The sequence below is a fragment of the Sphingopyxis sp. genome, from assembly GCF_036675685.1.
In the GTDB taxonomy this organism is placed as follows: domain Bacteria; phylum Pseudomonadota; class Alphaproteobacteria; order Sphingomonadales; family Sphingomonadaceae; genus Sphingopyxis.
Window position 1 is genome coordinate 57,672 of sequence record NZ_JAKFEM010000034.1, and the last position, 56,593, is coordinate 114,264.

A 56,593-nucleotide genomic window follows, 5' to 3' on the forward strand; every position below is an offset into this window, starting at 1 on the left:
GCGCGCTTGCCGTGGGCGGGCGCCCAAGGCGGCGGATCGGCGTGAGCGACGCCCGCGGGCATAGCGATGGCGGCGAAAAGGGCCGCAGCAATAAATCGTTTCACGTCAATGCTCCTGTATCTGAACGGCGTTTCGCATCATAAGCGGGACAATTGGAACACGCGATGAACGATAGGGTTCCCGCATCCGGCGCGGGTAGTGTGGCCGCTTTTTGAGTCCGAAGGCAGCGCTAACGACGCGAAGGGGGCGTGCGCGACCGTCGGGTCAGAAAGCGTCCGGGGGGCGGGGCCTTTCGGCCGCTCCGCCCCCCGTCTGCATCGGGGGCAAGTGGGGATTTCCCGGGTGGGGGCAGGGGGCATCAGGGACCAGACTGATGCCCCCCACCGCTCCATTGAGCGGAACACTCGGGAACATCCGATACCATTCAATTGCCGTGCCAATTTGGCGCAGGGACCGATTTCGGCAAGGGGCACTGGTTAGCGATTCCTTACCGGTGCCCGCATCTGTAAAAAAAGCCGACAGATGAACCGGTCTTATGACGGATGCGTCGCCGTTCAGATTTGTTCATCATCTATTCAGCCCACTGACTACATTTGTAGTCGCATCGCAGGAAGCGGTGCCAATCGGAGGGGTTCGCATGGCAGAACGAGCAAGCGAGTCGGAGATGCAGGTGCTGTCGGCATTGTGGGACGAAGCCCCGCAAACCGCCGCCGACCTGACCTCGCGTATCGGCAAGATCAACGGCTGGACGCAGGCGACGGTGAAGACGCTGCTCGCCCGGCTGGTCCAGAAGGGCGCGGTGACGGCCAAGGCTGATGGCCGGCGCTATCTCTATAGCCCGGCGATCGAGCGCGCCGACGCTGTCGGCGAGGAATCGCAGCGCTTCGTCGACCGCCTGTTCGGCGGCCGCGTCAGCCCGCTGATCGCGCATCTCGCCGACCGCGAGGCCCTGTCCGACATCGACATTGCCGAGATCGAGGCCTTGCTGAGGAAACTCAAGTCATGAGCGCCGCGACGCTGATGCAGCTGTGGGGCGACACGATGCTTACCACGGCGCTCCTCGTCCTGGCGGTGCTGCTGGCGCGCAAGCCCTTTGCTCGCCATTTCGGTCCACGGCTGACTTACACGCTGTGGCTGATCCCGGCATTGCGCCTCGTGCTGCCGCCGCTGCCCTTTGCCGAGCCCGTCGCCGTCCCGATCGCGGTGGCACGCGATGCCGGCGCCGTCATGCTCTTGCCGGTCGATGCCGCCATGGCCGCTTCGCCTGATGCGCCGGTCTGGTCGCTCGCCGATACCGTACCCTATCTTTTCATCTTGTGGGCGATGGGCATGGCTGCCGTCATCGTCATGGCGTTGCTGTCGCACCATCGCTTTCGCGCGGCGGTGCTTTCGGCGGCCGTCGAACTCGAGGCGATCGGCACGATCCGGCTGGTGATGACCGACGTGGTCGACGGGCCGGTTGCCTTTGGCCTGTGGCGGCGATTTGTCGCGGTGCCGCACGATTTCTTCGCCCGCTATCTGGCCGAAGAGCGCGCACTCGCGATCGATCACGAGCTGGCGCATCATCGCCACGGCGATCTGTGGGCCAATGCCGCGGCGCTCGTGCTGCTGGCGTCGCAATGGTTCAACCCTTTCGCCTGGCGCGCGATCCGCGCCTTTCGTTTCGATCAGGAAGCGGCGTGCGACGCGCGCGTGCTGACGATGGCCGACCAGGACGCGCGCGGCGCACGCACTGCCCGCTATGCGACCGCGATTGCCAAGGCCGCGGTCGGCTCGCGGCTGTCGCTCGCGGCGCCGATGGCGGTCCACGATAATCTGCAGGAGAGGCTGACGATGTTGATGCGGCAGGATATTTCAAGGAAGCGCGGTCTTTTCGGCCGGCTGCTCGTCGGCGGGGCGACGCTGGCGGTGCTGGCGACGACCGCGACGCTGGTTCCGGCGAGTATGGCAAGCGCCAGCTCGCAGCAGGGCGAACTGCCCGAACCGCCGCCGCCGCCCGAGGCTCCGCTGCCGCCCGAGGCGCCGGCCGCACCCGACGCGCCGCATGTCATGGTCGTCACCCACAGCGACGAAGATGTGACCGAAAGCGGCGCGACGTCGAAGGATGGCAAGAAACGCGAAGTGCATCGCATCGTCATCCGCCGCGATGGCGAGGGCGACGGCCACGCCTCGACGGTTATGATGGCCCCCGTCGATGGCAAGCCACCCAAGCCCCGGCGTTTCGAAATTCGTACCCCCGGTGACCTGTCGCGCGACGATGTTCTCGCGACGCTGAAGGAGCAGGGGATCGGCGGCAAGCAGGCCGAGGCGATCGCCGACAAGCTGGAGGCGAAGCGCAAGGAGCGCCTCCGCACCGTGCTGGCCCCGATGCCGCCGTTCCCCCCGATGCCACATGGTGCATGGGCGCCGGTGAGCGGCAGGGCGATGGTCGTCGGCAAATGCGGCGACGGCCACAAGCCGGCCCCGATCGTCAACCGCGACGAGAGCGACGGCAACAAGCGCAGCCGCGTCACCATGTTTGCGTGCAGCGACACCGCCGAAAGCAAGGCGGCCCGCCTGTCGGCGCTCAAGAAGGCGCGCGAAGCCTTTGTCGAGGGCGAACGCGCGCGCGGCATGTCCGAAGAGATGCGCGCCAGGGTCGCCGCCGACATCGACAAGGCGATCGCGGACATCGAGAAATCGGGCAACTAAAGCCCGACCAGCTTCGACGCCGGCTTTTACTCCCCGGTGGGGTCGGCGGCAGGGGCGGGGAAAGGGAGTGACCCATGTCGCTCCCTTTTTCACGCCTGCTCCCTTTTCCTTTGCCGAGCGCGATGCCACATGAAGGGCATGAGCGAAGAAAAGCCCTGGCCCGACAGCATCCGTGCCGGCGATTGCGAGCAGCATGAGCCGCTGGTCCGCCGCGTCCTTGCGCCCAATCCGTCGCCCTATACCTTCACCGGCACGCAGACGTGGATCGTCGGCGCGGGCGGCGATGTCGCGATAATCGACCCCGGCCCGACGGGATCGGGCATGAGCATCGGCGATCCGCCCGACGCGAACGGCACCGGCCATGTCGACGCGATCCTGCGCGCGATTGACGGTCAGCGCGTCGCGGCGATCCTCTGCACCCATACCCACCGCGACCACAGCCCCGCCGCGGCGCCACTCAGCGAAGCGACCGGCGCGCCGATCATCGGCTGCGCCCCGCTGGCGCTCCGTGACGACGGCCCGCGCGCCGATTCGGCGTTCGACCCCGACTATGCCCCCGACCGCGTGCTGACCGATGGCGAGCGTATTTCGGGGGACGGCTGGACGCTCGAGGCGGTCGCAACCCCCGGGCATACGTCGAACCATCTGTGCTTCGCGTTGCTCGAAAGCGGCGCGCTGTTCACCGGCGACCATGTCATGGCTTGGTCGACCAGCGTCGTCAGCCCGCCCGACGGTGACATGGCGGCCTATATGGCGAGCCTGTCGAAGCTCTATGATCGCGGCGACCGCGTCTATTATCCCGCGCACGGTCCCGCGGTGACCAAGCCCAGGCAGCTTGTGCGCGGCATGCTCGGTCACCGCAAACAGCGCGAGCGGCAGATTTTGCGCGAACTCGAAAAAGGGACGGCTGTGATCCCCGACATGGTGAAGCATATGTACAAGGGCCTAGATCCCCGATTGACCGGCGCCGCCGGTCGCTCGGTGCTCGCGCACCTGCTCGACCTCAAGGCGCGCGGTATCGTGCGCGCGCATGACGAAATATGGGAACTCGCCTAGATGCTCTTGCCGATCCTGATTGCCGCCGCCCAGCCTGCCGCGGCCGTACCCGATGCCGCGCCCGACCCTGTTGTGGTCTCGCTTGTCGCTGGCGAAGGCGAGGCGCAATGCCTGCCCGACCGCAGCCTTTGCCTCGAACTGCCGGGCGGCGAGGGAAATGTCGAAGCTCCGCGCCATTTGCTCGTCTCCTCGCCCGCATCGGGAGATGCCGAGAAGGTTTCGCTCGCGCTGCCCTATGGTTCGGACAAGCAGACGCTGCACCTGTGGCCGAAACTGGTCCCCGTATCGCGCACGAGCGAGGATGGCACGCGCCTTCCCCCGGAGTTCCTCGTCGGAGTGATCGAGGAAGACAGGGCGATGTATTCGGGCGGCGGGGGCTCGGGTGGACGGCTCCACCTGCTGCGCCTCGGCACAGCGCCCCATGCGATCCGGCTTGGCGACGAAGTGCTCGATGTCGTCTGGGGCAGCTCGCTGATGATCCGCGCCTGCTTCTCCGAACAGGATATGAAGGACCGGCTCGAGGCCTGCCACGACGAATATAGCTTCAAGGGCACGCTGGCCGCCGCGCCGGGCGACGGCGGCGAGCTGCCCTCGCTCACCTATCGCAGCTTCGCGACGGCCTATCCGCAAACCTCGCGGCGCACCGAAGACAATAGTAACCGGAAGCTGAAAAAGAGCGACCTCGCGCAATGGACCGATCCCGAGTGCAGCTATACCCGCACGCTCCACTACAACCCCGCGACGTCGCGGTATGAAATGGATCGTGCGGCGCCCGATTGTTCGGTTTATACAACGCCATGACCTCTTCTTCCGGGCCCCGCATCCTTTCGCGCCTCATCCTGCTAGCGGCCGCCGCCATGCTGCTGCTCGCCGTCTGGTGGGCGGTGACGGCGTGGCGCGACTGGCAACGGGGCTATGACCCCGAAACCGTCGTCGCTGCGAGCCTGCAGGGGCTTCAGGAGCAGAATGTCCTGGTGCCCTTCACCGCGCGTTATGTCGCGGTCGTGACCTCGACGCAGAGCCGGCTGGGTCTCAGCGCGAAGAAGACGCTGATCATGCCGGGCACGGTTCGATACGAAGTCGATCTCGGCAAGCTCAAGCAATCGGACCTCGACTGGGATGCCGCGACCAATGCGCTGACGGTCACACTGCCGCCGTTGCGGCTCGCGGGTCCGGAAATCGACATCGACGCGATCAGCGAGTTTCGCGACGGCGAAATCCTGCTGACGCTGACCGACGCCGAACAATCGCTCGACGCCGCCAACCGCAAGGCGGCGCAGGCCGAGCTGATCAAGCAGGCGAAAGGGCCGACGCCGATGCGGCTCGCGCAGGGCGCCGCGCGCACCGCCGTCGAGCAGAGCTTCGCCATGCCGCTGAAGGCCGCGGGGATCGATGCCAAGGTCACCGCGCGTTTCGCGAGGGATGGCACAGGCTAGGCTATATCCTCTGCCCATCATCCCGGCCTTCGCCGGGATGATGGAATCGATGAGAGACGAATGGCGAGCGCGCCGGTTCATATTCCGCTCTCATTATGCTAATCGGTTCCCCGTTCCGGCCAAGGGGGGAGAAATGGCATGGCGACGACGGCAGAGGGCGCGGTGCGCCCCGAAATTTTTTGGCAGCGGATGGCGCTCGGCCTCGCGGTCTTCATCATTTTCGGTTTCCTGCAATTTGCGCTGCGCGGCTTTGTCGATCCGGTCGCGGCGCCTTTCTGGGTGCACGCGCACGGCGCGTTGATGCTCGCCTGGCTCGGGCTGCTGGTCGTTCAGCCGACCCTTGTCACGCGCGATAATCTTGCGCTGCACCGGCGGCTCGGCTGGATCGGTGCCGGGCTGGCGACCGCCATCACCTTCCTCGGCGTTTTTACCGGCGTCGCGTCGCTGGTGCTCGGCCGTTTTCCGCCCTTTTTCTCGCCGCCCTATTTCCTCGCGCTGACGACGGTCGAATCGCTCGTCTTCGGGCTCGTTGTGATGGCGGCGATCCGGCGGCGGGCGATGACCGACTGGCACCGGCGGCTGATGATCGGGGCGACGATCGTCATCCTCGAACCTGCGCTCGGCCGCATCCTGCCGATGCCGCTGATGATCGGCTGGTCCGACATTCCGGTGGGGATCGTCCAGCTCGCCGTCGTCGGCATCGTCGCGCTGCACGATCGGCGCACGCTGGGGCGGGTGCATCCGGCTACAAAAATCATCGCGGCCGTTGTCGTGGCGACGCGCATCACCATCTATCTGTTATCGATGACGCCCCCCGTCATCGCGCTCGCGGCGCGGCTCGCCGGCGGTTGACGCCGCGTTGCCCTGCCACGGGTCGCCGTGTAGGGGGATCGTCAAGGCAAAAGCCACGATAAGGAAAAGCCATGACTGCTCCCATTCGCGAGAATCTCTCGGGCCTCGACCTGCGCGCCGAAATCGACCGGCTGCGCAAGGAACGCAACGCCGTCATCCTGGCGCATTATTACCAGAAGCCCGAGATTCAGGACCTTGCCGATTTTGTCGGCGACTCGCTCGAGCTGTCGCGCAAGGCGGCCGACACCGACGCCGATGTCATCGCCTTTTGCGGCGTCAAGTTCATGGCCGAGACCGCGAAGATCCTCAGCCCCGAAAAGATCGTGATCCTGCCCGACATGGACGCGGGATGCAGCCTCGAGGACAGCTGTCCGCCCGAACAGTTCAAACGCTTCCGCGAAAAGCACCCCGATCATATCGCGCTGACCTACATCAACTGCTCGGCGGCGGTGAAGGCGCTCAGCGACATCATCGTCACCTCGTCGAGCGCCGAAACGATCATCAGCCAGATCCCCGAGAGCCAGCCGATCATCTTCGGCCCCGACCGTCACCTCGGCGGCTATCTCAACCGCAAGTTCGGGCGCGAGATGCTGCTGTGGCCGGGCGTCTGCATCGTGCACGAGGCGTTCAGCGAGACCGAGCTCATCAAATTGAAGGCGCAGCATCCGGGCGCCCCCGTCGCGGCGCATCCCGAATGCCCGCCGCACATCGTCGATCATGCCGACTATGTCGGATCGACCAGCGGCATCCTGCAATTCGCGAAGAGTTTTCCCGGCGACACGCTGATCGTCGCGACCGAACCGCACATCATCCACCAGATGGAGCTGGCGCTGCCCGAGAAGAATTTCATCGGCGCGCCGGGGGCTGACGGCAACTGCAACTGCAACATCTGCCCCTATATGGCGCTCAACACGATGGAAAAGCTCTACATCGCGCTGCGCGACCTCCAGCCGCGGATCGAGATGGACGAGGCGTTGCGCCTCGCTGCGCGCAAGAGCCTCGACCGGATGCTCGAAATGGCATCGGGGACGATCGGCCAGGGCGACCTCGGCAAACGATAGGTTTGCCAGCGCGCCGGGGAGGCGATCGGCCCGATATGCGGGTTAAATGTTGTATTTCCAGAAAATGATATAAGTTCCGGCTCCTAAGGCGCGAGTCTCGCCCCCCGTGCGAGCGCCGAACGGCGAACCCTTGCGTCTGGGTAGGAGCATGGTCGCATGGCAGAAGATTGGCTGGCGGATGTCAGGAAATATGTCGCGGACGCCGACGAAACAGTGGTGTCGGCGATCGTCAAATATCTCGGCATCGCACTCAGAAACCGCGATTCCTCTCTTGTTTCCTTTACCGACACAAAAGAAACCGACCGCGTTCGCGAAAACTTTCTGAAAAAGAAACTGGGGCTGACCCACGACGACGCCACGCTCGACGCGGCGATCGCCGGTGTCGGTGAACAGATGAAGGGCGACCGGACCAAGAATCGCGTCACCGTCTATTATCTCCTCGCGCAGCATTTCGGCCTCCTCACCCTGTTTGGCGGCGCCGCGGGCATTGGCGCTGGTGCTGCCGGCGCTGCTGCAGCTTTGGCGGCCGCTGGCGGTTCGGATGACGATGCCGGCAAGGATGACGACGGCGCTTCGGCCGCCCCTCTCGCGGCAGCGGGCCTCGCCGGCGCGGGAGCGGCCGCGGCGGCGGCTCCATCGGTGGCCGCGGCACCTGCGGCGCCTCCGCCACCCGCTGCGCCCGTTCCGCAGACCGCCTATTCGAGCGGTGACGGCGGCGGTGACGGCGACAAGGCGAGTGGCGGCATGGGATGGCTGCCTTGGCTCCTGCCGGCATTGCTCGCGCTTGCGCTGCTTTTCTTTGGCTTGCGCTATTGCTCGAAACAGGAGGCGGCAGTCGCCCCGGCCACCGACGAAGCGGCGATCAGCGAGACGGTCACGCCCGCCGACGGCGCCGTGGCTCCGGCCGCCCCGGCGGCGGCGATCCCCGAAGGCGCGGGCGTCGTCGCGGCGGACCGCGAGGGCAAGCCGATGCTGACGATCTATTTCGACACGGGCAAATCGGTCGTGTCGAACGATCTTTCGACCGCGGCATCCTCGGTCAAGGCCTATCTCGAAAGCAACCCCGCCGCGACGCTCGCGGTTTCGGGCTATAATGATCCGACGGGCAATGCCGCGGCCAACGCCGAATTGTCGAAGAACCGGGCGCAGAGCGTGAAGGCGGCGCTCGAAACACTCGGCATCGCGGCCGACAAGGTTGTGCTGGAAAAGCCGGCCGAGGCAACGACGACGGGCACCGACAATGCGGCGGCGCGCCGGGTCGAGGTGACGGTGAAGGGCTGATCGCCCTTCGCGTACAAGAGCAAAGGGGGAAGCGGGGCCTGCGGGCCCCGCTTTTTTGCGCGCAAGGGACGCCGAGTCGCGACTCGATCGGGCGCCGGGCCAGCGCGATTCGACTCCGCCTGCGCTGATTCGGTTCGATTATTGAATCCGAAAATATTGCCGGGCTGTTACAAAAATGCTGCGCAGCATAGGCTTGTTGCTAATGCCGGACTTATCCACAAGCGCAGCGGTCCGAGAGCGGCGTTTCGATCATTTTTTGTTGGCGACCCGAAAGCTTCATGTCAGCTTCAAATCATCGGACGACAGAGACGTCGGACCGCCGGGACATCAAGGGTAGTTGCAAGACTAGCCGGAAGAGAACGGGCCGGACCAACGAGGAAATCGACCGATAGCCTGATCACGGAACGCAGCGATTCCCACGAGTTGATGTGGACCCGATCGGGTACAGGAAATGCAGTCCATCGCTTGGACAGCGACTGTTTCGGCAGACGCAAGAAGAGATGATGAAGGGCTTTCCAGGTGCGGCCGGCCCCCGAAAGGGGGCCGACCAAACCGTCGCCGGATTGTTCCGGCGTGCGCCGCAACGCATCGTTTTGCGGGCTGCTGATCGCAAGAGAAGCGGACCGGGATGGAGTGAGGCGGAGTACGTGGGGCAAAGCCGGATAGTGGGGGTTGGCAGCGATGTCGGCCCCCATTTCGCGTGCGCGGCAGGCGCCGCCCGGCGCAGCGCCGCCCCCACCCTTTCGACGGCTCCCGGCTTCGACAGCTCCCCGGCATTTATTTTTGCGCGTGTGATATTCGTCACACCACGGTCAACTGCGGCTGCTTACTCCCGATATTGCGACCCGGAGACGTTCCCGATCAGGAACCGATCCCACTTTCCCGGCCGCGCCCATCGGGGCCGGCCGGGAACCTTTCGCTTCCTTTCAGCATTGTCTGGACATCGTTGAAACGATGTCCGGGCGCGACCGGACGTTCGCATGTTCGCCGGGTATCGGCGTCTGCCCGGCCGGTTCAGGAAGGGAGAATATCATGGGTCTGATCATCACATTGATCGTCGGCGGCGTTATCGGATGGCTGGCGAGTATCGTCATGCGTACCGACGCGCAGCAAGGGATCATATTGAACGTTGTGGTCGGGATCGTCGGGGCATTCCTCGGCAATTTCCTCGGCAGCTTCTTCGGCATGGGCGCCAGTCTCGACACGTTCAGCCCGATCGGGCTGTTGTGGGCGTTCATCGGTGCGGTGGTCCTGTTGGGCCTCATCAACCTGGTACGGCGCGGCAGCGTTCGCTGAACGGCATGGCGGCGGTGCTTCATGGCACCGCCGCCATTCCGCTAGGCGATTTCAAATATTTGCGTTACCAATGTGATGCCTGCAATGTCAGGCGGCTATAACGATCGTAGGGGGTCATCTTATGACTTGGATTATCGCAATCATCATGGGCGGCATCATCGGCTGGCTGGCCAGCATCGTGATGCGCACCGACGCTCAGCAGGGCATCTTCCTCAATATCATCGTCGGCTGTATCGGATCCATCCTCGGCCGCTTCCTGTTCGGCAGCTTCCTGGGCGGCGGTCATCTGCGCGGCGACGCCTTTGACCCGATGACCCTGCTCACCGCCTTTATCGGTGCGGTGATCCTGCTTGGCATCGTCAACCTCGTACGGCGCGGCAGCGTTCGCTGATCGCACGCCGATCCGGCGGCCGGTCCCTCGGGGTCGGCCGTGATACAAGGGTGGCCGCCGTCAGGCGCGCCGCCCTTTTTCATGCCTGTAACCACTGGAAATCGCAGTCAGACCTGCTTATGAACGCTCCCCCGGGGCGCAGGCGGGATGGCAAAGTTTCACCTCTTGCCAGTGGTGATTTAATTAGGTAATACACCTTCAACGGGATTGGGTCCTGTCGTGCGGGCTTTTGGGGGCGGAGTGCTGTCGCGCTTGCCGCACTGGATGCCGCACAGGGCAGGGAGGGATTCTGCGTGAACTACGAGCGGAAAGTGGAATCGATGGACAGCCTGGCGGGTTCGACCCAGAGCTTTTACGAAGAGGCGGACAGCCGCCGAAACCGGACGCGGCTGATCGTCGCTTTGGTGCTGATCGCGCTGGCGCTGGCAGCGACCTGGTACGCCTTCAGCGCGAGCAAGGGCGGCGCAGCTGGCGCCGACGGCGCGGCAGCGGGCGGCGAAGGCGCGGCGAGCATCCCCAACATCACGGTCGTGATCCCCGGTCGCCAGTCGGTCCAGGCGACGATCTCCACCAACGGCACAATTGCGGCGCGGCGCGAAATGCCCGTCGGTGTCGCCGGCGAAGGCGGCCAGGTCGTGCGCGTCCTCGTCGAACCCGGCCAATGGGTCGGTGCCGGACAGCCGCTCGCGATCATCGACCGCTCGGTCCAGACGCAGCAGGCGGCGAGCCTCGCGGCCTCGATCCGCGTCGCGCAGGCTGATGCCGACCTGGCGCAAGCCGAACTCACGCGCGCCCAGGCGCTGGTTTCGCGCGGTTTCATCTCCAAGGCCGATATGGACCGCAAGCGGGCAACCCGCGACGCCGCCAATGCGCGCGTTCGCGTTGCGCAGGCGCAATATGCCGAAGCGACCGCGCGCAACAGCCGCCTCAACATCGTCGCACCCGCCGCCGGGCTGGTGCTGACGCGCCAGGTCGAGACGGGCCAGATCGTCGGCGCGGGCAGCGGCGTGCTGTTCCGCATGGCGCGTGGCGGCGAGATGGAATTGATGGCGCAGATGGCCGAGGCCGACCTGCAGCGCGTGCGCGTGGGCACCCGCGCGACGATCAGCCCGGTCGGCAGCAACCTGCAGATCGCCGGTGAGGTGTGGCAGGTGTCGCCGGTCATCAACCCCGACACGCGGCAGGGCATGGTTCGTATTGCGGTTCCGTACAGCGCGGCGCTCCGCCCCGGCGGCTTTGCCGACGCGCGGCTGGTGTCGGGCACCGAGCAAGCGCCGATGCTCCCCGAAAGCGCGGTCCAGAGCGGCCCCGAAGGCAATTTCGTGCTGATCGTCGACAACAAGAATTTGATCCAGCGCCGCACGGTCAAGGTCGGCACCGTCACCGACGACGGCGTGTCGATCGCCTCGGGGCTCACCGGCAACGAACGCGTGGTCGTGCTGGCCGGCGCCTTCCTCAACGTCGGCGACAAGGTCAAGCCGGTGGTACAGAAATCGTCGCAGTAATTCCGGATCGCATGCGCATAAGGGCGTTTGAATCATGAGCTTTCGCAACATCTCCGCCTGGTGCATCCGCAATCCGGTGCCGCCGGTCGTCATGTTCGTCCTGCTGCTGCTGGCCGGTATCGTCAGCTTCAACCGCATGGACGTGAACGACAATCCGGACATCGAATTTCCGGCGGTGCAGGTCATCGTGTCCCAGCCGGGCGCGGCGCCGACCGAGCTGGAAACGCAGGTGACGCAGCGCGTCGAGGCAGCGGTTCGCGGCGTCAGCGGTGTCGACGAAATGTCGTCCTATGTCGGTGAAGGCAACAGCCGAACGATGGTGCAGTTCGCGATCGGCACGCCGATCGACCGCGCCTATAACGACGTCAACCAGGCGGTTCAGCAGATCCGCAGCGATCTGCCCGACGGCATCCTCGAACCGCAGGTCGTGCGCGTCGACATCGCGGGCGGTCCGATCACCTATTTCGCGGTCGAAGCGTCCGACATGACGCTCGAACAACTGTCGTGGTTCGTCGACAACAGCGTCGCCAAGGAACTGCTGTCGATTCCGGGCATGAGCCAGGTTCGCCGCTCGGGCGGCGTCGATCGCGAGATCCGCGTGATCCTCGATCCCGCGCGTATGCAAAGCTATGGCCTGACCGCCAGCCAGGTGAACCAGCAGCTGCGTCAGACCAACGTCAACGCCGCGGGCGGACGCACCGAAATCGCGGGCAGCGAACAGGCGGTGCGCGTGCTAGGCAACGCCGCGAACGCGTTCGATCTGGGCGAAACGCGCCTTTCGATCGGCAACGGCCGCACCATTCGCCTGTCCGACATTGCGAAGGTGACCGACGGCTATGCCGAACAGCGCAACCTTGCGAAGATCCGCGGGCGCCAGGTGCTCAGCTTCTCGATCGAAAAGGCGAAGGGCGCGTCGGACGTCACGATCCACGACGAGACGATGAAAAAGCTCGAGGAGATCAAGAAGAACAACCCGAAGGTCGACTTCAAGATCCTCTTCACGCGCACCGAATATACAAAGGAACAATATCGCAGCTCGATGGCCGCGATGATCGAAGGCGCGATCCTCGCCGTCATCGTCGTGTTCCTGTTCTTGCGCGACTGGCGCGCGACGCTGATCAGCGCGCTGGCGATCCCATTGTCGGCGATCCCGACCTTCTGGTTCATGGACATGATGGGCTTTTCGCTGAACGGCCTGTCGCTGCTCGCGCTCAGCCTGGTGGCGGGTGTGCTCGTCGACGATGCGATCGTCGAGATCGAGAATATCGTCAGGCATATGCGGATGGGCAAGACCGCCTATCAGGCGTCGATCGACGCCGCCGACGAAATCGGCCTCGCGGTGGTCGCGACGACGATGTCGATCGTCGCGGTCTTCCTGCCCGTCGCGCTGATGCCGGGCATCTCGGGCCAGTTCTTCATCCAGTTCGGCATGACCGTCGTCTTCGCGGTGCTCGTCAGCCTCGCGGTCGCGCGCATGATCACGCCGATGATCGCCGCCTATTTCCTGTCGGCGCAGGGCGAACAGGATCATGCGTCGGGGCCGTGGGTTGACCGCTATGAACGGCTGCTTGCCTGGACGCTCGACAGCACGAAACAGCAGGCGATCAAGGCACGCTATGAAGACGTGCCGACGAAGCTCGCCTATCTCGGCGTACCGCTCGTCCTCGCCGGCCTCTATATCCTCTATTCGACCTTCTCCTTTTTCCAGCCGGTTCCAGCGGGGCAGGACGCACCCAACCCGGCGCTGCATTTCCTGCTGATTACCCCGCTGATGGCGATCGTCACCTTCCTGGCGCTCAGCTTGCTCGCGATCCTTCTCGGCGCCCTCGCTTACGCGATGGGCATGCGCCAACGGCGTTTCACCCATTGGGCGAAATTCATGGTCCAGCGCGCCTGGGCGCGCGTGTTCGACCATCGCGTGTGGATCGTCGGCATCGGTGTTGGCGCCTTTGCGCTCAGCATCATATTGTTCATGACGCTGCCGCAGCAGTTCCAGCCGACGATCAACAGCGACTACAGCCAGGTCCGCTACGAGCTGCCGCCGGGTTCGACGCTGGCACAGAGCGAGACCATCGTGCGGCAGATCGGCGAAATCCTCGACGACAACCCGGCGGTCGAAACGGCCTTTTACGACGTCAATGTCGGCGGCGGAAATGCCTTCATCACGCTGAAGAAAGACCGTGCGACAACCAGCGTCGAATGGGAGCGCAGCCTTCAGCCCAAGCTCGCGGCCATCCCCGATGCGCGCGTGACGTTCCAGAGCCAGTCGGGCGGTTTTTCGGGCCGTGACATCACGATGGTCATCGGCGGCGATAATCCGGTCGCGCTTGAAAAGCATGCGCGCCTGATCGTCGAGCAGATGGGCAAGGTGAAGGAACTGCGCTCGCCGCGGATCGAAGGCGACACGCCGCGTCCCGAAATCATCGTCAACCCGCGGATGGACCTTGCGGCCGAACTCGGCGTAACGACCGCGGCGCTCAGCCAGACGATCCGCATCGCGACGCTGGGCGACATCGATCAGAATGCGGCGAAATTCTCGCTGTCCGACCGTCAGATCCCGATCCGGGTGCTCCTGTCCGAAGATTCGCGCCGCAGCCTCGCGACGATCGAGAATCTGCCGGTGCCGACCTCGCGCGGAACCACCGTACCGCTGAAATCGGTCGCGGAGATCGGCTTTGGCGCCGGGCCCACCGAGCTGCGCCGTTACAACCAGACGCGGCGTATCGTGATCGGCGCCGACCTCGCACCGGGTCTCGTGACCGGCGACGCGCAGAAAAAGATCGATGCGCTGCCCGCGGTCAAAAATATGCCGCAGGGTATCCGCAAGGTCGTGCAGGGCGATGCCAAGTGGCAGGCCGAGCTGATCATGAACTTCGTCATCGCGGTGGTGTCGGGTCTGCTGCTCGTCTTTGCGACGCTGGTGCTGCTCTATCGCCGTTTCCTGTCGCCGCTGGTCAACATGTCGTCGTTGCTGCTCGCCCCGCTCGGCGGCCTGCTCGGCCTGCTCGTTACCGGCATGGAAATCTCGATGCCCGTCTACATCGGCCTGTTGATGCTGCTCGGCATCGTCGCCAAAAACTCGATCCTGCTCGTCGATTTCGCGATCGAGGAGATGGATCATGGCGTCAGCAAGATGGACGCGCTGCTCGATGCCGGGCGCAAGCGGGCGCAGCCGATCGTGATGACCACGGTCGCGATGGTCGCGGGCATGGTGCCGACCGCGATCTCGCTGTCGGGCGACGGCGCCTGGCGCGCCCCGATGGGGGTCGTCGTGATCGGCGGCCTGATCCTGTCGACGATGCTCACGCTGCTGATCGTCCCGGCCGGGTTCAGCCTTGCCGACAGCATCGAAAAACGGGCCGGACGCTTCTTCTCGCGCAACCTGCTGACCTACCGGAAAGGCGACGACACCAAGCCGCACGGAGAGCCTGCGCCGCAGCCCGCCGAGTGACGCGCTTGGTCCCTCCGGGGGTTGGGCGCAGCGCCGGTTGCAACTTTTGCGGTGCTTCGCCATTTGATACGCATGACGGATAGCGTTTCCACCCCGATCGAAACCGGACGCGCCCACCCCCCGCGGGTGGGCGTTGCCGTTCCGACGGGCGGGCTCAACATCCGTGTCGTCGCGACCGGAATGCTGGTGGTCATGGCGTTCGTTTTCCTCGGCGCCAAATATTTTCAGGATGTCCATCCCGCGGTCGGCTTTGTCCGTGCCTTTGCCGAAGCGGCGATGGTCGGCGGGCTCGCCGACTGGTTCGCGGTCACCGCGCTGTTCCGCCACCCGATGGGCATCCCGATCCCGCATACGGCCATCGTCCCGCGCAACAAGAACCGCATCGGCGACACGCTCGCGCGCTTCCTGCTCAACAATTTCCTGCTGCCGCGGCTGATCGCGCGCAAGATGCAGACGGTCGACGTCGCGGGCGCGGTCGGCAAATTCCTGTCGCAACCCGCCGAAGGCGGCGGGCGCCTGCGGCTCGGGGCGTCGCGCATCATCGCCGACGGCCTTGGTGCGCTCGACCAGCAGCGGCTTGGCGGGATGGTCAAATCGGCGATCGCCGACCGGCTGCGCGAACTCGATGTCGCGCCGCTGCTCGGGCAGGCGCTGCAGGCCGCGCTCGCCGAGGGTCGGCACCAGCCCTTGCTCGATGCGATGGTGAAATGGGGATCGAAGACGCTCGAGCTCAACGAGCATCTGATCCACCAGATGGTGCACGACAACAGCAATGCGATCGTGCGCTTTACCGGGCTCGACGAAAGCATCTCGAACCGTATCGTCGCGGGGCTGGGCAAGCTGCTCAGCGAAATGGCGGTCGACGAAACGCACCCCTTGCGCATCCGCGTCGAGGAAGGCCTCGCCAAGATGGCGCTCGACCTCCAACACGATCCCGAGGTGCAGGCCAAGGTTGCGAAGGTCCGCGACGAGCTGCTCGAGAACAAGGCGGTCAAGCGCTGGCTCGACGGCCTGTGGGAACAGGGCCGCAGTGCGCTGCTCAAGGCCGCGCGCAACCCCGACACGCTGCTCGCGGGCCGCATCGGCGAGCTCGTCACCCAGTTCGGCACGATGCTGGGCGAGGATGTCGCGATCAAGCGCACGCTCAATCGCTACGCCCGCCGCGCCGTCGTCGGCATGGTCGACAGCTATGGCGAGACCGCGCTCAAGCTGGTGTCCGACACGATCCGCGGTTGGGATGCCAAGACGATCACCGACCGGCTCGAAAATGCCGTCGGCGACGACCTCCAATATATCCGCATCAACGGGACGCTGGTCGGCGGGCTGGTCGGGGTGCTGATCCACACCGTGGATGTGTTGCTTTAACCACCACTCAATCGCTGGTGTCAGATCAGGCTCGCCAATCCCTCGCGAAAGCTCGGATAGCGCGGCGTCCAGCCGAGCAGCCGCTTCGCCTTGCCGTTCGCGACGCGGCGGTTCTCGGCGTAAAAAGCGCGCGCGGCGGGCGACAGGCCGGCTTCTTCCAGCGTCTGCAAAGGCGGTAACGGCGCCCCCAACATAGCGCATCCCCATTCGACCAGCCGGTTCTGGTGGCACGGCGCATCGTCGGCGAGATTGTAGACACCCGCCGGTCCCGTGAACGACGCGATCACGCCGCCTGCGATGTCGTCAACATGGACGCGGCTGAAGACCTGGTCGGGCAGATCGATGCGATGCGCCCGGCCCTCGCGGATGCGATCGAGGATCGAGCGTCCGGGGCCATAGATGCCGGGCAGGCGAAAGACGCGGACGTCGCTGCGTAGCGCCTGCCAGGCGTTGTCGGCGGCATTGCGGTCGGCGCGGCGTCCCCTGATCGGCCCGCTTTCGTCGACCCACGCACCGCCCGCGTCGCCATAAACGCCGGTCGAGGAGAGATAGCCGACCCATGCGGGGGCGAGGGCGATCGCCTCGCCATAGCGGGTCAGGACGGGATCCTCGCCTTCCACAGGCGGCACGGAGGACAGAATATGCGTTGCACTCCGCAGCGCCGCCAGCACCGCCCTCTCATCGGCAAAGGCGATGGAGTCGCCGCGCCCGTCGCGCGTTGTCCCCGCCACGTCCCAGCCGCGCGCGCGCAGGCGGGCGGCGAGGTGGCTCGCGGTGTAACCCATCCCGAAAATCAGCATCTGTCCCATCGCGCCCTTATTGCGCGCCTGCGGCCGCGCGCCTAGATCGCTTATCATGACCGACGCCTCTTCCACCCCCGCCATCCCCGTCACCATCCATCGCGGCGACTATCGCCCGCCCGAATGGCAGGTTCCCGATGTCGCGCTCGATTTCGCGCTCGGGGTCGATGAAACGCGGGTGGGCGCGACGCTTTCGGTCGAGCGCCATGCCGGCACCGCTGTGCCGCTCACGCTGCGCGGCGACGGACTGACGCCTGCGGCGGTGCGCGTCGATGGCGAAGCGTGGAACGACTGGCGCATGGATGGCGACGATCTGATCCTCGACCTCGGTGATCGGACTGCCGCGATGGTCGAGGTCGACACCGTCATCAACCCCGCGTCCAATACCCAGCTGATGGGGCTCTACGCCTCGAACAACATGCTCTGCACCCAGTGCGAGGCCGAGGGGTTCCGCCGTATCACCTTCCATCCCGACCGGCCCGATGTGCTCAGCCGGTACAAGGTTCGCATGGAAGGCGACAAGGCGACCTTCCCGATCCTGCTCTCGAACGGCAATTGCATCGAAAAGGGGGAGGGCGAGGACGGCCGGCACTGGGCGCTGTGGGAAGACCCGTGGCCGAAGCCAAGCTATCTCTTTGCGCTCGTCGCGGGCGACCTCGTCGTCAACCGCGACAGCTTCACGACGATGTCGGGGCGCGAGGTCGAACTGGGCATATGGGTCCGCGACGGCGACCTCGATCGTACCGGCCATGCGATGCAGGCGCTGAAGGACAGCATGGCGTGGGACGAGCGCGTCTATGGCCGCGAATATGACCTCGACCTGTTCAACATCGTCGCGGTCAGCGATTTCAACATGGGCGCGATGGAGAACAAAGGTCTCAACGTCTTCAACACCCGCTACATCCTCGCCGACCCCGATACCGCGACCGATGTCGACTATGACGGCGTCGAGGGCGTCGTCGCGCACGAATATTTCCACAACTGGTCGGGCAACCGCGTTACCTGCCGCGACTGGTTCCAGTTGAGCCTGAAAGAAGGCTTCACCGTCTTTCGCGACCAGAGCTTTTCGGCCGACATGGGATCGCCTCCGGTCAAGCGGATCGAAGATGTCCGTCTGCTCCGCGCCGCGCAATTCCCCGAGGATGCCGGGCCGCTCGCGCACCCGATCCGTCCCGACAGCTTCCAGGAAATCTCGAACTTCTACACCGCGACCATCTATAACAAGGGCGCCGAGATCATCCGCATGATGGCGACGCTGCTCGGTCCCGAACGCTTCCGCAAGGGCACCGACCTCTATTTCGACCGCCACGACGGCGATGCCGCGACCTGCGAGGATTTTGTCCGCGCGATCGAGGAAGGCGGCGACATCGACCTGTCGCAATTCCGCCGCTGGTACGAACAGGCGGGGACGCCGCGGCTCAAACTGTCGCTGGCCGAAGAGGATGGCCACTGGTCGCTCGACATCGTGCAGCTGGTCCCGCCGACCCCCGGCCAGCCCGACAAGCAGCCGATGATGATGCCGCTGCGCTTGGCTGCCTTTGCCATGGACGGCAGTGGCGACGCGCTCGCCGACACGCTCGTCACGGTGACCGGCGCGACCCAGCGCGTTCCGCTCGGCAAGTTCGCCGCGCGCCCGGCACTGTCGGTCAATCGCGGCTTTTCGGCGCCGATCATCGTCGACTTCGAACGCGCAGCCGGCGAACTCGCGTGGCTCGCGGCGAACGACGACGATCCGTTTGCGCGTTATGAGGCGCTCCAGCAGCTGATGCTCGACACGCTCGTCGCCGCGGTATCGGGCGAGGGGGGCGATAACCAGGCGGTGATCGACGCGATCGGCCAGACGCTGACGGGCGCCGCAAGCGACCCCGCTTTCGTCGCCGAAGCGGTGTTGCTGCCCAGCGAAGCGTTCATCGGCGACCAGATGGTTACCGTCGATCCCGACGCGATCCGCTGCGAGCGGCTCGCGCTGCAGGCGGCGATCGGTACGGCGCTCGAAAGTGAATGGCGCAAAATCCTCGCGGGTGCCGCGCCTCCCGCGACCGACTTGTCGCGCAAAGTCAAGGGCGGGCGCCGTCTGCGCGGTGTCGCGCTTGCCTATCTCGCGGCGACCGGGTTGGACGATGTCCCCGCGCTGGCCTTCCGGATATTCTCCGACGCCGACGGGATGACCGAACGGCAGGCCGCGCTTGGCACGCTCGCGCATGGCACCAGCAACGAGCGCGTCGCGGCGCTCGACATCTTCTACCAGCGCTATCGCGACAATCCGCTCGTGCTCGATAAATGGTTCCAGGTGCAGGCTTGGTCGCTGCGCCCCGATACCGTCGATGCGGTGAAGGAGCTCGCGCAGCATCCCGACTTCACGCTCGCGAACCCGAACCGGGTGCGCTCGCTCTATGGCGCGCTCACGGGGAATCAGGCGGCGTTTCATCAGGCCGATGGTGCGGGGTATAAGCTGATCGCCGATCTCGTCATCGCGCTCGACCCGAAGAACCCGCAAACCGCGGCGAAGATGATCCCGCCGCTCGGCCGCTGGAAACGCTTCGACGATGGGCGCGGCGCAATGATGCGGGCGGAACTCGAGCGTATCCTCGCGCAGCCCGGCCTGTCGCGCGATGTCACCGAGCAGGCGTCGAAAAGCCTGCTCGGCTGATCATCTCAGGTCGATGAGAAGAGCTTGGTTCCGGCGACGCCGATGACGATCAGCGCCATGAAGCCGATCTGGACCGGATTCACCTTCTCGTCGAACCAGAATATGCCGCCGATGATGACGCCGACGGCGCCCATCCCGGTCCAGATCGCATAGGCGGTCCCGGCCGAGATGCCACGCATCGCGAAGGCGAGCAGCGCCATGTTCAGGAAGCTGAGCGAGATGGGGACGATGGACGCTTGCCAGGAACCGAGCGTTGCCGCCCATTTGAGGCTGAGCGCCCAGCAGATTTCGGTAAAGACGGCAATTGCGAGGATGAACCACGCCACAGAGATTCCTTTCGAAGCGGCGGGCTCGAAAGGAAAGGACGCAGACCGGAAACCCGAAAGAGGCCGCGCAGGACCGGCCCATTAGGGCTGGCGATGCGAAATGGCAACCAACAATGCGGGCGTGCTTTTAGCCGCCGATCCAGCCGGTGACGTCGATCGCGACCTTGTTCGCTGCGCGGGTCAGCGCCTCGCCGACAGGCTTGGCCTCGACAGCGGTGCCGATCGCCTCGCGGGCTTCGAAGCGGCGCTGCGTGACCGTCTTGCCGCCCGCTGACACCAGCATCGCCTGATAGACGACGACCGCTTCGTTGGTGCGCGCATCGACGCCGAATTCCATGAGCTGCCCCGCCAGCTGCTCGCCCGGCGCGGTCAGATATTGGCCCTCGTCGAGCACGACGCGCGATGTGCGCGCCGAGACGGTCTCGGAAACCAGCCGCTGGAACAGACGCTGCGGCGCCTCGACCCATTGCGCGTCCTTTACATAGGCGACGCTGGAATCGTCCTGTTGTACCGGAATGCGTGTGGTGCGCAGCTTTTGCGGCGCCGTCGGGATCAGGATGGTCAGCGTTGCCGCTTCGGATGCAGTGCGCGCCGTGCCGGCAGACGGTGCGGCATCGGCGTCGAGTGTCAGCAGGAAGGGCGGGGTCTTGCCGCCCAATCCGATGCATGCCGACAGCGAGGCGGCGGCGATGGCGGCGAGCAGCGGTGCGCGAAGGCGGCGGAAGTTGCTGGGCATGGGGGTTTTGATCCTCATTTCTTGTAATCGGGCAGCTGGCTGCCACCAAGGACCGCGCCCGCTCCCTGCTGGTCGAGCTTGTCGGTCAGGCTCGACAGCGAGGCGGAGGTGCGGCGCAAATCGCGGATCAGCGCATTGGCTTCGGGAATCGTCGTCTCGCTGAAGGTCTTGAGCCCCGGCCGCGCATCGGAAATCGCCTGCTCGAGCGTCGCCATCGACGCGTTGGCCGATTTCAGCGTATCGCGCAGGTTCGCCATCGCGGGGTCGACATTGCGATCGATCGTACCCTGCGCCGACGCGGCGAGGTTGCCGATCTGTTCGGCGGCATTGCCCGTCTGCTGGATCGCGATGCGCGTGTCGGCGAGCGCCTTTTCGATCGCGGGGCCGTTGCGCGCGAGGATCGCAGTGCTCGCCTCGACATTGTTGAGGATGCCGCGAAGGCTCGCCTGATTTTCATCGTCCGCCAGTTCGGCGAGCCGTTCGGTCAGCGTCGACAGGCGCTGAAGCAGCTGCGGCGCGGTGTTGAGCAACTCGCCGAGCCCGCCGACACGGGTCGGGATAACGGGTTTGCCCGCGGGTCCCTTGTCGGTGATCGGCGGGGCGCCCTTGACCGCGCCATCGAGCGAGATTTGCGATACGCCGGTAAAGCCGACACCCTCGAGCGCCGCGGTCGTGCCCTGCAGCACCGGGACCTTTTCGTCGACCTCGATACGGACACGAACGAACTGCGGATCTTCGGGCCACAGCGCGATTTCGCGCACTTGGCCCGCGGGCACGCCCGAGAATTGCACCTGCGCGCCCTTGTTCAGACCGTCGACCGACTGCTTGAAAAATATGTCATATTCGCGCTTGTCGCCGCCGCTGTCGTTCGCCAGCCAGACGACGAAAAAGGCCAGCGCAGCCGTAAAGAAGAGGACGAAAGCGCCGACGAGCACATTGTTCGACCGTGTTTCCATCAGCTTTTCCTATCCTGCCGCTTTGTGGCGATATTACAGCCTGCCGCTGCGCGCCCGCGGGGTCCGTTGAAATAATCCTGTATCCACGGATGCTCGGTGGCAAGCAGTTCCGGAATCGTCCCTACCGCGATGACCTTCTTTTCGGCGAGCACCGCGACCCGGTCGCATGTAGCATAAAGCGAGTCGAGATCGTGGGTGATGAGGAAGACGGTGAGGCCCATCGTGTCGGCGAGTTCGCGGATCAACTCGTCGAACTTGGCGGCGCCGATGGGGTCGAGCCCCGCGGTCGGCTCGTCGAGGAAAAGCAGCGCGGGGTCGAGCGCCAGAGCGCGCGCCAGCCCGGCGCGCTTGACCATACCGCCCGACAGTTCGGCGGGATATTTGGGGCCGGCGTCGGGGGGCAGGCCGACCATCGCGACCTTGTAGGCGGCGATCTCGTCGAGCAGCCGCTGGTCGAGCCGCGGATAATATTCGCGCAGCGGAACCTGGATATTTTCGGCGACGCTCAGCGTCGAGAAGAGCGCGCCGCCCTGGAACATGACGCCCCAACGCCGGCGCAGGTCGCGCGATTCTTCTTCGTTCGCGATCGTGTCCAGCGTCTTGCCGTAAACCTCGATCTCGCCCGCGGTGGGTGTTTGCAGCCCGATGATCGACCGCATCAGCACCGACTTGCCGGTGCCCGACCCGCCGACGACGCCCAAAATTTCGCCCGAGCGGACGTCGAGGTTGAGGTCTTCGTGGACCACCGCGTCGCCGAACTGGTTCTTGAGGCCGCGAATGCAGATTGCCTGCTCGAACTTTTCGGGGCGGACGGCGTCGGCGGCGGCAAGCTCGTCCTTGATTTCCTGTTCGACCTCTTCGCTCATCAATTCCATCCCAGCGAAGAGAAGAAGACGGCGAACATCGCGTCGAGGACGATGACGAGGAAGATCGCGGCGACCACCGCCGATGTCGTGCGCTGCCCGACCTCTTCGGCATTCTGGCGCACCTGCATGCCTTCGTAACAACCGGTGACGCCGATCAGGATGCCGAACACCGGTGCCTTGATCAGCATGATGTAGAAATCGGTCATCGGGATGATTTCGCGCAGCCGCTGGATATAGGTGAGCGGCGGGATTTCCAGCCCGATCCAGCAAAAGGCACCGCCGCCGATGATCGCGCAGATGCTGGCATAGAAACCGAGCAGCGGCATGGTAATTGTCGACGCAGCGACGCGCGGCAACACGATCGCTTCCATCGGCGACACGCCGATGGTGCGCATCGCATCGATCTCTTCGGTCAGCTTCATCGTCCCGATCTGCGCGGCAAAGGCCGATCCCGACCGGCCGGCGACCATGATCGCGGTCATCAGCAGGCCAAGCTCGCGGATCGAGGCGCGGCCGACGAGGTTGATCGTGAACACCTCCAGCCCAAACTGGCGGAGCTGCACCGCGCCCTGCTGCGCGATGACGATGCCGATCAGGAAACTCATCAGGCCGATGATCGGCAGCGCGTCGACGCCCACCGCCTGGAACCGCGTGATCACAGCGTTCCAGCGCAGGCGCCGCCGTGCCCGAATCTGGGTGCCCAGCGCGACGATCATCGCGCCGAAAAAGCCGACGATGCCCAGCAGCTCGTGCCAGACCGCGATGCTCGCGGTGCCGACCTGCTCGAGCATACGGGCCCATGCCGGACGGCGGTCGCGGTGGACGCGATATTCGCTCTTGTCGCTGGCCAGTGCCTCCAGCAAGCGCTGCGCCTCGGGACTTGCCCCGATCACGTTCGCGCCATGTTCGTTGACGGTACGGGTGACGATCCAGGCGCCGACGGTGTCGATGCGTTCGATCGCGGAAAGGTCGAGCGATGCGATCGGGCCCAGCGCCTCGAGCCGCGCCGGCACATCGCCGAGGCGCGCGAGGGTCAAGCGGCCGGTGAAGCGCACTTCGGCGCCATTGGTGCCGTCGCTATGTTCGAAATCCGCCCTGGCCACCATCGTGCGGCGGACATTGTATTATTTGCCCCATGACGGCAAGTGAATCCATGGTCTGGCTTGGCCGCCGTGTCCGCCCGCACTATGGACAGGATATGGAAGACCCGCTCGTCACGCCGATGCCCGAATATGCGCACCGCGTCGCCATGTACGACATGGACCGGACGATAACGCGTTCAGGGACTTACAGCGGGTTTCTCATGCACGTCGCGCGGCGGCGCCAGCAATGGCGGCTGTTGTTGCTGCCGCTCGTTGGCCTTGCCGGCGCGGCCTATTCGCTGCGGCTTATCAATCGATCGCGGCTGAAGGCGATCAACCTCAGGCTGCTCGTCGGCCAGCGTTTCCGCCGCGCCGAAATCGCCCCGCTTGCCGAAAGCTATGCCGACAAGGTGGTCGCGCGCGGCCTGCATCCCGCCGCGCTGGACCAGATCGCCGCCGACCGCGAGGCGGGGTACCGGCTGCTCCTCGCGACGGCATCTTTCCACCTCTATGTCGATGCGATCGCGCGCCGGCTCGGCATCGACGATGTCCTCGCGACGCAGCTCGACGAACCCGATGGCGCCGATCATATCCATGCGCGCTTGTCTGGCGACAATTGCTATGGCGACGCGAAATTCGCGCGGATCGACGGCTGGATGGCCGACAATGCGATCACCCGCGATACCGCGCATATCCGCGCCTATTCGGATCATGTATCCGACCACCCGATGCTGCATTTCGCCGACGAGGCGGTGGCGACCACCCCCTCGCGGGGGCTCAAGCGGCTCGCGCCGCAAATGGGCTGGCAAGTCGTCGACTGGCGCGCGCCGCGGCGCTGACGCTCAAACCGCGTCCAATGCCTGCGCGAAGTCGGCGATCAAATCGTCGGCATCCTCGATCCCGATCGAAATGCGCACCAGATTGTCGGTGATGCCCATCAGCGCCTTGCGCGCGTCGGGAACCGACAGGTGCGTCATCGCCGCGGGGTGGCTCGCCAGCGTTTCGGTGCCGCCGAGGCTGACCGCGAGCTTGGCGATCTTCAGCGCGTCGAGGAAGCGGAAGCTCTCTTCCTCACCGCCCTTGATGAACAGCGAGAAGGTCGAACCGGCGCCGGTGCAGTGGCGGTCGAAAATATCCTTTTGCGAACCTTCGGGCAGGAAGCCGAGATAGCCGAGCCCGTCGACCTTCGGATGATCGCGAAGGAAGGCGCAGACCTTCTCGGCATTTTCGCCCGCGCGGCTCATGCGCAGTTCGACGGTCTCCAGGCTGCGCAGCAGCATCCACGCGGTGTGCGGGTCGCAGATCGTGCCGATCGTGTTGCGCATCATGCGAATGGGGCCGAGCCAGTGCTTCGACCCCAGCACGCCGCCCGCGACGAGGTCGCTGTGTCCGCCGGCATATTTGGTGAGGCTGTAGAGGACGACATCGGCGCCATGCGCGAGCGGTTTCGACCATAGCGGGCCGAGGAACGTGTTGTCGATTGCAATGGGAGGGCGGGCGCCCTCGGCGAAGGCGGCATCGGTCGCGGCGCGCATCGCCTGCACATCGACCAGCGCGTTGGTCGGATTCGCCGGGCTTTCGAGATAGACCATCGCGACCTTGCCGCCTTGCTCCGCCGCCATTTCCTTCGCGCGGACGAGGATCGCGTCCATCTCTTCGCGCGACGCTTCGGCCGGGAAATCGACATAAGTGGCGCCGAAGCGCGACAGGATGCGCGCGATGAGCGTCTCGGTCGCGGCATAGAGCGGGCCCGAATGGACGATGACGTCGTTCATGCTGACATGCGCGAGCAGCAGCGTGGCGATCGCCGACATGCCGCTCGAAAAGACGAGCGCGTCCTCGGCCTTTTCCCAGACGCCGAGCCGCGCTTCGAGGATTTCCTGGTTCGGGCCGTTGAAGCGCGAATAGACGAGGCCGTCGGCGCCGCCGGGGCGCTTGCCGGTGATGCCCTCGAAATGGCGCTTGCCCGCCGCGGCGCTTTCGAAAGCGAAGGTCGAGGTCAGGAAGATCGGCGGCTTCAGCGAGCCTTCGGACAGCATCGGGTCATAGCCATAGCCCATCATCAAGGTCGACGGCGACAGCGGATGGCCGCCGATTTCGGTGACGTCCTTCTTGGGCGCGCGGCGCGGCGTCGTGCCGGTGAGGTCGCTATTGTCGATGGGGGGCATGCTGAAAAGACTCCTGCGCAATATAGTTTCAAGGGTAACTAGCGCGCTTTCACGCCAAGGTCACCCCAGCATCGCGATCGCCCAGATGACTCCGATCAACAGCGGCACCCCGATCACGTCGAGTGCAAGCCCGGCCTTCAGCATCCGTGGCAGGGCGATATGATCGGTCGCCCAGGCGAGCGCGTTGGGGCCGGTGCCCGAGGGGAGCATGAAACCCCAGCTTGCCGCCATCGCGACGGGCACCGCGAGCAGGATCGGATCGACCCCGGTCGCGGCGATCAGTGCGGCGAGCACGGGCATGATGCCGCTCGCGGTCGCGACATTGCTGGCAAATTCGGTGATCAATATGGTGAGCGCGACGATGATCGCTGCAAGCGCAATCGTCGGGATGCTGCCGAGCGGCGCGAGGACGGCGCCCAGCCAGGCGGCGAGACCGCTCGCGGTGATCGACGCGGCGAGCGCGAGGCCGCCGCCGAACATCATGATGACGCCCCACGGCGCGCGGTCGGCCTCTTTCCAGACGAGGAGCGGGCGTCCGGTGCCGTCAGGCAGGATGAAAAGCAGCAGGCTGCCGGCGACCGCGATCGTGCCGTCGGTGAGGGCGCCCTTGGGCAGGAAGGGCTCGAGCCATGGCTGTGCGATCCACGCGAGCAGGACGAGCAGGAAGACGGGGACGACGCGGCGTTCGGCGGTCGACCAGATCGCTTGCTTGCCGAGCGCCGCGGCCGCGGCCTGGCCGTCGAACGGATGCGCGGCGAGCCGCTGGACGCGCGCGACGATGACCATCGCGGCGGGGGTCGCAAGCAGCACGACGGGCACACCATAGATCGCCCAGTCGAGGAAGGAGATGCGAAGGCCGAGCGTCTTTTCAATGAGGCCCGCCGCGATCGCGTTGGTCGGACTGCCGACGAGTGTGCCAAGCCCGCCGATCGATGCCGCGAAGGCGATGCCCATCATCACCGCCCCGGCAAAACCCTCGGTCTCGCCCTCGCGCACCCCGCCGGCGCGGACGACGGCGAGCGCGATCGGGATCATGATCAGCGCGGTCGAGGTGTTCGAGATGAACATGCTGAGCAGCGCGGTCGCCGTCATGAAGGCGAAGAGCAGACCCGTCGCGGTCGGCGCGGCGCGCTTGAGCAGCGCGAGCGCAAGGCGGCGATGGAGCCCGACGCGCTCGATCGCGAGGGCGAGGAAGGCGCCGCCGAGGATCAGGAACAGGATCGGCGAATAATATTCCTTGGCGATCGCATTGGCGTCCATCACCCCGAAAGCGGGAACGGTGAGGAAGGGGAGCAGCGCGGTGACGGTGAGCGGCAGCGCCTCGGTCATCCACCAGATCGCCATCAGCACGGTCAGCGCGGCAATGCGCCACGCGGTGACTTCCATGCCCGCGGGGGCGGGCAGCGCCAGCATGACGATGAAGGTCAGCAGCCCGCCGACCAACCCGAACCAGCGCGTGCGCGTCATCGCCCCCCCAATCCGATCACCGATAATTGGCGGCCATAGCTGTTCTCTTGCCTGTGGCACGCGCGGCGATAGCTGAAATAATCCTCGGCCTCGGCATAGGTGTCCTGCCCGCCGATGGCAATTCGGGTGACGCCCGCCGCGGCGATCCGCGCGGCAACATAGGCGGCGATGTCGAACATCGCATGACCGGCGCGCCCCGCGGCGAAGAAACGCTCGTTGGTTTGGTCATCGGCGACGAAGCGCTGGACGAAGCCCTCATCGACCTCATAGGACCCGCGACCGATGCACGGGCCGATTGCGACGGCGATATTGGCGCGGCTGGCGCCGAGGCTTTGCATCGCATCGAGCGTCGCGTCGGTCACCCCGGCGATTGCGCCTTTCCAGCCGGCGTGCGCCGCGCCAACGACCCCGGCGTCGTGGTCGGCGAACAGCACCGGCACACAGTCGGCGGTCAATATGCCGAGCAAGATGCGGGGGGTGCGCGTTGCGAGCGCGTCGGCTTCGGGCCGCGCGGCGAGGTCGGTGTCGCCATCGACGATCACGCAGCGGCTGCCATGCACCTGATAGAGGCCTGTGAGCGCCGCGCCGGGAAGCACGGCGTTGGTGACGCGTTGCCGGTTCTCGGCGATCAGCGCGGGATCGTCACCCGAACCGAGCCCGCAGTTGAGCGAGGCGAGCTCGCCGGTCGACACGCCGCCGCGGCGGCCGAAGAAGCCGTGCGCGATGCCCGCGAGCGGCGCGGCGCGTTCGAACGGCACGGTCACAGGTCGAGCCGGAAGATGCGATCCTCGTCGACATGGTTGCCGACGCGGAACGCGTTGCGGCCGACGTCGACAAAGCCATAGCGGCGGTAAAAGGCTTGCGCACGCGGGTTTTCGGTGAAGACCGAGAGGTAGAGGATCGATGCGCGCTCGCGCGCCCAGGCGATGCCCCAGTCGGTCAGCGCGGCGGCGATTCCGGTCCCTTTCGCGGCCTCGCCGACATAGATCTGGTGCAATTCGGTCGCGCCCTCGGCCGGCTGGCCTTCGGGCAGGTGGAAATCGATCGGTCCCATCTTGATGAACCCCGCGATCGCGCCGGCGTCGTCGTGGGCGAGCGCGATCGCCCAGGCGGGATCGGCGATCTGGGCGCGCAGCCGCTCGGGCGGGTTCCACCCCGCGAGAAACGCCGCGAGGTCGGCGGGGTCATAGATATGCCCGAAAGTGTGGGTGAAAGCCGTGCTGGCGAACAGCGTCAGTTCGCCGACATCTTCGTCGCGCGCGAGGGTGATATTCGTCATGTCGTTCCCTTTGCTCCAAAGCCTTCGGGTCGCGGCCAGCCGGCGGCGGCGGCGGCCATGACCTTGAACAATTCGCCCATCGCGTCGGCGTAGACCAGCCGGTCGCGCTGGCTGGCGAGTTCGTCGGTGCGGTCGGGGGCGGCACCAGCGAGAGCCTTCAGCCGGGCGTCGATCCCCAGCGCCTGCAGCCATGCGCCTTGGGCGACCGGGCCGGCGATGTGAACGCCGACACCCTGCGCCGCGTCGGCGAGCGCGGTGAAATCGACATGGGTGGTCAGGTCGACCTCGCCCGCATCGGCGAAGGGGTCGGCGAATTTGTGCGCCTTGACCGCTTGCAGCGTGTCGCCGGCAGCGGGGCCGCGATAGCCATAGTCAATCACCAGCATCGCGCCGCCCTGCCGCGCAAGACGGAAGGCGCAGTGCTGCATGATCGCCGCCGATGCGGGGGCGGTTTCGACGATGCTTCCCGCGATGCTGTTCCGCAACACTGCGGGAACACTGTCGTCGGCGGGAACGTCGCCCGGCACGGCGGTTAATTTTCCGGTGGCACGCCCAACCATGCGCTCGCGCCATCCGTCGGCGGTCCGGACATATTGGTGGACGGGCAGGGCATCGAAAAATTCGTTGGCCACGATGATCGCCGCGCCGTCGTCCGGCAGGTCGTCGACATCGTCATGGTGCACGGCACCGGGCAGGCGCGCCAACTGCGCGGTGCGCAGGGTCGGGCTCGTTTCGACAAGGTGCACGCCCTGCGGCGTGCAGCCGAAGCGGGCCATCGCGCGCAAGGCATCGGCGGCGAGTGTTCCCCGGCCTGGACCCAGCTCGATATAGCGAAACGCGGGACGGCCCGCGCGTTGCCACAGGTCGGCGATCCAGATGCCGACCATTTCGCCGAACATCTGGCTGATTTCGGGCGCCGTGGTGAAATCGCCCGCGGCGCCCAGCGGGTCGCGGGTTGCATAATAATGGCTGTTCGCCGCCGCCATGAAATCGGCGATCGTCATCGCCCTTGCCGCTGCAATTTCGCTTATCAACTCTTCCGGGGTCGGTGGGCGGTCACGCAACGCTGTCGGTTCCGGCCACCGGTTCGATCCGCTGGCGTCGGCCCTTCGCGGTCAGGGCGAGCCAGAAACCGATCAGCAGCATCGGCACAGTGAGCGTCTGGCCCATTGTCAGCCCCCACGACAAAGTGCCGAGCTGCACATCGGGTTCGCGCACGAACTCGACCGCGAAGCGGCTGAGGCCATAGATGATCGCCGCTATGCCGAACAGGAAGCCGGGCTTGTAGCGCGCATCGGTGCGCCAGAAGAGGAAAGCGAGGATCGCCATCATCAGCAGGCCTTCGAGCCCGGCTTCGTAGAGCTGGCTCGGGTGGCGCGGGTCCATCGTGCCGCTGCCCGGAAAAATGATCGCCCAAGGTACGTCGGTCTTGCGGCCCCACAGCTCGCCATTCACGAAATTGGCCAGGCGCCCGAAGAAGAGGCCGAAGGGCACGACGCAGGCGACATAGTCGCAGAAGCGCAGGAAACTGAGCTTTTCCTTGCGGGTCACATACCAGATCGCGACCAGCACGCCGATCACCCCGCCGTGCAGCGACATGCCGCCGTCCCACAGCTTGAAGATCGCGAGCGGCTCCTTGAGATAGGCACCGAGGTTATAGAAGAGGACGTAGCCGAGCCGGCCGCCGAGAATGATGCCGAGCATCGCATAGAAGATCATGTCGTCGGCGTGGCGCCGCGCCATCGGGGCGCCGGGCTGCGCGATCAGCTTGAGCAGATACCAGTAGCCGACGAAAATTCCGGCGAGATAGGCGAGCGCATACCAGCGGATCGGGAGGCCGAAGACGCTGAACGCGATCTCGCTATTCTCTCCCATCAGCTCGTGGAAGTTCACATATTGCGTTGCTTCGGCTAAGGTTGCAAAAAGAAACATATAGTCGCGCGGTCCTTCCCCAGGAGAGGCCTCCCCATAAGGGGTTAGGCGAGCGAGACCAAGAGGAGAGATGAAAGATGCCATCAGCGCTCGATTTGCGCCTGGAAGCCGCCTATAATCTGATCACCGGTCCGGGCGGACCGATCCAGCTCGGGTCCGTCGAACGCTTCGGCCACCAGCTTCCCTTCATCACCAACGCACCGACCAATCTGGCGGACTATGTTGCCTTTTTTGCTGCGCAGCATGGCGATGCGACCTTCCTCGTCGAAGGCGACGAGCGGCTGTCGTTCAGCCAGGTCTATGCCGCGGCGCGGCAGGTCGCGGCCGGGCTGGTCGAGGGCTATGGGGTGCGGCGCAGCGACCGCGTCGGGCTTGCGATGCGCAACGCCAGCGCGTGGTGCGTCACCTATATCGGCATCTTGATGGCGGGCGGCTGCGCCACCTTGCTCAACGGCTGGTGGCAGGGCGGCGAGCTGGCGGCGGGCATCCTCGACAGCGAAGCCAGGCTCGTCATTGCCGACGTGCAGCGCGCCGCGCGGCTCGAGGATGTCGAACATGGCGCCAAGGTCGTCACGCTTGACCTGACCCAGCCGATCGATCAGGCGATCGCCCCGATCACCGGAGCGGGCGGCAGCGCCGCCACCGCATTGCCGGTGCTGACCGGTCAGGATCTGGCGACCATCCTCTTCACCTCGGGCTCGACCGGCCAGTCGAAGGGCGCCTATTCGCGGCACGAAGCCATATGCCAGGCGATCTTCAACTATGTCACCCAGACCGCGAGCATGGTCCATCTGCTGACCGAGGATGGGCTGATGTCGGACATCCAGCCCGCGACGCTGATCTGTACCCCGCTGTTCCACGTCACCGCCGAAGTCCCGGTGTTCCTCCAGAGCTTCGCGCTGGGCCGCAAACTGGTGCTGATGCCGAAGTGGAATGCCGAGGAGGCGATGCGGCTGATCCAGGATGAGCAGGTCAATTATTTCGTCGGCGTCCCGCTGATGAGCTACGAAATCCTCATCCATCCGAACCGCAAGAATTACGACCTGTCGACGTGCAAAAGCTACGCCGGCGGCGGCGCACCGCGCCCGCCCGAACATGTGCGGCGCCTGGCGACCGAGATGGGCGAGGGCAAGCCGCTGCTCGGCTATGGCCTGACCGAAACCAACGCCATCGGATGCGGGATCATCAACGAAAATTACCTCGCCAAGCCGATGTCGACCGGCCCCGCGTCGAAGCCGCTCGTCGACCTCGCGATCCTCGACGACGATGGCAACGACCTGCCGCAGGGCAGCGTCGGCGAGGTGTGCATTCGTTCGGTGTGCAATTTTGAGGGCTATTGGAACAATGAAGCCGCGACCAAGGCGGCGTTCTTCGACAATGGCTATTTCCGCTCGGGCGACCTCGGCTATCTCGACGAGGATGGTTATCTCTTCATCGTCGACCGCAAGAAGGACATCATCATCCGCGGCGGTGAGAATATCAGCTGCCAGGAAGTCGAGGCGGCGATCTACGAACATCCCGAGGCAAATGAATGCGCGGTCTTCGGCTTGCCCGACGAGCGTCTCGGCGAGTGCGTCGGGGCCGTCGTCTGGATGAAGCCCGGCAGCAGCGTGACCGCCGAGGATCTGGTCGCCTTCCTCGGCGCGCGGCTCGCACCCTATAAGGTGCCGTGCAAGATGTGGATGTCGAACGACGCGTTGCCCAAGCTTGGCAGTGAAAAGATCGACAAGGTGAGCTTGCGCAACCAGTATCGCGAGGAATATGCGGCGGAGGTCGTCGCGTAACCGGACGAGGAGAAGGAGCGAACCGGGATCATGGCCGAGGCTGAAACTCCCGCCGCTCCCTTGCAGCCCGTCGCGCCGGTGCGCGTCTATCGTCATCGGCTGCCGGCGCGCATCTGGCACTGGGTCAATGCCGTCACCCTGCTCATCCTCCTGATGAGCGGGCTGATGATCTTCAACGCGCACCCGCGGCTCTATTGGGGCGAATATGGCGCCAATTTCGACCGTGCATGGCTGGCGATCGGGTCGACCGCGGAAACCGGTTATCTGCGCGTCGGCGAGTGGAAGATCGATACCACCGGTGTTCTCGGCCGCTGGACCAATTCCGAAGGGGTCGAAAAGACCTGGGCCTTTCCCGGCTGGGCGACGATCCCGACCAGCTACAGCCTTGCCGACGGACGGCGCTGGCACCTCTTCTTCGCCTGGGTGCTGGCGATCGGCCTGACGCTCTACATGCTATGGACCGTCGTTGCCGGCCATTTGCGCAAGGATCTCCATGTCCGCCGTGCCGAATGGTCGCCGCGCCATATCTGGCACGACATCAAGGACCACGCCCGGCTGCGCTTTCCGAAGGGCGCGGCGGCGGCGCGTTATAATGTCCTCCAGAAACTCAGCTATATCGGTGTCATCTTTGTCCTGCTGCCGCTGATGATCGCGACGGGCCTCACCATGTCGCCGGGGTTCAACGCGGCCGCGCCATGGCTGCTCGACCTGTTCGGCGGACGCCAGTCGGCGCGCTCGATCCATTTCATTGCGGCGTGGCTGCTCGTCGCCTTCTTCCTTGTCCATATCGTCATGGTTTTGCTCGCGGGGCCGGTGAACGAGATACGATCGATGGTCACCGGCTGGTTTCGCCTGCCGCCCGAAGGGAAGGAAAGCGCATGAGCGAGATTCTCATGCCGCGCCGGCAATGGATCGCGCGCGCCGGCGGATTGGTGGCAACGCTGCCGTTCCTGTCCGCGTGCGATGCGATCAACGAGGCGCCGGCGGTGCGCAAGATCCTCTCGATGGGTGAGGAGATGAACCGGGCGAGCCAACGCACGCTGATGGACCGCGATGCGCTCGCGCGCGAATTCACCCGCACCGACCTGTCGCCCTATTTCCGCCCCAACGGCACGCGCCTGCCCGCTGGCGCGGCCTATGCCGCGCATGCCGCGGCGGGCTTTACCGATTGGCGCATCAAGGTGACGGGGCTCGTCGCGCGGCCGCTCTCGCTGTCGATGGCCGACATTCGCGCGATGTCGCAGCGCACCCAGATCACGCGGCACGACTGCGTCGAGGGCTGGAGCGCGATCGGTCAGTGGACCGGCGTGCCGCTCGGCCACATCCTCGCCGCGGCGGGGGTGCGGGACAGCGCACGCTATATCGTCTTCCGCTGCGCCGACCGGCTCGGCGATGCGCTCTATTATGAAAGCTGCGACATGATCGACGCGCGGCATCCGCAGACGATCATGGCGTGGGCGCTCAACGATGCGGTGCTGCCGATCGCCAACGGCGCGCCGCTACGGCTGCGGCTCGAGCGGCAGCTCGGCTACAAGCACGCCAAATATGTCGAGGGGATCGAAGCGGTGGCAAGCCTCGAGGGGATCGGCGCAGGCAAGGGCGGCTATTGGGAGGATCGCATCGATTATGAATGGTATGCCGGCATCTGACGGCAACCATTTGGCGCGTTGACAGTTCGACCCTCACAAATGTCGATTCTGCGTCCGTTCCTCTCCCGCGTAGTCCGCCAGGGGCGATTGACCGTCGTCGCGCCCGACGGCGTCGAAGAGCATTTCGGCACGCCGTCGGCGGGGTTTCCCGAAATCACCCTCCGCTTTGCGACCCGCGCCGCGATGCGGCGTATCGTCCTCGACCCTCGGCTCGGTGCCGCCGAGTCTTTCATGGATGGCGACATGCGGATCGAGGGCGGGGACATCATGGACCTCATCGGCCTCATCCGCATGAACACGCCGTGGGATCGCGGCGCGCGGCTTAAGGACAAGACGTGGCTCGGCCGCCGCGCCGACTGGGTGAAAACGCGGCTCGGCTCGATCAACCGGCAACGCCAGTCGCGCGCCAATGTCGCGCATCATTACGACATCGGCAACGACCTCTACCGCCTCTTCCTCGACGACGACATGCAGTATAGCTGCGCCTACTGGTCGCGGCCCGGCATGACGCTGGAGGAAGCGCAGGCGGCGAAAAAGGCGCATATCGCCGCGAAGCTGGCGCTCGCGCCGGGGCAGCGTGTGCTCGACATCGGCTGCGGCTGGGGCGGCATGGCGATCACGCTCGCGAAGCTCGAGCAGGTCGAGGTGCTCGGTATCACCCTATCCGAAGAGCAATTGGCGCTCGCCCGCCAGCGCGCCGAGGCGGCGGGGGTCGCCGACCGCGTGACCTTCGAGCTCATCGACTACCGCGATCTTGCCACGCGCGAGGTCGGCCGCTTCGACCGGATCGTGTCGGTCGGCATGTTCGAACATGTTGGCACGGCGAATTTCGAAACCTTCTTTCGCGCCTGCGCCAATCTGATGACCGCCGACGCCGTGATGCTGCTCCACACGATCGGCCGTTTCGGTCGGCCGGGCGCGACCGATGCCTTCACGCGCAAATATATCTTCCCCGGCGGTTATATCCCGGCGCTCAGCGAGACGCTGGCGGCGAGCGAGAAGAGTCGGCTGATCGTCACCGATGTCGAGACGCTGCGCCTTCACTACGCCCTCACGTTGCGCGAGTGGTATGCGCGCACCCTCGCGCACGAGGCCGAGATCATCGCGATGATGGGCGACCGCTTTTTCCGGATGTGGACCTTCTACCTCGCGGGCGCGACGACGGCGTTCGAAAGCGGCGGGATGGGCAATTACCAGATCCAGTTCGCGCGTAACCGCAACGCGCTGCCGCTGACGCGCGATTATATGGCCGAGGCGGACGCACGCTATTCGGGATAATATTCGTTCATGCTGTCCCAGCTCAGCGCGACGATCTTCTCAAGCACATCCAGATCGACGTCGGCGAGCTTGCTGATATAAACGCAGGCCTTGCTGGTCTTGTGCTTGCCGAGCTTCGCGAACAAGGCGTCGGCCTCGGCCTGCCGGTTGCCGTAATTGCCCATCAGATAGAGGGTCAGCGCCGCCTTGCGCGGGCTGAATCCGGCGCGGCACATCGTTCCCGAATGGCCGCTGTCATAGGTGTAGTCGTAGCTGCCATAGCCGATGATCGACGGGCCCCACATTTTCGGGACGTCGCCGGTGACGCGTCGGTGGATGGCATCGATAATAGCGGCTTCTTCGCGCCGCTTTTCATCGGGAACGGCGGCGATGAAATCGGCGACCGACACTTCGGTCGCCTTGGTCTTGATTTCGGCTTTGGCGATGGCGCTTCTCCCGAAGCGATCATAGCGGCGCGCGGCGGATTTTCCAATCAGCCGTGCCGCCCCGCGATCTGCCCCGCGAGCATGGCGATGCGGCGGCGAAAGCTGGCCGGCGCGATCACCTCCACCCCGGCGCCGAGCGCCAGCATGTCGCGTGCGCCATGGTCGCTGTCTTCGATCCGCATCGTCATGTCGCGCCAGCCGTCGGCGCCCGGCGGCCCGGCGCCCGCGACCGCCTCGGCGCCGCGCGGCGATTGCGCGGCGAGCCGGCTGCAGCCGGCGGGCGACGCGCGGACAGCGGCAACGGTGGCGAACAATTCGGCCTCGAACCGCGCCTGTTCGGCCTGCCACCATGTCGCCAGATGGAAATCGACGGGCCATTCAAACGGCGCGACATCGACCATCGGGGTCTGGATGTTCGACATGCGAAAGACGCGAATCTTTCCGCCGCCGCGCGCCGCGAGATACCAGATGCCGGCTTTCAGCACGAGGCCGAGCGGTTCGACCGTCCAGTCGCGCGTCTCCTGCCAGCTTTCATAGCGCATCGACAGCGGATGTTGGTCGAGCACGGCGCGCGCGATCATGGGCAGATGGGGCAGGGCGTCGCCAGCGCGATACCAGTCGACCGGATCGAGGTGGAAACGCGCCGCCATGCGGTCGGCGAGCGCGCCGCCGCCGCCGGGCAGCGCGACGAGCAGCTTGTTGCGCGCCGCGCTTGCCGCTGCGCCGATTCCCAGTTCGGCGGCCGGGCCGGGCAAGCCAATCATCGCCGTCGCTTCGGCTTCGCCCGCCGACAGGCCGGTGAGCTGCGTGCGATAGCCGCCCAGCAACTGGAACCCGCCGCCCGGTCCCCGGTCGCCATAAACGGGGACACCCGCGGCGCTCAGCGCGTCGACGTCGCGATAGATGGTGCGCTCGGATACCTCGAATTCGGCCGCGAGGTCGGCCGCGGTCAGCCGTCCGCGCAGTTGCAGCAGGATCAGGATCGAGAGAAGGCGGCTCGCGCGCATTTTTTCGCTGTAGCAGAAAATAACTGACAGAAAATGTCAGGATGGGCGGCGTAGGACGGAATGGTCACCAAGGGAGCAACCCATGACCCAGATCGAACGACGCACCGTTATCGCCCTTTCCGCAGGAGTCCTTATGTCCAGCCTGATCCCGACCATCGCCGCTGCCGCCATCAACCCCGCCCCTGTCGGCAAGCCCGGCGACTTCGATTTCCTCACCGGCGAATGGCGCATCCACAATAGATTCCGCGAGGGCGAGAAGTGGATCGAATTCCCCGGCGAAGCGACCGTCGTCGGCATCCTCGGCGGCGTCGCCAGCGTCGAGGAACTGCGCATCCCCGCGCGGGGCTTTTCGGGCATGGGCCTCCGCCTGCTCGACGTCGAAAAGAAAATCTGGTCCGACCATTGGGTCAACGCCAAGTCGGGGGTTGTCGCGGTGCCGGGCCAGCTTGGGGTATTCGAGGATGGCGTCGGCACCTTCCTGTCCGAAATCGATGGCAACGGTGGGGCCGGGGCGCGTCGCGAACTCGAACGCGGGGTGTGGGACCGGATCACGCCGACCAGCCACCGCTGGTTCCAGAGCGTCTCGCGCGACGGCGGAAAGACGTGGGACGATAACTGGTTCATGGACTGGACGCGGGTCGGCTGAGGAGCCCCAAGCCGGTTGCACCTTTGGCGGCGGACTGCTAGCCGCGCCCGCGTCTTTCCTTCGCCAAGGGTGCCATCATGTCCGAGTCCTTCAAGCGCGTCGTCCTCGCCTATTCGGGAGGGCTCGACACCAGCGTCATCCTGAAATGGCTGCAGGTGACCTATGGCTGCGAAGTGGTGACCTTCACCGCCGACCTGGGGCAGGGCGAGGAACTGGAGCCGGCGCGCGCGAAAGCCGAGCTGATGGGGATCAAGCCCGAGCATATCTATATCGACGATTTGAAAGAGGAATTCGTTCGCGACTTCGTCTTCCCGATGATGCGCGCCAATGCACGATATGAGGGCGATTATCTGCTCGGCACCTCGATCGCGCGGCCGCTGATTTCCAAGCGCCTCGTCGAGATCGCCAGGGAAACCGGCGCCGACGCGGTCGCGCATGGCGCGACGGGCAAGGGCAACGACCAGGTACGCTTCGAGCTCAGCGCCTATGCGCTGAACCCCGACATCAAGGTGATCGCGCCGTGGCGCGAATGGGATCTGGCGAGCCGTACCGCGCTGATCGCCTTCGCCGAGCAGCACCAGATTCCGGTGCCCAAGGACAAGCGCGGCGAAAGCCCCTTCTCGACCGACGCCAATCTCCTCCACACCTCGTCGGAGGGCAAGGTCCTTGAAAATCCGTGGGATGAGACCCCCGACTATGTCTATTCGCGCACGGTCAATCCAGAGGATGCGCCCGACACCCCCGAATATATCACGATCGATTTCGAGCGCGGCGACGGCGTCGCGCTGAACGGGCAGGCGATGTCGCCCGCGACCTTGCTCGCGGCGCTCAACGACCTCGGCCGCACGCACGGCATCGGCCGCCTCGACCTCGTCGAAAACCGCTTCGTCGGCATGAAGTCGCGCGGCATGTACGAAACGCCGGGCGGCGAAATCTATGCCCGTGCGCATCGCGGCATCGAAAGCATCACCCTCGACCGCGGCGCGGCGCACCTCAAGGACGAGCTGATGCCGAAATATGCCGAGCTCATCTACAACGGCTTCTGGTTCGCGCCCGAGCGCGAGATGCTGCAGGCGGCGATCGACCACAGCCAGGAAAAGGTCAGCGGAACGGTGCGGCTCAAGCTCTACAAGGGCAATGCGAGCGTCGTCGGCCGCAGGTCGCCGAACAGCCTCTACAGCGAGCGTCACGTGACTTTCGAGGATGATGCCGGCGCCTATGACCAGAAGGATGCGGCGGGCTTCATCAAACTCAACGCGCTACGCCTGAAGCTGCTCGCCAAGCGTGATCGCTGAGCTGGATCCGCCGGGCGCGCGAGATTGATCCGGTTTCAGCCGAAGGAACGATCCCACGCCGCCCGATGGAAGCCAAATGAAATGAAGGGTTAGCATGGCGTCATGACCTGCGCTAAGGCGCGATCCATGACTGCGACCCGTTTTTTCTCCGACAATGCCGCGACCGTCCATCCCGTGGTGATGGATGCGCTGGCGGCCGCCAACCATGTCGATACCGCCTATGACGGCGACGCGCTCAGCCAGTCGCTCGACGCCGCCTTCTCCGACCTGTTCGAAACCGATTGCGAGGTCGTTTGGATCCCCACCGGAACGGCGGCGAACAGCATCATTCTCGCCCATTTCGTGCGGCCGTGGCAGGGCATCCTCTGTTACGAGGAAGCGCATATCGAGGTCGACGAATGCGGCGCGCCGACCTTCTATTCGGGCGGCGCCAAGCTGATGCCGTTGCCCGGCCGCGGCGCGAAGATCGATACCGAGGCATTGAAGGCCCGCATCGCCGGGATCCGGCAGGATGTGCACCAGGTCCAGCCCGCGGCGGTCAGCATCACCAATGCGACCGAATATGGGCTGTCGTGGCGCGCGCAAGAGATTGGCGAGATCAGCGAGATCGCCAAGGGCCGGGATATGAAACTACATATGGACGGCGCACGCTTCGCCAACGCCGTCGCGTTCCTCGGCTGCGCCCCCGCCGACGTGACCTGGCGCGTCGGGGTCGATGCCCTGTCCTTCGGCTTCACCAAAAATGGCGCGATGATGGCCGAAGCGATCGTCTTTTTCGGCGGTAGCGGCGGGGCCGGGGTGCGCGAACTCAAGAAACGCGGCGGGCATCTGCTCAGCAAGGGGCGCTTTGTTGCGGCGCAGATCCGCGCGATGCTGGCGAACGACCTGTGGCTCGCCAACGCGCGCGCCGCCAATGCGGGTGCGGCCAAGCTGGCGGCGGCGTGCGGCGGCCGATTGATGCACCCGGTCGAGGCGAACGAGCTGTTCGTGCGCCTGACCGCCGAGGAAGCGGCGACGCTGCGCGGAGCCGGGTTTGACTTCTACGACTGGGGCGAAGGCGCGGCGCGCATGGTCGTCAGTTGGGATCAGGATGCGGAGGCGGTCGCGCCGCTGGCGGCTGCGATCGGCGCGCTATGAGCGAGCAGCCGCTGACGCTGCTCAATCCGCGCATCCTGCTGCCCTTCATGCTGGTGACGCTGATCTGGGGTTCGACGTGGATCGTCATCACGGGCCAACTCGGCGTCGTGCCGCCCAGCTGGTCGGTGACCTATCGGTTCGCGGTCGCGGGCATCGCCATGTTCGCCTTTGCCATCATCCGGCGCGAGCGACTGTGGCCGGGCGGCCCCGCGCTTGCCTTTGCCCTGATCCTCGGCATCGCGCAGTTCGCGTTCAACTTCAACTTCGTCTACCGCGCCGAGCAGCATATCACCTCGGGCCTTGTCGCGGTGCTGTTCGCGCTGCTGATCGTCCCGAATACATTGCTTGGCCGTCTCTTCCTGAAGACCCCGCTCGAGCGGCGCTTCCTTGCCGGGGCAGGGATTGCCATCGTCGGGGTCGGCATGATGATCCTCCACGAATATTGCGCCGCGGCGCTCGGGCCGGCGGCGGTGCTGACCGGGACGGCCTTCACGCTGGCGGGCGTTACCAGCGCGTCGATCGCCAATGTCATGCAGGGAACACGCATTGCGCGGGCGCAGTCGATGACGGTGATGATCGCGTGGGCGATGCTGTTCGGCACGCTGGCCGACGGCGCCTTTGCGTGGATCACTACCGGTCAGCCGGTGATCGAGCCGACCGCGGCTTATGTGGGCGGCGTCCTCTATCTGGGCCTGATCGCGAGCGCTGTGACCTTTCCGCTCTATTTCAATATCATTCGCGCCGTCGGGCCGGGGCAGGCGGCGTGGTCGAGCGTGCTGATCCCGATCATCGCGATGGGCTTTTCGACGCTGTTCGAGGGGTATCACTGGGCAACGCTGTCGATCGCTGGCGGCGTGGTGGCGCTGATCGGGCTGGTGATTGCGGTCGCGAAACGGCCCGAGCGGCCAACGATCAGCGGCAATATGGTTTCGGTTCCGGTTCAGCGCGAGACCTAGTTGCTATCGGTGTATTGTTTTAATAAGACGGTGACATGAAACATCTCGGCAGCACCCTTCTTCTACTCGCAGCCCTTCCGGCGACGCCCGTCTTTGCGCAGACCGCGTGCCAGCCGGGCACCTATGCCGCCCCTGATAGTGACTTTGTCGTGCTGGTGCCGTCGCCAAGCGTTGCGGCGCCGGGGCTGCGCTATATGTTCCGCGACGGCCGCCGCGGCGCGACGACCGAGGCCGGTGTCCCGCTGACGTGCGGCACCGACGCGGTGACGGTGGGCGGCAAGCGTTGGGCGCGGATCGCCTTTCGCGAGACCCCCACAACCTTCGATAGCGTCGGCACGAAAATGACCGGCGTGCTGATCGAACCGCCGGGCGCATCCGATGCGAAGCGACCGCTTGTCGTCATGGTGCACGGGTCCGAACGCACCTCGCCGATCGGCGGCCTCTATGGCTATGCGATGGCGGCGCAGGGGATTTCGGTGTTCGTCTATGACAAGCGCGGCACCGGCGGGTCCGAGGGCGAATATACGCAGAATTTCGAATTGCTCGCCGAGGATGCCGCGCAGGCACTCGACCAGGCGCGAAGCATGGCGGCGGGGCGCTTCGGGCGCGCAGGCTTCTTCGGCGGCAGCCAGGGCGGCTGGGTCGCGCCGCTCGCCGCGACGCGCACCAAGGCCGATTTCGTCGCGATCGGCTTCGGCCTCGTTGCCTCGCCGATCGAGGAGGATCGCGAGCAGATGGTGTCCGAGGTCCGCGCCGCGGGGTTGGGGGGCGATGCCGTCGCGTTGGTCAATCGCCTGTCGCAGGCGACGGCGCGGTTGCTGCTGTCCGATTTTCGCGAGGGCTATGATGCACTCGATGCGGTGCGGCGCGAGATGGCGGACAAGCCGTGGGCCGCGAAGGTCGAGGGCGAATATAGCGGCGCGATCGCGCGCATGCCGAACGACGAGCTGCGCCGGATCGGCCGTGCGCGCGTCGACAATCTCGAACTGATCTGGGACTATGATGCGGTCGCGGCTTTGAAAAAGCTCGATGCGTCGCTGCTATGGGTGCTCGCGGGCGAGGATCGTGAGGCGCCGATCGAAACGACGCGCGCCGCGCTGCTCGGCCTCGCGAAGGAAGGCAAGTCGGTCGACGTCTATCTCTTTCCCCAGACCGATCATGGCATGTGGGAATTTACCACCGATGCCGATGGCGAACGCCATGTTACGCGGATTACCGACGGTTATCTGAAACTGCTCGGCGATTGGATCAAACGCGACGTGCGCGGCGCCTATGGCCATGCCGAACGCCTGACGCCCAAATCCTGACGTCTAACCCGCGCTGATCCGCTCGATGTCGGCGCCGACCGCCTGGAGCTTCTCTTCGAGCCGTTCGTAACCGCGGTCGAGGTGATAGACGCGGTTGACCTCGGTCGTGCCCTGGGCGGCGAGGCCGGCGATGATCAGGCTCATCGACGCGCGCAGGTCGGTCGCCATCACGGGCGCGCCGACCAGATGATCGACCCCGCGGACCACCGCGCTGCGGCCGCGTACGTCGATGTCGCAGCCCATGCGCGCCAGTTCGGGGACGTGCATATAGCGGTTCTCGAAAATCGTTTCGGTAAACAGCGAAGCGCCCTTGCCCAGCGTCGCCATCGCCATGAACTGCGCCTGCATGTCGGTGGCAAAGCCCGGATAGGGCGCGGTCGACAGCGTGACAGGTTCGGCGCGGCCGGACATGGCGACGCGGATGCCGCCCTTGGTTTCCTCGACCGTCGCGCCGGCTTGGCGGAGTGCCGAGAGCGTCGCCTCCATCTCGTCGGCCTTGGCACCGACCAGCTCGACGTCGCCCTCGGTAATCACCGCGGCGCAGGCGTAGCTGCCCGCCTCGATGCGGTCAGCCATCACGCGATAGGTCGCGCCGTGCAGCCGGTCGACGCCTTCGATGATCAGCGTTTCGGTGCCGATGCCGTCGATATGCGCGCCCATCGCCACGAGGCAGTTGCACAGGTCGACGATTTCGGGCTCGCGCGCCGCATTGCCGAGCACGCAGGTGCCCTTGGCGAGCACCGCGGCCATCAGGGCATTTTCGGTTGCGCCAACCGACACGACGGGGAAGGTGAATTTGCCGCCGGGAAGGCGTCCGTGACCCGGCGCGCTCGCTTTCACATAGCCCGACGCGAGCTCGATCTCGGCGCCGAACGCTTCGAGCGCTTTCAGGTGCAGGTCGATCGGGCGGTTGCCGATCGCGCAGCCGCCGGGCAGCGACACCGTCGCCTCGCCCGCGCGCGCGAGCAGCGGGCCGAGCACGAGGATCGACGCGCGCATCTTGCGCACGATGTCATAGGGCGCGACGGTCGACGTCAGCGTCGTCGTGCGCGCGGTCATCACGCGGCCGAAATCCTCGGGCCGCGAACCCTCGATCGTCGTCGAGCAGCCGAGCTGGTTGAGCAGGTGCCCGAAGCCGTCGACGTCGGCGAGGCGCGGCAGGTTGCGCAGCGTCAGCGGCTCGTCGGTGAGCAGCGCGCAAGGCAGCAGGGTGAGCGCCGCATTCTTGGCGCCGGAGATGGGGATACGGCCCTTGAGTCGCTGGCCGCCGCGAATGACGATTTGATCCATCGGCTGTCTTTAGCGGATGCGAACGCCGGTGCAAGCGGGGCTGGGCGGATGACGGTACGACGGCGTTCCTGATCGTGTGCGTCGGCCCGCTGTCGGACCCGAAAGTGATGCTGCGAAAGATCGACAGGGGCGCGCGGGTGCGCGGCGGATTCCACGCTGCCGTCGACGATTGAAGTGGTCGTCCGTCCCCCCGTTGTGGTTGGTTGACCGGGTGCCAAGCTAATCGCTCCGGCGAACTAAGGGAAAAAGCGTCCATGGTTAAGTAGTCGCTTATGGCACCCGGCTTTTGCCGTGGATTTTCAGTCCAAAATATGAAACTATTCGCGTCGATATTTGGGTTGAAAAGGGCAGCGTGCAACCGAAACGACTTTTCAAAAGGGGAGAAGGTCATGCGGAATAGGGTCGTCACGATCGTCACTACGGCTACGTTCATCGCCAGCCAGCTTGCTGTCCCGGCGATGCCACAAGCGACGACGCTGCCTTACCCGCCGCCGGGTGGACCGGTGGTCGTCCAGCCAACTCCGGGCGGCCCGCAAATCCAGCCGCCACGTCCGGGTGGACCGGAGATCGTCCAGCCTTCGCCGGGCTATGGCTATGCGGGAACGCTCCGCTGCGAATCGCGGAACAACAATATGCAGCGCTGCAATGTCCGCACCGGCAATCGCGTCGACCTGCAGCGGGTGATCGGCGGGCGCTGCTCGAAGGGGCGCGACTGGGGTTTCACCGCCACGCAAATCTGGGTGTCGGACGGCTGCCGCGCCGATTTCGCCTATGGCTATGCCAATGATGGCGGCTATCCGACGCCGCTGCCGCAGCCGGTCAATGACTATGCGGGGACGCTGCGCTGTGAATCGCGCGGCAATCGCTACGAACAGTGCAATGTTCCGACCAACAATCGCGTCGATCTGCTGTACAAGCTCGGCGGTAAATGCAACGCTGGCCGGCAATGGGGCTACACGGCCGATTATGTGTGGGCGGACAAGGGCTGCCGTGCCGAATTCGGCTATGGGTACCGGAATGTCCGGCCGCCCAAGGATAAGGACAAGGGGCCGAGCACCGGGCTGATCATCGGCGGCGTCGTCGTCGCCGGCGGGCTGCTCGCGCTGCTCCTCAGCAAGAAGAAAAAATCGCCGTCGGGCGAAGAGACGGCGGTCGAAGCGCCCGCAACCTATCCCGCAGGTCCGCCGGCGACGCTGAGTGCCAATCTGTCCGCGCTGCCAAGCGCGGCGCGGCCGTCGGTGCAAAATTGCATGAACGATGCGGCGCGCCAGATCGGGGTGACCGGCGGAACCCGGCTGTCCTATGACAAGCTGGTCTCGCTCGAACAGGGCAATGGCGGCTGGCGGATCCGGGCGTCGATGACCGCGACCTATCCCGACGGCGCACGCGCGATCGAAATGTATTGCCGCGCGACGCCGAGCGACATCATCCAGCTCGATTTCAGCTAGATAGCTGAAGCGTTTCCGATATTCCGTCACCGCGGCCAAAGCCGCGGCGACGGATTTCGAGACGGAGGCAGGGCCTGACGCGATGATGAAACATGGTGGGCCCGCTGCGGCGCTTTGGTCGCGGGCCTATCTGCTGTTGACGATGACCGCGCTTTTCTGGGCCGGAAATTCGATCGTTGGGCGCGCCGCGCGCGATCTCGTGCCGCCGGCGGCGCTGTCCTTCTGGCGCTGGACGATCGCGCTTGCGCTGCTGCTGCCGCTCGCCTGGCCGCATCTGAAGCGCGATTGGCCCGCGCTGCGGGCGAACTGGCCGATCATCATGGTCCTGGGCGCGCTGGCGATCGGTTCGTTCAACATCCTGCTTTACACCGGCCTGCAAACCACCACTGCGCTCAATTCGATGCTGATCCAGTCGGCGCAGCCGGCGCTGATCCTGATCGTCGGGGCGCTGGTAATGGGTGACGGCACGAGCCTGCGCCAGGTCGCCGGCGTGCTGATCTCGCTTGCGGGGGTGCTGATCATCATCGGGCGCGGCGACCCGCAGATGCTGATCGCGCTGCGGCTCAATATCGGCGATGCGATCATCGGCGGTGCGGTGCTGCTGTGGGCGCTTTATTCGGTGCTGCTCCGCCGCCGGCCGCCGGTCCATCCGCTCAGCTTCCTTGCGGCCTCGATCCTGGTCGGAATTGCCGTCATCGCGCCGGTTTATGCGTTGGAGCTCTGGTCGGGCAGGTTGATCGTCCCGGTGGCGGGCAGTGCGCTGGCGATCGCCTATGTGTCGGTTTTTCCGTCTTTCCTCGCCTATCTTTTCTTCAACCGCGGGGTCGATCTGATCGGTTCGGCGGCGACGGGCCAATATATGAATGTGATGCCGTTGATGGGCGCGGGACTGGCGATGCTTTTCCTCGGCGAGGTGCTGCACCTGTTCCACATCGCCGGGCTGACGCTGATCGTCGCGGGCATATTGGTCGCGGGGCGTCCGGCGCAGCCAGCGGAAACTGCGGCTTAGCGGCCGAGTGCTTCCTCGACCTGCACCAGCCGGTCCTTGCCGAAAAACATGTCTCCATCGATGAAAAAGGTCGGAATGCCGAACACGCCGCGCGCGACGGCAGCTTCGGTATTTTGGGCGAGCTTGGCCTTGATCGCGGGCTCCTGCGTCCGGGCAAGGAGCGCGGGGCCGTCGAAGCCGTTCGCCGACAGGAAGGTGGCGATCACCTCGGGGTCGTCCATCTTCAGCCCGTCCTCCCACATCGCGCGGTTCACCGCGTCGACATAATCGTCGAGATTGCCTTCGTCGTCGGCGACGATCGCGCCGCGCATGATCGTCAGCGTGTTGACCGGGAAGTGCGGATTGATGCGGAATTTGGTCAGGCGGTGGCGTTCGATGAAGCGCCGCATTTCGAGATTCTCATAGGCGAGCTTGGCCGGGGCGTCGGCATATTGGATCATTGGCGCCTTGTTGCCCGTCGCCTTGAAGATGCCGCCCAAGAGGCATGGTGTGATGACAAGGTCGGCACCGGTGCGATCGAGCAGTTCGGGAAGCGCCTTCATCGACAGATAGGCGTTGGGGCTGCCGAAATCGAAGATGAGTTCGAGGCTTTTGGTCACCATTTTTCTCCCCAGGGACGCAGGTCGAGTTCGTGAGTCCAGGCGCTTTTGGGCTGCTTGTGGAGCATCACATAATTGGCGGCGATCGCTTGCGGATTGAGGACGAGGTCCTGCGCCCTCGCATTGTCAAAATCGGGGTGCCGTTGACGGATGAAATCGGTGTCGATCGCGCCGTCGATGATCGTATGTGCGACATGAATGCCCTGCGGTCCCAGTTCGCGCGCCATCGATTGGGCGAGCATGCGGAGCGCGCCCTTGGCGCCCGAGAAGGCCGAAAAGCCCGATCCGCCGCGTAAGGACGCGGTCGCGCCGGTGAAGATGATCGTGCCGCGGCCGCGCGGGGCCATATGTTTCGCGGCCTCGCGTCCCATCAGGAAGCCGCCGAGGCAGGCCATTTCCCAGACCTTGGTGTAAACGCGCACCGTCGTCTCCACGATGGGGAAATTCACATTGGCACCGATGTTGAACACCGCAACCTCGATCGGGCCGACCTCGGCCTCGACCTGATCGAACAGGCCGATCATCGCTTCTTCTTCGCGCGCGTCGCCGGGGAATGCGCGCGCCTTGTGTCCATCGTCGCGGATCGATTGTGCGAGTGCCTCGAGCGCGTCGGCGTTGCGTGTCCGGCGGTTGACGCAGGCGGTAAGCCCTTCGGCGGCGAAGGCACGGGCGATGGCGCCGCCGGTGGCGTCTCCGGCCCCGATGATGACGGCTGCGGACATAAACGACTCTCCTCTTGCGCCTGATAGTAACTATGATAATCATAGTGACAAGGGTTAATTTCTCTCGTCATTCCCGCGAAAGCGGGAACCCAGCGAGCTACTGTTGCGGGCTGGGTTCCCGCTTTCGCGGGAATGACGAAGAAGAGGAGGTGCGGGATACATGCCAAAACGCGCGGATCTGTCGGACACTTTCTGCCCCGTCGGGCGATCGGCCGAGCTGCTCGGCGACCGCGCGGTGCTGTTGATCCTGCGCGACCTGTTCTTTGGCAACCGGCGGTTCGAGATCATCGCCGCCAATACCGGACTCGGCCCGCAACTGGTGTCGGCGCGACTCAAGCGGCTACTGGTCGAAGGCGTCGTGGAGCGACGCGCATATCAGGAACGTCCGGTCCGCCACGAGTATCGGCTGACCGCCAAGGGCAAGGATCTGTTCGACGTCCTTTACGCGATGCGCAACTGGGCCGAACGCTGGGCTTATGCGCCGGACGAGACGGGCGGTGGGCCGGCGATGCGCTATTTTCATCGAGCCTGCGGTGCCGATGTCGGAACGGCGATAGTGTGCCCCGGTTGCGGTGAGCCGCTCCGCTATGGCGATTTGAAGGGCGAGCCTTCGCCGGCGCTCAAGGCCGAGCAGGCGGCGCGGGTGGGCTAGATCAGGCCTTTTCCAGCGTGCATTGCAGCGGATGCTGGTTCTGCCGCGCGGCGTCCATCACCTGGTTCACCTTGGTCTCGGCGACCTCATAACTGAACACGCCGCACACGCCGACACCCTGCTGGTGGACGTGCAGCATGACCTGTGTCGCCTGTTCGATGTCCATGTTGAAGAAACGCTGCAGCACCATCACGACGAATTCCATCGGCGTATAATCGTCGTTGAGCAGCAGCACCTTGTACATCGACGGCTTCTTCGCCTTGGCGCGGGTGCGCGTCGCGATGCCGACGCCGGGGGTGCTGGGCGAGCCGTCGTCCTTGTCCGCCATCGCGCGGACCGGGTGGGAGGTGAAAACAGGAAGCATCATCGGCAGGAATATCGCAAGCCACGGGCGAAGCGCAAGGGGCGGGCGCGCGGATTTTAACCTCTTGTTCGCCAGCCAGGCGCCGGCGCGGGGTAGGGGGCCCCAAAAACAAGAACCGCCCGCTTCCTGAAGAAGCGAGCGGCCTTGGGGGTGTCGGCGCAGGCGGGGAGGGAGGGGGAAGGCCCGCGCCAACGGAAGTTGAAAGCCCTTAGGCGGCCTTCAGCTTCGAAGTGATAACCGAAACGCGGTTCGAGATCGGCGCGAAGCTTTCGTTCGTCAGCTTGACGACGAGTTCGCTGGTCTTCGAGGTCTGCGCAACAGCGGCGTCGAAAGCCTTCTTGCTGTTTTCGGCATAGAGCTTGAAGAAGTCGGCCGGGGTCTTGACGGCGGTGTAGCCCTTCAGCGCCGCGGTCGTGTCTTCGAAGCTCTTGCGAGCGAAGGTCACGCCTTCCTGGCCGAGCGATTCGATACCCTTGGCAGCGATCTTGCCGGCTTCGACGAGCGCTTCGACGTTTGCCTTGTTGAATTCGACGGCTTCTTCAGCAAGCTTGCTGGTCTTGGCCATGGCTTCCTTCGCCTTCTCGTTGAAGTCGGCGGTCAGGGCTTCGGTGCGGGTCTTCGCTTCGTCGGCGAACTTCTTGACGGTGTCGTTCATGGTCTTGAATCCTTTGGTGGCGGCTGCGACCGGCTTCGGTGCGGCCTTAAGGGGCTTGGATGCAATTTTCACAGTCGCCTTCTTGGGGGCGACCTTCTTGGCAACCGCCTTGGGGGCGACAGCCTTTTTCGCGGCCGGCTTGGCTTTTGCCTTCACCGTCTTGATCTTTGCGGGGGCCGGGGCGGCCTTCACTGCGGCCGGAGCGGCAGCTTCAACCGGCGCGGCGGGAGTTGCCACCGGCTTGGGCGCGGTTTCCAGCGTCGCGGCTTCGAAAGCCTTTTCGGCACTATCCATCTTGGTAGCCATCGGTTTACTCCTCTATGTTGCAGTGCACAATATAGGAGCGGCGTGACGATTTCAAGGATATTTTTGTGCAGTGCACAAAAAACTTCGATCGCCGCCTCGTTGGCCTTATATTCGCCCGATATTACCGCTGTTTGACATAGCGACCGGGGGCATCCTCGATCGCCTTTTTGGCGCCTTTTCCGGGGATGCGCGCCCCTTTTACGGGGGTTTTTGCGCTATCCTGTACCGAAATCCATTCGATCCAGTGCGGCCACCAGCTGCCCTTGGTCTCACTCGCGTTCGCAACAAAATCGTCGAGCGTCGCGGATTTGCTGTCGCCGGTCCAATATTGATATTTGCCCGCGGCGGGCGGGTTCACCACCCCCGCAATATGGCCCGAGCCCGCGAGCAGGAAGGTCTTCGGCCCCGAGAGATGATCCATCAGCCGCCAGACGCTGGCGAGCGGCGCAATATGATCTTCGCGCCCCGCCTGGATATAGGCGGGGGTCGTGATCTTCCTGAGGTCGATCGGCGTGCCTAGCACTGACAGGCTGTTCGGGATTACCATGCGATTGTCGCGGTAAAGGTCGACCAGATACTGCCGATGCCATTTCGCGGGCAGGTTCGTCGTGTCGCCGTTCCAGTAGAGGAGGTCGAAGGGCGGATAGTCATTGCCGAGCAGATAATTGCTGACGACATAATTCCAGATCAGGTCGCGTCCGCGCAAGCTGTTGAAGGTCGCCGCCATATAGCGCCCGTCGAGGAAGCCGGGTGCCGAGAGCTGCTCGAGCAGCGCGAGATAGCTGTCGTCGACGAACATCTTGAGGTCGCCGGCATGTTCGAAATCGACCTGCGCGGTGAAGAAGGTCACCGACTTCACCTTGTCGGCTTCGCCTCGTGCCGAAAGCATCGCGAGCGTCGCGGCAAGCGTGGTGCCGGCGACGCAATAGCCGATCGTGTGGACCGCAGGCACATCGAGTACCGCGCGCACCGTGTCGATCGCGTCGACCTGCGCCGCGATATAATCGTCCCAGACGACATCCTTCATCGACGCGTCGGCCGATTTCCACGACACGACGAACACGCTGAGGCCCTGCTCGACCGCCCAGGCGACGAAGCTCTTCGCCGGATTCAGATCGAGGATATAGAAGCGGTTGATCCACGGCGGGAAGATGAGGAGGGGGACGCCAAGCACCTCTTTCGTCGTCGGTGTGTAGTGGATGAGCTGGTAGAGGTCGGTCTCGTGGATCACCTTGCCCGGCGTCGTCGCGATATTGACCCCAACCTCGAACGCGTCGGGATCGACATGGCTGAGCTGCCCGCGCGAAAGGTCGTTGAGCATGTGGCGAAGCCCCTTGAGCAGGCTTTCGCCGCGCGTCTCGACTGCGCGCTTGATGACCTCGGGATTGGTGAGCGCCAGATTGGTTGGCGCCATCGCGTCGGCCATGGCTTTCGCTGCAAATTCCATCTTCGCGCGCGCCGCGGCGTCGGGCCCTTCGAGCTGGCGCGTCGTCGCCAGCATCTGGTCGGCGAGCAGGCCATAGGTCTGGCGGATCATCGCGAACACCGGATTGGCCGTCCAGTCGGGGTCGGTGAAGCGGCGATCCTTGGCAGCTTCGGGCGGCGCGTCGGGGGCGATCGGCTGGCCGATGCTGGCGAGCGAGGTCCAGAAGGCGACGCCCTGTTCCCACATCTTCGACGACTGCTGCGTCCACATCTGCGTCGCTGGATTGTCCAGCCATTTGGCGGGATCGAACAGCGCGGCGGCGCTCGTGTTGCCGTCGTTTGCCTGGCCCAGCGCATATTCGAGCATCATCTGCTGCGCGCGGCCGATGACGCTCCCCCAATGCTGCATATCATCGGGCGACGGCATGAAGGGATTGGGCGCTTCGGTCATGTCGTTCTTGCCCGTATCGCTCATGTTTGTTCCTGCTGGTCAGTGCGGATAGAATGCCTATAACAAGCCGCGGCGCGGCTGGCGAGGAGCCGTTCGCGTGCTTTCATGATCCAACGTAAAGGAGTTGTTCTAGTTTCCCATGTCCGAAGATGAATTCTATCGCATCAAGCGCCTGCCGCCCTATGTCATCGCTGAAGTCAATGCGATGCGTGCGGCCGCCCGCGCCGCAGGCGAAGACATCATCGACCTGGGAATGGGCAATCCGGACCTGCCGCCGCCCGCGCATGTGATCGAAAAATTATGCGAAGTCGCGATGAAGCCCGACGCGCACGGCTATTCGCAGTCGAAGGGCATTCCGGGCCTCCGCCGCGCGCAGGCCAATTATTACGCGCGCCGCTTCAACGTCGAACTCGATCCCGAGAGCGAGGTTGTCGTCACGATGGGATCGAAGGAAGGGCTCGCGAGCCTCGCGACCGCGATCACTGGCCCGGGCGACGTCGTGCTCGCGCCGAACCCCAGCTATCCGATCCACACCTTCGGCTTCATCATCGCCGGCGCGACGATCCGCAGCGTGCCGACGACGCCCGACGAAGCCTATTGGCGCGCGCTCGACCGCGCGATGGCGTTCACCGTGCCGCGCCCGTCGATCCTCGTCGTCAACTATCCGTCGAACCCGACCGCCGAGACGGTTGACCTCGCCTTTTACGAACGGCTGGTCGCGTGGGCGAAGGAGAACAAGGTCTGGGTGCTTTCGGACCTTGCCTATTCGGAGCTCTATTACGACGGCAACCCGACCCCCTCGATCCTGCAGGTCCCGGGTGCGAAGGATGTCGCGGTCGAGTTCACCTCGATGTCGAAAACCTATTCGATGGCCGGATGGCGCATGGGCTTTGCGGTCGGCAACAAACGGCTGATCGCGGCGATGACGCGGGTCAAATCCTATCTCGACTATGGCGCCTTCACGCCGATCCAGGCTGCGGCTTGCGCGGCGCTCAACGGGCCGCAGGACATCGTCGCGCGCAACCGCGAACTTTACCAGAAGCGCCGCGACGTGATGGTCGAAAGCTTTGCCCGCGCCGGCTGGGACATCCCGAGCCCGAAGGCGTCGATGTTCGCCTGGGCGCCGCTGCCCCCCGCGCTCAAGGAGATGGGCAGCCTCGAGTTCTCCAAGCAACTGCTGACCCATGCCAAGGTCGCGGTCGCGCCGGGGGTCGGTTATGGCGAGGACGGCGAAGGGTTCGTCCGCATCGCGATGGTCGAGAATGAGCAGCGCATCCGCCAAGCGGCGCGCAATGTCCGCAAATTCCTGCAGCTGCACGGCGTCAATACGCCGTCGGTGGCGGCGGCCGGCGAAGGCTGATTCATGGGTCCTGACCCCGCTGGCTCGGCGATGATCGCCGAGACGATCCAGCTCTCGGTCACCCCGGTGTTCCTGCTCGTCGCCACGGGCAGCCTCCTCAACGTCCTGACGGGCCGGTTGTCGCGAGTCGTCGACCGTTCGCGGGCGCTGATGGAGCGCTGGGCCGAGACCGAGGGGCAGGAGCATGAGCGCGTCGTCGCCGAACTGCGCGCGGCCGACCGGCGGATGGACGTGATCAACAATGCGATCGCCGCCGCGGTCGCGTGCGGGATCGTCGTGTGCCTGCTCGTCGCCTTGCTGTTTGCGCAGGCGATCGCCGGGTTCAATCTGGGGCTCGCCGCGTCGTGGGCGTTCGCGATCGCGATGCTGCTGCTGCTCGCATCATTGGTGCTGTTCCTGATCGAGGTGCGGATGGCGATCCGCAACATCCATGTGCCGATGGAACTGCTCGAACTCGAAGAAATGGGCTGGAAGCGGCGGCGCGACCGCCGCTGATAGATGCGCGGCGGCGGCTGGTCGAAGCGCGCTCGCCATCCTGACGGCGAGCGGCCAGAACCGGGGCCGAAACTGGGGAGGATGCAATGCACAAATGTCGACTTTTGACGCCGCTGCTCGGTGCGGCGATGTTGTTCGCCGCACCGGCCGTTGCGGCGGCACCCGACAAGGCGGTCGCCGCCGCCGTCGCCGACAAGCAGCGGATCGCCGACAACCGCAAACAGGACGAAGGGCGTCAGCCGGCCGCGGTGCTGGAATTTGCGCAAGTGAAGCCCGGGTCGACCGTCGCCGACCTGCTCGCGGGCAATGGCTATTATAGCGAGATGCTCGCGGACCTGGTCGGCCCCAAGGGCACGGTGATCCCGATGAATTCGCCCGGGTTCCACAAGGCTGACACCTGGGCCACGCTGCTAAAAGCCCATCCGAACATGGCGCCGATGGTGCGGCCGGTGAACCAGATGGCGCTCGCGCCGAAGAGCGTCGACATGATCTTCACCCACCTCGTCTATCACGACCTGTATTGGGAAAGCGAAAAGTTCAAATTCGCGCGCGTCGATGTCGATGCGATGGTCGCCGACTGGTTTCGCGCGGTTCGCCCCGGCGGGACCGTGATCGTCGTCGACCATGTCGGCCCTGCGGGCAACACGCGCGAAGTCGTCGAAAAACTGCACCGCATCGACGCCGCGACAGTGCGCGCCGACATGGAGCGCGCGGGTTTCGTGTTCGATGGCGAGAATGAAGCGCTGCGGATCAAGGCGGACGATCACAGTAAGAATGTGTTCGACCCCGCGATCCGCGGCAAGACCGACCGGTTCATGATGCGGTTCAAAAAGCCCGTCTGACTGCGATCCTCCCCACCGCTTCGCGACAGGGAGGATCTTAAGGGGTCGCGCCCGCCCGATAGGTCGGCGTCACCCGCTTGCCGCTCGCCTGCTCATAGGCATAGCCTGCCGCGAGCACGTCGGCGTCGCGCCATTTCGCGCCGATGAAGGACACGCCGATTGGCAGCCCCTCGACCGCCCCCATCGGCACCGTGAGGTGCGGATAGCCGGCGATGGCGGGAAGCTGGCTGACGCTGGGGCCATCATAGCTATCGCCCTTGGCGAGGTCGCTGACCCACGCCGGACCGTTGGTCACGCCGACGAGCAAGTCGACGCCATGGGTTTTCAGCAGCCGGTCGATGCCCTCGGGCCCCGCGAGCCGCGCCGCTTTTTCGCGCGCCGCGATATAGGCGGGGCTGTCGAGACCGCCCTTGGTCTCGGCCAGTTCGAACAGCGACTGGTCGAACCATTTGAGCTCCTCGGGGCTCGCCTTGTTGAAGGCGATCACGTCGGCGAGCGTCCTGGGCGTGGCCGCGTTCGGCAGGCCGCCAAGATAGGCCGCCATGCCGGCCTTGAGCTCGGTCAGCAATATTTCGAGCTCGGCGGCGCCGAGGCCCTCCATGCCTTTGCGGCTGTCGGTGATTTCGACCACCGTTGCGCCGAGGTCGGTCATTTGTTTGAGCGCGGCGTCGAACAGCGCGGCGATGTCGGCGCGGTCGCCGATGCGGTCGCGCAGCACGCCGATGCGCTTGCCTTTCAGCGCCCCCGGAGAGAGCGCGGCGGCATAATCGGTCTTGCGCGCATCGGCCTCCGCCGTCGCGGGATCGGCGGGGTCGCTGCCCGCGATCACCGTCATCACCGCTGCGGCATCGCGCACGGTCAGCGTGATCGGCCCCGCCGTGTCCTGGCTATGGCTGATCGGGACAATGAAGGTGCGGCTGACGAGGCCAACGGTGGGTTTGAAGCCGACGACGCCGTTGACCCCCGCCGGGCAGGTGATCGACCCGTCGGTCTCGGTGCCGATGGTGATCGGTGCGAGCGAAGCCGCCGCGGCCGCGGCGCTGCCCGAAGACGAGCCACAGCTATTGCGATCGAGCGCATGCGGATTTTTGGTGAGCCCGCCGATCGCGCTCCAGCCGCTGGTCGAATCGTTCGAACGGATGTTCGCCCATTCGCTGAGGTTCGTCTTGCCGAGGATGACCGCCCCCGCATCGCGCAGGCGCGCAACGAGTGGCGCGTCGCGGTTCGTCACATTGTCCTTGAGTGCGAGCGAACCGGCGGTAGTCGCGAGCGGGCCCGCTGCCTCGATATTGTCTTTCAGCAATATGGGGATGCCGTGAAGCGGCCCGCGCGCCTTGCCCGCCATGCGTTCGTCATAGAGGCGTTTCCCCTCCGCGTTGAGATCGGTTTGGGACATGGTGGCGATAACGGCGTCCAGCTTCGGCCCATAGTCGTCGATCCGCCCGATCCGGTCGAGATAGACGAGCGCCATCAGCCCTTCGTAAATCTGCCCGCTCTCCATTTCGGCGCGAAGCATTGCCGCGTCCTTGCCCTCGACCTCGGGAAGCGGCGGCGGCATCGCCGCGGCGGGGGTGCTGGCAAGAAGCGCGGCGGTGGCGAGCAGCGAAGTTTTTTGCATAGGCTGCACGCTGCCAGCCGTAGCGGCAATTGCAAGAGAGGATTTTCGGCGCGCCGCAAGGGCGTTGACACCGGTCCCCCCGGTCTGCTCCCTTGGCGGCGGGAGAGATATATGACCGACAAGCCTGCCCTCGCAACGGGCATTGCCGTGCCATCGTCCGACGGCGTTTCTGCGCAGACGCGGACGATGCTGTGGATCCTGCTGATCGTCTATATCTTCAACTTCCTCGACCGGCAGATCGTCAATATCCTCGCCGAACCGATCAAGGCCGACCTCGGCTTGTCCGACACGCAGCTCGGCCTGCTCGCCGGCCCCGCTTTCGCTGTCTTCTACGCGCTGCTCGGCATCCCGATCGCGCGCTATGCCGACAAGGACGGCACGAACCGCGTGCGGCTGATCGCGCTCGCGCTCGCGATCTGGTCGGCGATGACCGCGGTGTGCGGGCTCGCGCAGAATTTCGTGCAATTGCTGTTCGCGCGCATCGGCGTCGGCGTGGGCGAGGCCGGGTGCACCCCCGCTGCGCACTCGCTGATTTCGGACAGCGTGCCCGTGGCGAAGCGATCGTCGGCGATCGCCTTCTACGGGCTCGGCGTGCCGATCGGTTCGCTGCTCGGGTTGATCATCGGCGGCATCGTCAACGATCTTTACGGCTGGCGCGTCGCGCTGATGCTGGTCGGCGCACCGGGGCTGCTGCTCGCGCTGATCGTGCTGTTCGTAATGCGGGAGCCACGGCACAGCCGGACCGCCGAAGCCGTGGCGACGGCATCGGCGGCCGTGCCATTGTCGATGCGCGAAGCGATGCGTGAGATTTTCACCTCGCGCGCCTATATCTACATATTGATCGCGGCGTCGTTCACTGCCTTCCTTGGCTATGGCAAGGGTCTGTGGACGATCAGTTTCTTCATCCGCAGCCACGGGCTATCGACGACCCAGGCAGGGCTGTCGTTGGCGGCGGTGCTCGGACTGGCTGCGGCCTTTGGAACCTGGCTGGGCGGCAAGATGGCCGACAAGTTCGGCGCGCGCGACAAGCGACATATCCTGACCTTTCCCGCCTTTGGCATGGCGATCGTCGCCCCCGTCCTGTTCCTTGGCTATTATATGGAGAACTGGATCGTCGCGATGGCGTTGCTGGTCGTGCCCAGCATCGTCAACAACGCCTATTACGGCCCGGCTTATGGCTGCGTGCAGGGGTTGGTCCAGCCGCGCGCGCGCGCCGTTGCTGCGTC

Annotated in this window: 53 protein-coding genes (2 of these 53 only partly in view); 31 read left to right on the top strand and 22 right to left on the bottom strand. The window is 65.2% G+C overall.

Annotated elements, in window-relative coordinates; translation table 11 throughout:
* Positions 1–104, bottom strand: partial view of a glycine zipper 2TM domain-containing protein gene (locus tag V6M50_RS14390; protein WP_332819256.1) — the 5' portion only. It extends 271 nt beyond the left edge of the window; the window shows 104 of its 375 coding nt (coding positions 1–104); it begins with the start codon at positions 102–104; the stop codon falls past the left edge of the window.
* 533 nt (positions 105–637) lie between these two features.
* On the opposite strand from V6M50_RS14390, the gene V6M50_RS14395 reads away from it, so the two are divergent.
* The 13 genes from V6M50_RS14395 to V6M50_RS14455 all read left to right on the top strand — a co-directional run bounded on the left by V6M50_RS14395 (position 638) and on the right by V6M50_RS14455 (position 16,385).
* Entirely contained in the window at positions 638–1,006 is a 369-nt protein-coding gene (locus V6M50_RS14395) for a BlaI/MecI/CopY family transcriptional regulator (RefSeq protein ID WP_332819257.1), read from the top strand.
* The gene (locus V6M50_RS14400; RefSeq protein WP_332819258.1) at positions 1,003–2,691 is read left to right on the top strand and encodes a M56 family metallopeptidase; all 1,689 of its coding nucleotides are present in this window, start codon (positions 1,003–1,005) and stop codon (positions 2,689–2,691) included. Before V6M50_RS14395 ends, V6M50_RS14400 begins: the two co-directional genes overlap by 4 nt.
* A gap of 138 nt (positions 2,692–2,829) precedes the next feature.
* A complete protein-coding gene (locus V6M50_RS14405; protein ID WP_332819259.1) occupies positions 2,830–3,747 on the top strand; it encodes an MBL fold metallo-hydrolase in 918 nt (305 codons plus the stop codon).
* Complete coding sequence (locus V6M50_RS14410) at positions 3,748–4,548, top strand: hypothetical protein (RefSeq protein ID WP_332819260.1); 801 nt, start codon at positions 3,748–3,750, stop codon at positions 4,546–4,548.
* Entirely contained in the window at positions 4,545–5,183 is a 639-nt protein-coding gene (locus V6M50_RS14415; RefSeq protein ID WP_332819261.1) for a DUF4230 domain-containing protein, read from the top strand. The genes V6M50_RS14410 and V6M50_RS14415 overlap by 4 nt, the downstream gene beginning before the upstream one ends.
* Positions 5,184–5,321: 138 nt before the next feature.
* Positions 5,322–6,035, top strand: a complete 714-nt coding sequence (locus V6M50_RS14420) for an adenylate cyclase (RefSeq protein WP_332819262.1) — start codon at positions 5,322–5,324, stop codon at positions 6,033–6,035.
* Positions 6,036–6,106: 71 nt separating this feature from the next.
* Positions 6,107–7,096: a quinolinate synthase NadA gene (nadA, locus tag V6M50_RS14425; RefSeq protein ID WP_332819263.1), complete on the top strand. Its 990-nt coding sequence runs from the start codon at positions 6,107–6,109 to the stop codon at positions 7,094–7,096.
* A gap of 156 nt (positions 7,097–7,252) precedes the next feature.
* Positions 7,253–8,377 (top strand): DUF2853 family protein, encoded by a 1,125-nt coding sequence (locus V6M50_RS14430; RefSeq protein WP_332819264.1) that lies wholly within the window; start codon positions 7,253–7,255, stop codon positions 8,375–8,377.
* A gap of 1,032 nt (positions 8,378–9,409) precedes the next feature.
* Entirely contained in the window at positions 9,410–9,673 is a 264-nt protein-coding gene (locus tag V6M50_RS14435; protein ID WP_332819265.1) for a GlsB/YeaQ/YmgE family stress response membrane protein, read from the top strand.
* 121 nt (positions 9,674–9,794) lie between these two features.
* Positions 9,795–10,064, top strand: coding sequence for a GlsB/YeaQ/YmgE family stress response membrane protein (locus V6M50_RS14440; protein ID WP_332819266.1), 270 nt, complete (start codon positions 9,795–9,797; stop codon positions 10,062–10,064).
* A gap of 293 nt (positions 10,065–10,357) precedes the next feature.
* A complete protein-coding gene (locus tag V6M50_RS14445; RefSeq protein ID WP_443030520.1) occupies positions 10,358–11,569 on the top strand; it encodes an efflux RND transporter periplasmic adaptor subunit in 1,212 nt (403 codons plus the stop codon).
* A 34-nt stretch (positions 11,570–11,603) separates the two neighbouring features.
* Positions 11,604–15,020: an efflux RND transporter permease subunit gene (locus V6M50_RS14450; RefSeq protein ID WP_332819267.1), complete on the top strand. Its 3,417-nt coding sequence runs from the start codon at positions 11,604–11,606 to the stop codon at positions 15,018–15,020.
* A 72-nt stretch (positions 15,021–15,092) separates the two neighbouring features.
* Entirely contained in the window at positions 15,093–16,385 is a 1,293-nt protein-coding gene (locus V6M50_RS14455) for a DUF445 domain-containing protein (protein WP_443030521.1), read from the top strand.
* Positions 16,386–16,405: 20 nt separating this feature from the next.
* Here V6M50_RS14455 and V6M50_RS14460 read toward each other — a convergent pair whose 3' ends face one another.
* Positions 16,406–17,194 carry an SDR family NAD(P)-dependent oxidoreductase gene (locus V6M50_RS14460; RefSeq protein ID WP_332819389.1) on the bottom strand — a complete coding sequence of 263 codons (789 nt, stop codon included), beginning with the start codon at positions 17,192–17,194 and terminating at the stop codon, positions 16,406–16,408.
* A 46-nt stretch (positions 17,195–17,240) separates the two neighbouring features.
* On the opposite strand from V6M50_RS14460, the gene pepN reads away from it, so the two are divergent.
* The gene (pepN, locus tag V6M50_RS14465) at positions 17,241–19,835 is read left to right on the top strand and encodes an aminopeptidase N (protein ID WP_332819268.1); all 2,595 of its coding nucleotides are present in this window, start codon (positions 17,241–17,243) and stop codon (positions 19,833–19,835) included.
* A gap of 5 nt (positions 19,836–19,840) precedes the next feature.
* On the opposite strand, the gene V6M50_RS14470 is transcribed toward pepN, so the two are convergent.
* From V6M50_RS14470 to V6M50_RS14490, 5 genes are all read right to left on the bottom strand, one after another.
* A complete protein-coding gene (locus V6M50_RS14470; RefSeq protein ID WP_332819269.1) occupies positions 19,841–20,161 on the bottom strand; it encodes a DMT family transporter in 321 nt (106 codons plus the stop codon).
* A 127-nt stretch (positions 20,162–20,288) separates the two neighbouring features.
* Positions 20,289–20,897 (bottom strand): ABC-type transport auxiliary lipoprotein family protein, encoded by a 609-nt coding sequence (locus tag V6M50_RS14475; protein ID WP_332819270.1) that lies wholly within the window; start codon positions 20,895–20,897, stop codon positions 20,289–20,291.
* Between the two features lie 14 nt (positions 20,898–20,911).
* The gene (locus V6M50_RS14480; RefSeq protein ID WP_332819271.1) at positions 20,912–21,853 is read right to left on the bottom strand and encodes an MlaD family protein; all 942 of its coding nucleotides are present in this window, start codon (positions 21,851–21,853) and stop codon (positions 20,912–20,914) included.
* Positions 21,853–22,719, bottom strand: a complete 867-nt coding sequence (locus V6M50_RS14485) for an ABC transporter ATP-binding protein (RefSeq protein WP_332819272.1) — start codon at positions 22,717–22,719, stop codon at positions 21,853–21,855. Before V6M50_RS14485 ends, V6M50_RS14480 begins: the two co-directional genes overlap by 1 nt.
* Positions 22,719–23,825, bottom strand: a complete 1,107-nt coding sequence (locus tag V6M50_RS14490) for an MlaE family ABC transporter permease (RefSeq protein ID WP_332819273.1) — start codon at positions 23,823–23,825, stop codon at positions 22,719–22,721. Before V6M50_RS14490 ends, V6M50_RS14485 begins: the two co-directional genes overlap by 1 nt.
* A 92-nt stretch (positions 23,826–23,917) precedes the next feature.
* Here V6M50_RS14490 and V6M50_RS14495 point away from each other — a divergent pair, with 92 nt between their 5' ends.
* Positions 23,918–24,640, top strand: coding sequence for an HAD family hydrolase (locus tag V6M50_RS14495; protein ID WP_332819390.1), 723 nt, complete (start codon positions 23,918–23,920; stop codon positions 24,638–24,640).
* A 3-nt stretch (positions 24,641–24,643) separates the two neighbouring features.
* Here the strand turns inward: V6M50_RS14495 and V6M50_RS14500 are convergent, their stop codons facing one another.
* From V6M50_RS14500 to lgt, 6 genes are read right to left on the bottom strand one after another with little or no spacing between them, the layout of a single operon-like run.
* Positions 24,644–25,969 carry a cystathionine gamma-synthase family protein gene (locus V6M50_RS14500; RefSeq protein WP_332819274.1) on the bottom strand — a complete coding sequence of 442 codons (1,326 nt, stop codon included), beginning with the start codon at positions 25,967–25,969 and terminating at the stop codon, positions 24,644–24,646.
* A 60-nt stretch (positions 25,970–26,029) separates the two neighbouring features.
* On the bottom strand, positions 26,030–27,436 hold the full coding sequence (locus V6M50_RS14505) for an SLC13 family permease (RefSeq protein WP_332819275.1): 1,407 nt from the start codon (positions 27,434–27,436) through the stop codon (positions 26,030–26,032).
* Positions 27,433–28,200, bottom strand: a complete 768-nt coding sequence (pgeF, locus tag V6M50_RS14510; RefSeq protein WP_332819276.1) for a peptidoglycan editing factor PgeF — start codon at positions 28,198–28,200, stop codon at positions 27,433–27,435. The genes V6M50_RS14505 and pgeF overlap by 4 nt, the downstream gene beginning before the upstream one ends.
* On the bottom strand, positions 28,197–28,715 hold the full coding sequence (locus tag V6M50_RS14515; RefSeq protein WP_332819277.1) for a GNAT family N-acetyltransferase: 519 nt from the start codon (positions 28,713–28,715) through the stop codon (positions 28,197–28,199). Before V6M50_RS14515 ends, pgeF begins: the two co-directional genes overlap by 4 nt.
* Positions 28,712–29,719 carry a class I SAM-dependent methyltransferase gene (locus V6M50_RS14520; protein WP_332819278.1) on the bottom strand — a complete coding sequence of 336 codons (1,008 nt, stop codon included), beginning with the start codon at positions 29,717–29,719 and terminating at the stop codon, positions 28,712–28,714. The genes V6M50_RS14515 and V6M50_RS14520 overlap by 4 nt, the downstream gene beginning before the upstream one ends.
* Positions 29,720–29,771: 52 nt before the next feature.
* Positions 29,772–30,647: a prolipoprotein diacylglyceryl transferase gene (gene lgt, locus V6M50_RS14525; protein ID WP_443030522.1), complete on the bottom strand. Its 876-nt coding sequence runs from the start codon at positions 30,645–30,647 to the stop codon at positions 29,772–29,774.
* A gap of 77 nt (positions 30,648–30,724) precedes the next feature.
* On the opposite strand from lgt, the gene V6M50_RS14530 reads away from it, so the two are divergent.
* From V6M50_RS14530 to V6M50_RS14545, 4 genes are read left to right on the top strand one after another with little or no spacing between them, the layout of a single operon-like run.
* The gene (locus tag V6M50_RS14530; RefSeq protein ID WP_332819279.1) at positions 30,725–32,431 is read left to right on the top strand and encodes a class I adenylate-forming enzyme family protein; all 1,707 of its coding nucleotides are present in this window, start codon (positions 30,725–30,727) and stop codon (positions 32,429–32,431) included.
* Between the two features lie 30 nt (positions 32,432–32,461).
* Positions 32,462–33,313: a cytochrome b/b6 domain-containing protein gene (locus tag V6M50_RS14535; RefSeq protein ID WP_332819280.1), complete on the top strand. Its 852-nt coding sequence runs from the start codon at positions 32,462–32,464 to the stop codon at positions 33,311–33,313.
* Positions 33,310–34,080, top strand: coding sequence for a molybdopterin-dependent oxidoreductase (locus tag V6M50_RS14540; protein WP_332819281.1), 771 nt, complete (start codon positions 33,310–33,312; stop codon positions 34,078–34,080). The genes V6M50_RS14535 and V6M50_RS14540 overlap by 4 nt, the downstream gene beginning before the upstream one ends.
* Positions 34,081–34,119: 39 nt before the next feature.
* Positions 34,120–35,358 (top strand): cyclopropane-fatty-acyl-phospholipid synthase family protein, encoded by a 1,239-nt coding sequence (locus V6M50_RS14545; RefSeq protein WP_332819282.1) that lies wholly within the window; start codon positions 34,120–34,122, stop codon positions 35,356–35,358.
* Here V6M50_RS14545 and V6M50_RS14550 read toward each other — a convergent pair.
* Together V6M50_RS14550 and V6M50_RS14555 are read right to left on the bottom strand one after the other, a co-directional pair.
* Positions 35,346–35,747: a DUF1801 domain-containing protein gene (locus V6M50_RS14550; RefSeq protein ID WP_332819283.1), complete on the bottom strand. Its 402-nt coding sequence runs from the start codon at positions 35,745–35,747 to the stop codon at positions 35,346–35,348. The genes V6M50_RS14545 and V6M50_RS14550 overlap by 13 nt on opposite strands.
* 83 nt (positions 35,748–35,830) lie before the next feature.
* A complete protein-coding gene (locus V6M50_RS14555) occupies positions 35,831–36,790 on the bottom strand; it encodes a helix-turn-helix transcriptional regulator (protein WP_332819284.1) in 960 nt (319 codons plus the stop codon).
* Positions 36,791–36,923: 133 nt separating this feature from the next.
* Here V6M50_RS14555 and V6M50_RS14560 point away from each other — a divergent pair, with 133 nt between their 5' ends.
* The 5 genes from V6M50_RS14560 (at position 36,924) to V6M50_RS14580 (ending at position 42,131) form a co-directional block, all read left to right on the top strand.
* Positions 36,924–37,436, top strand: a complete 513-nt coding sequence (locus tag V6M50_RS14560; RefSeq protein ID WP_332819285.1) for a hypothetical protein — start codon at positions 36,924–36,926, stop codon at positions 37,434–37,436.
* A 77-nt stretch (positions 37,437–37,513) separates the two neighbouring features.
* Complete coding sequence (locus V6M50_RS14565; protein ID WP_332819286.1) at positions 37,514–38,731, top strand: argininosuccinate synthase; 1,218 nt, start codon at positions 37,514–37,516, stop codon at positions 38,729–38,731.
* Positions 38,732–38,857: 126 nt separating this feature from the next.
* Complete coding sequence (locus tag V6M50_RS14570) at positions 38,858–39,868, top strand: threonine aldolase family protein (RefSeq protein ID WP_332819287.1); 1,011 nt, start codon at positions 38,858–38,860, stop codon at positions 39,866–39,868.
* Positions 39,865–40,824: a DMT family transporter gene (locus V6M50_RS14575; protein WP_332819288.1), complete on the top strand. Its 960-nt coding sequence runs from the start codon at positions 39,865–39,867 to the stop codon at positions 40,822–40,824. The genes V6M50_RS14570 and V6M50_RS14575 overlap by 4 nt, the downstream gene beginning before the upstream one ends.
* Before the next feature lie 35 nt (positions 40,825–40,859).
* Positions 40,860–42,131 carry an alpha/beta hydrolase family protein gene (locus V6M50_RS14580; protein ID WP_332819289.1) on the top strand — a complete coding sequence of 424 codons (1,272 nt, stop codon included), beginning with the start codon at positions 40,860–40,862 and terminating at the stop codon, positions 42,129–42,131.
* 3 nt (positions 42,132–42,134) lie between these two features.
* Here the strand turns inward: V6M50_RS14580 and murA are convergent, their stop codons facing one another.
* On the bottom strand, positions 42,135–43,421 hold the full coding sequence (murA, locus tag V6M50_RS14585) for a UDP-N-acetylglucosamine 1-carboxyvinyltransferase (RefSeq protein WP_332819290.1): 1,287 nt from the start codon (positions 43,419–43,421) through the stop codon (positions 42,135–42,137).
* A 389-nt stretch (positions 43,422–43,810) separates the two neighbouring features.
* Here murA and V6M50_RS14590 point away from each other — a divergent pair, with 389 nt between their 5' ends.
* Positions 43,811–44,869: a DUF3011 domain-containing protein gene (locus tag V6M50_RS14590; RefSeq protein WP_332819291.1), complete on the top strand. Its 1,059-nt coding sequence runs from the start codon at positions 43,811–43,813 to the stop codon at positions 44,867–44,869.
* Positions 44,870–44,951: 82 nt separating this feature from the next.
* Positions 44,952–45,878 carry a DMT family transporter gene (locus V6M50_RS14595; RefSeq protein WP_332819292.1) on the top strand — a complete coding sequence of 309 codons (927 nt, stop codon included), beginning with the start codon at positions 44,952–44,954 and terminating at the stop codon, positions 45,876–45,878.
* On the opposite strand, the gene V6M50_RS14600 is transcribed toward V6M50_RS14595, so the two are convergent.
* Entirely contained in the window at positions 45,875–46,480 is a 606-nt protein-coding gene (locus tag V6M50_RS14600) for a 2-hydroxychromene-2-carboxylate isomerase (protein ID WP_332819293.1), read from the bottom strand. The two genes, V6M50_RS14595 and V6M50_RS14600, sit on opposite strands and share 4 nt — an antisense overlap.
* The gene (locus tag V6M50_RS14605; RefSeq protein ID WP_332819294.1) at positions 46,474–47,199 is read right to left on the bottom strand and encodes an SDR family oxidoreductase; all 726 of its coding nucleotides are present in this window, start codon (positions 47,197–47,199) and stop codon (positions 46,474–46,476) included. Before V6M50_RS14605 ends, V6M50_RS14600 begins: the two co-directional genes overlap by 7 nt.
* A gap of 160 nt (positions 47,200–47,359) precedes the next feature.
* Here V6M50_RS14605 and V6M50_RS14610 point away from each other — a divergent pair, with 160 nt between their 5' ends.
* On the top strand, positions 47,360–47,851 hold the full coding sequence (locus V6M50_RS14610; protein ID WP_332819295.1) for a winged helix-turn-helix transcriptional regulator: 492 nt from the start codon (positions 47,360–47,362) through the stop codon (positions 47,849–47,851).
* A gap of 1 nt (position 47,852) precedes the next feature.
* On the opposite strand, the gene clpS is transcribed toward V6M50_RS14610, so the two are convergent.
* The 3 genes from clpS to V6M50_RS14625 all read right to left on the bottom strand — a co-directional run bounded on the left by clpS (position 47,853) and on the right by V6M50_RS14625 (position 51,076).
* Positions 47,853–48,215: an ATP-dependent Clp protease adapter ClpS gene (gene clpS, locus V6M50_RS14615; RefSeq protein ID WP_443030524.1), complete on the bottom strand. Its 363-nt coding sequence runs from the start codon at positions 48,213–48,215 to the stop codon at positions 47,853–47,855.
* Positions 48,216–48,423: 208 nt separating this feature from the next.
* Entirely contained in the window at positions 48,424–49,176 is a 753-nt protein-coding gene (locus V6M50_RS14620; protein WP_332819297.1) for a phasin family protein, read from the bottom strand.
* A 121-nt stretch (positions 49,177–49,297) separates the two neighbouring features.
* Positions 49,298–51,076, bottom strand: a complete 1,779-nt coding sequence (locus tag V6M50_RS14625; protein WP_332819298.1) for a PHA/PHB synthase family protein — start codon at positions 51,074–51,076, stop codon at positions 49,298–49,300.
* A gap of 115 nt (positions 51,077–51,191) precedes the next feature.
* Between V6M50_RS14625 and V6M50_RS14630 the strand changes: the two genes are divergently transcribed.
* The 3 genes from V6M50_RS14630 (at position 51,192) to V6M50_RS14640 (ending at position 53,749) form a co-directional block, all read left to right on the top strand.
* Positions 51,192–52,412 carry an LL-diaminopimelate aminotransferase gene (locus tag V6M50_RS14630; protein WP_332819299.1) on the top strand — a complete coding sequence of 407 codons (1,221 nt, stop codon included), beginning with the start codon at positions 51,192–51,194 and terminating at the stop codon, positions 52,410–52,412.
* 3 nt (positions 52,413–52,415) lie between these two features.
* On the top strand, positions 52,416–52,907 hold the full coding sequence (locus V6M50_RS14635) for a DUF2721 domain-containing protein (protein WP_332819300.1): 492 nt from the start codon (positions 52,416–52,418) through the stop codon (positions 52,905–52,907).
* Positions 52,908–52,993: 86 nt separating this feature from the next.
* Entirely contained in the window at positions 52,994–53,749 is a 756-nt protein-coding gene (locus V6M50_RS14640; protein ID WP_332819301.1) for a class I SAM-dependent methyltransferase, read from the top strand.
* A 37-nt stretch (positions 53,750–53,786) separates the two neighbouring features.
* Here the strand turns inward: V6M50_RS14640 and V6M50_RS14645 are convergent, their stop codons facing one another.
* Positions 53,787–55,367 (bottom strand): amidase, encoded by a 1,581-nt coding sequence (locus tag V6M50_RS14645; protein WP_332819302.1) that lies wholly within the window; start codon positions 55,365–55,367, stop codon positions 53,787–53,789.
* A 111-nt stretch (positions 55,368–55,478) separates the two neighbouring features.
* Here V6M50_RS14645 and V6M50_RS14650 point away from each other — a divergent pair, with 111 nt between their 5' ends.
* Positions 55,479–56,593: the 5' portion of a spinster family MFS transporter gene (locus V6M50_RS14650; protein WP_332819303.1), read on the top strand. Its footprint extends 202 nt past the window's final position; the window shows 1,115 of its 1,317 coding nt (coding positions 1–1,115); the start codon lies at positions 55,479–55,481; the stop codon falls past the right edge of the window.

Coding starts and splice junctions, on each gene's coding strand:
- V6M50_RS14480 (WP_332819271.1), bottom strand. CDS start 21,853: ATGGAAACACGGTCGAACAATGTGCTCGTCGGCGCTTTCGTCCTCTTC.
- V6M50_RS14435 (WP_332819265.1), top strand. CDS start 9,410: ATGGGTCTGATCATCACATTGATCGTCGGCGGCGTTATCGGATGGCTG.
- V6M50_RS14575 (WP_332819288.1), top strand. CDS start 39,865: ATGAGCGAGCAGCCGCTGACGCTGCTCAATCCGCGCATCCTGCTGCCC.
- V6M50_RS14490 (WP_332819273.1), bottom strand. CDS start 23,825: ATGGTGGCCAGGGCGGATTTCGAACATAGCGACGGCACCAATGGCGCC.
- V6M50_RS14475 (WP_332819270.1), bottom strand. CDS start 20,897: ATGCCCAGCAACTTCCGCCGCCTTCGCGCACCGCTGCTCGCCGCCATC.
- V6M50_RS14420 (WP_332819262.1), top strand. CDS start 5,322: ATGGCGACGACGGCAGAGGGCGCGGTGCGCCCCGAAATTTTTTGGCAG.
- V6M50_RS14545 (WP_332819282.1), top strand. CDS start 34,120: ATGTCGATTCTGCGTCCGTTCCTCTCCCGCGTAGTCCGCCAGGGGCGA.
- V6M50_RS14520 (WP_332819278.1), bottom strand. CDS start 29,719: ATGACGATCGCCGATTTCATGGCGGCGGCGAACAGCCATTATTATGCA.
- V6M50_RS14455 (WP_443030521.1), top strand. CDS start 15,093: ATGACGGATAGCGTTTCCACCCCGATCGAAACCGGACGCGCCCACCCC.
- V6M50_RS14530 (WP_332819279.1), top strand. CDS start 30,725: ATGCCATCAGCGCTCGATTTGCGCCTGGAAGCCGCCTATAATCTGATC.
- clpS (WP_443030524.1), bottom strand. CDS start 48,215: ATGCTTCCTGTTTTCACCTCCCACCCGGTCCGCGCGATGGCGGACAAG.
- V6M50_RS14630 (WP_332819299.1), top strand. CDS start 51,192: ATGTCCGAAGATGAATTCTATCGCATCAAGCGCCTGCCGCCCTATGTC.
- pepN (WP_332819268.1), top strand. CDS start 17,241: ATGACCGACGCCTCTTCCACCCCCGCCATCCCCGTCACCATCCATCGC.
- V6M50_RS14460 (WP_332819389.1), bottom strand. CDS start 17,194: ATGGGACAGATGCTGATTTTCGGGATGGGTTACACCGCGAGCCACCTC.
- V6M50_RS14515 (WP_332819277.1), bottom strand. CDS start 28,715: ATGACGAATATCACCCTCGCGCGCGACGAAGATGTCGGCGAACTGACG.
- V6M50_RS14440 (WP_332819266.1), top strand. CDS start 9,795: ATGACTTGGATTATCGCAATCATCATGGGCGGCATCATCGGCTGGCTG.
- V6M50_RS14645 (WP_332819302.1), bottom strand. CDS start 55,367: ATGCAAAAAACTTCGCTGCTCGCCACCGCCGCGCTTCTTGCCAGCACC.
- V6M50_RS14610 (WP_332819295.1), top strand. CDS start 47,360: ATGCCAAAACGCGCGGATCTGTCGGACACTTTCTGCCCCGTCGGGCGA.
- V6M50_RS14600 (WP_332819293.1), bottom strand. CDS start 46,480: ATGGTGACCAAAAGCCTCGAACTCATCTTCGATTTCGGCAGCCCCAAC.
- V6M50_RS14495 (WP_332819390.1), top strand. CDS start 23,918: ATGGAAGACCCGCTCGTCACGCCGATGCCCGAATATGCGCACCGCGTC.
- V6M50_RS14580 (WP_332819289.1), top strand. CDS start 40,860: ATGAAACATCTCGGCAGCACCCTTCTTCTACTCGCAGCCCTTCCGGCG.
- V6M50_RS14405 (WP_332819259.1), top strand. CDS start 2,830: ATGAGCGAAGAAAAGCCCTGGCCCGACAGCATCCGTGCCGGCGATTGC.
- V6M50_RS14505 (WP_332819275.1), bottom strand. CDS start 27,436: ATGACGCGCACGCGCTGGTTCGGGTTGGTCGGCGGGCTGCTGACCTTC.
- V6M50_RS14605 (WP_332819294.1), bottom strand. CDS start 47,199: ATGTCCGCAGCCGTCATCATCGGGGCCGGAGACGCCACCGGCGGCGCC.
- V6M50_RS14635 (WP_332819300.1), top strand. CDS start 52,416: ATGGGTCCTGACCCCGCTGGCTCGGCGATGATCGCCGAGACGATCCAG.
- V6M50_RS14500 (WP_332819274.1), bottom strand. CDS start 25,969: ATGCCCCCCATCGACAATAGCGACCTCACCGGCACGACGCCGCGCCGC.
- V6M50_RS14640 (WP_332819301.1), top strand. CDS start 52,994: ATGCACAAATGTCGACTTTTGACGCCGCTGCTCGGTGCGGCGATGTTG.
- V6M50_RS14565 (WP_332819286.1), top strand. CDS start 37,514: ATGTCCGAGTCCTTCAAGCGCGTCGTCCTCGCCTATTCGGGAGGGCTC.
- V6M50_RS14620 (WP_332819297.1), bottom strand. CDS start 49,176: ATGGCTACCAAGATGGATAGTGCCGAAAAGGCTTTCGAAGCCGCGACG.
- V6M50_RS14625 (WP_332819298.1), bottom strand. CDS start 51,076: ATGAGCGATACGGGCAAGAACGACATGACCGAAGCGCCCAATCCCTTC.
- V6M50_RS14560 (WP_332819285.1), top strand. CDS start 36,924: ATGTCCAGCCTGATCCCGACCATCGCCGCTGCCGCCATCAACCCCGCC.
- V6M50_RS14410 (WP_332819260.1), top strand. CDS start 3,748: ATGCTCTTGCCGATCCTGATTGCCGCCGCCCAGCCTGCCGCGGCCGTA.
- V6M50_RS14485 (WP_332819272.1), bottom strand. CDS start 22,719: ATGAGCGAAGAGGTCGAACAGGAAATCAAGGACGAGCTTGCCGCCGCC.
- V6M50_RS14555 (WP_332819284.1), bottom strand. CDS start 36,790: ATGCGCGCGAGCCGCCTTCTCTCGATCCTGATCCTGCTGCAACTGCGC.
- V6M50_RS14400 (WP_332819258.1), top strand. CDS start 1,003: ATGAGCGCCGCGACGCTGATGCAGCTGTGGGGCGACACGATGCTTACC.
- lgt (WP_443030522.1), bottom strand. CDS start 30,647: ATGTTTCTTTTTGCAACCTTAGCCGAAGCAACGCAATATGTGAACTTC.
- V6M50_RS14595 (WP_332819292.1), top strand. CDS start 44,952: ATGATGAAACATGGTGGGCCCGCTGCGGCGCTTTGGTCGCGGGCCTAT.
- nadA (WP_332819263.1), top strand. CDS start 6,107: ATGACTGCTCCCATTCGCGAGAATCTCTCGGGCCTCGACCTGCGCGCC.
- V6M50_RS14395 (WP_332819257.1), top strand. CDS start 638: ATGGCAGAACGAGCAAGCGAGTCGGAGATGCAGGTGCTGTCGGCATTG.
- V6M50_RS14450 (WP_332819267.1), top strand. CDS start 11,604: ATGAGCTTTCGCAACATCTCCGCCTGGTGCATCCGCAATCCGGTGCCG.
- V6M50_RS14570 (WP_332819287.1), top strand. CDS start 38,858: ATGACTGCGACCCGTTTTTTCTCCGACAATGCCGCGACCGTCCATCCC.
- murA (WP_332819290.1), bottom strand. CDS start 43,421: ATGGATCAAATCGTCATTCGCGGCGGCCAGCGACTCAAGGGCCGTATC.
- V6M50_RS14590 (WP_332819291.1), top strand. CDS start 43,811: ATGCGGAATAGGGTCGTCACGATCGTCACTACGGCTACGTTCATCGCC.
- V6M50_RS14430 (WP_332819264.1), top strand. CDS start 7,253: ATGGCAGAAGATTGGCTGGCGGATGTCAGGAAATATGTCGCGGACGCC.
- V6M50_RS14540 (WP_332819281.1), top strand. CDS start 33,310: ATGAGCGAGATTCTCATGCCGCGCCGGCAATGGATCGCGCGCGCCGGC.
- V6M50_RS14535 (WP_332819280.1), top strand. CDS start 32,462: ATGGCCGAGGCTGAAACTCCCGCCGCTCCCTTGCAGCCCGTCGCGCCG.
- V6M50_RS14415 (WP_332819261.1), top strand. CDS start 4,545: ATGACCTCTTCTTCCGGGCCCCGCATCCTTTCGCGCCTCATCCTGCTA.